The organism is Paenibacillus sp. MZ04-78.2, assembly GCF_024213375.1.
Lineage (GTDB): Bacteria > Bacillota > Bacilli > Paenibacillales > NBRC-103111 > Paenibacillus_G.
This window is the reverse complement of record NZ_JANAVJ010000040.1, coordinates 1-46,056: the sequence shown is the minus strand read 5'-3', so window position 1 is coordinate 46,056 and position 46,056 is coordinate 1. Positions and strand designations below refer to the sequence as shown.

The following is a 46,056-nucleotide window of genomic DNA, read 5'->3' as shown; positions in this document are numbered from 1 at the left end:
TTGAGCTTTGCTTTTTTGGCTTCTGCCATGATTTTGTTGAAGTAGTTCCACTATGATGAGTTTTCAGACACGCCCTAGTATATTTAAGAACATTATTGATTGTGCTATAACAAAATGAGACTAAAGTATATGGAAGTGAAGACTTGGATGACGCTTCTGTGGAGTTGGATCACTGGGCGGTGTTCGGTTCTTTTGAGCAAGACCGCCTAGTCAGCGCCGCCAGCATGTATCCCTGGGAGGATGATGTACAAATTGCGGATCTCGGCGTGTTGACTCTGACGCCCTTTAGAGGAAAAGGTCACGCCCGCAAACTGGTGCGTTCCATCTGCAAGTACGCCTATGATCAGGGATACGAACCCCAGTACCGATGCCAGCTCGATAACCAGGCGTCCGTGTCGCTGGCTAAAGCGGCGGGTTTGACGCTGTTTGGAAAGTGGGATGTGGTTTCTCCCGACTCTGCTGAATGAGAGTGCATAGATTTACTTCCTCGCCCTATAACTCACTTCCACGAGGAATAGAAAAAAGGCCTCTCAACAATTCAGCGAATTGATGAGAGACCTTCCTATTTAGGGTGATTTCCTTACATCATGCCACCCATGCCGCCCATTCCACCCATGCCGCCCATATCAGGCATGCCAGGTTTGTCTTTTTCCGGTTTGTCTGCGATAACGGCTTCGGTTGTCAGGAACATAGCGGCAACGGAAGCTGCGTTTTGCAGAGCGGAGCGAGTTACTTTCGCAGGGTCAACGATACCGGCTTCGATCATGTTCACCCATTCGCCGGTAGCGGCGTTGTAGCCGATGCCAACGGATTCTTTTTTCAGGCGCTCCACGATGACAGAACCTTCTTGACCTGCATTTGCTGCGATGGTGCGAATAGGCTCTTCCAGAGCGCGCAGAATGATGTTTACGCCCGTCTTCTCGTCACCTTCAGCCTGCACAGCTGCTACAGCTCCGTAGACGTTCACGAGGGCCGTACCGCCGCCTGCTACGATACCTTCTTCTACTGCTGCGCGAGTAGCATTCAGAGCGTCCTCGATGCGCAGTTTGCGCTCTTTCAGCTCGGTCTCGGTAGCTGCACCGACTTTTACGACAGCTACGCCGCCTGCTAATTTCGCAAGGCGCTCTTGCAGTTTTTCTTTATCGAAGTCGGAAGTGGTTTCTTCCAGTTGAGCACGGATTTGCGATACGCGCGTACCGATGTCTTTTTTGTCGCCTGCCCCGTCAATGATGATCGTGTTTTCTTTCGAAACACGCACTTGACGAGCGGAACCGAGTTGATCCGGAGTCGTGGATTTCAACTCAAGACCGAGCTCTTCGGTGATCACTTGGCCGCCAGTCAGGGCAGCGATGTCGCCGAGCATAGCTTTGCGGCGGTCGCCGAAGCCAGGAGCTTTAACCGCTACGCAAGTGAACGTGCCGCGCAGTCTGTTCACGACGAGCGTCGCCAAAGCTTCGCCTTCTACGTCTTCTGCGATGATCAGAAGCTGCTTGCCGGATTGAACGACTTTCTCCAGAACAGGCAGGATTTCTTGAATGTTGGTGATCTTCTTGTCCGTGATCAGGATGTACGGGTTATCCAAAACTGCTTCCATTTTGTCCGTGTCCGTGATCATGTACGGGGAGATGTAACCGCGGTCGAACTGCATGCCTTCAACCACTTCCAGCTCCGTCGCGAAGCCTTTGGACTCTTCTACGGTGATTACGCCGTCTTTGCCCACTTTTTCCATCGCTTCTGCGATCAGTTGGCCGACTTCGTCGTCAGCAGCGGAGATGGCCGCTACTTGAGCGATGGATTGTTTGCCCTCGACCGTTTTGGAAATTTTCGCAAGCTCTTCTACCGCTGCACGAACAGCTTTGTCAATGCCTTTGCGGATGACCATCGGGTTAGCGCCGGCCGTTACGTTTTTCAGACCTTCGCGGATGATCGCTTGAGCCAGAACCGTAGCCGTCGTCGTACCGTCACCGGCAACGTCGTTTGTTTTGGTCGCTACTTCTTTCACGAGCTGAGCGCCCATGTTCTCGAATGCATCTTCGAGTTCGATTTCTTTGGCGATCGTCACACCGTCATTGGTGATAAGCGGGCTGCCGAATTTTTTCTCCAGCACGACGTTGCGGCCTTTCGGTCCCAAGGTAACTTTTACGGCATTCGCAAGCGCGTCAACGCCGCGAAGCATTGCGCGGCGAGCGTCTTCACTGAACTTAATTTCTTTTGCCATGAATGAACCCTCCCGAGAATTAATCGTTTATTTTAAACGGTTCGAATATTTTCGTAAGTAAGTAACTAACACTTAAGTATCGAATTGAGGCGCTGGTTCTTAAGCCAGAACGGCCAGAACGTCGCTCTCACGCATAATCAGCAGCTCGCGGCCTTCGAATTTTACTTCAGTACCGGCGTACTTGGAGAAAATCACGCGGTCGCCTTCTTTCAGCTCAAGCGCAATGCGCTCGCCGTCTTTGAGTGTACCGCTGCCTACAGCTACGACTTTGCCTTCCTGCGGCTTCTCTTTCGCCGTGTCAGGCAGTACGATACCGCTTGCGGTCGTTTCCTCCTTAGCGATGGCTTCAATAACTACGCGATCACCCAACGGTTTGATCATGAGAAAATAGCCTCCTTTTAAAATTAGGGTAACGATGGTTTATCTTATTAGCACTCAAACGTCTTTAGTGCTAACAACAATTCTTATGATAACTATTTCCAAGCAATTTTGCAAGTGGTTTTACAACAATTTCACACCTCAATCATTGTCTCCAGACCTTTCCAAAATATACGACAAGCAGACAAACAAAAAAGCCTGTCATTCGACAGACTTTGCAGAAGCTTCCGCCTCCCACGCTTGATCCTGCAGCAACTGCTTTCGGTAGATGAACGCCGACAAGTAGACGCTGAACTCGTATAGAACAATCATCGGCACAGCGACGATAATGGCGGACACGGCATCCGGCGGCGTGATCATCGTGGAGATCACGACGAGCGCCAAATACGCGTAACGGCGCAGTTTGCGGAGAAGCAGCGGATTGAGCAAGCGGATTTTGGTCAAAAACATCACGACAATCGGCAGCTCGAAGACGAGCGCAATCGGGATCAAGATGTTGAACATGAATGAAAAGTATTGCGCGATCCCGAAGTTTTCGTTAAGTTGCATGCTCTGGCTAATCGCAGTAGTAAATAACAGCGCCATTTTAAACACGATAAAATAGCCGAACGCCAGACCGAGCAAAAACATAAGAAACGCAAAGGGGATGAACATTAAAGAAGCTTTTTGTTCTACTTCACGGAGTCCCGGTTTCAGAAAAGCCCATATCTGGTATAAAGCAAACGGTAGCGTGACCAAAAGACCGGCAACTAAAGCAAAGCTCATATACATTTTAATTGCATCCCATGGGGAAAACACATACCAGTTCATGTTCGCAATCGGAGAAACGCTTTTCAAATAATTAATTAACGGCTTGGCCACAAGAAGCCCGATTACCATGCCGACGATCAGGACCAGCAGAACCCAAATAATTCGTTTGCGCAGCTCCGCCAGATGCTCCACCAGCGTCATGCCTTCATCATGTTCCATATCGGTTCACCTTCCACACGATCAAAATGGGAGTACGAGGGCCTCCCTAATCCGGCAAACGACGCGAGTCTTGTTTCGTTTCCTGCTGTACGGCATGCGGCTGTGGCTGCTGCGCAGGCGTCGGGGGCGTAACGTCTTCCCGTGGCGACTGTGGCGCATCCGTCCCCATCAGATCGCGGGCGCCCTGCTTAAACTCGCGCAGCGTCTTGCCTAGTGCCCGGCCGAGCTCCGGCAGCTTGTTCGGGCCGAACAATAGTAAAGCAATGAGTCCGATAAGCAAAATTTCGCTGAATCCTATATTTCCGAGCATATCGAGTATCCTCCTTCAGTGGAAATATTGCCTGTTCATCAACTAACAGCCGTAAAGTCCGCCATAACCGAGCTCGGTAATGTCCGCCCGGGTAATCGTTTCTCCCGCGCAAATGCGCGGCAGCAGAACGTCAAACGACGTGTACGGGTCGTGCATGACGCAGCCGGGCAGCCCCATAATCGGAACGCCGTTCAGATAGCCCATCAATAGCATGGACCCGGGAAGCATCGGGGTGCCGTAGCTGACAACGGACGCTCCGGCACGCTTGATGGCGCCGGGCGTCCGATCGTCCGGGTCTACGGACATGCCGCCGGTAACGAGAATAAGATCCGCCCGGTCTTCCTCCAGGAAGCGGCGGATTTCCTGTGCGATCGTTTCGCTGTCGTCCGGCGCAAACCGTTGCTCGATCACTTCCGAGCCGAGCGCCGCGAGCTTGTTGCGTACGGCGGGACCGAATTTATCCTCAATCCGGCCCTTGAACACCTCGCTGCCGGTTGTGATCAGTCCTGCCCGCAGCGGACGGAACGGCTTAACCTCCACCATGGGCTGTCCCGCGGAAGCAGCGATGCGCTCAACGGCTGTAACGCGCTCTTCTTCTATAACAAGCGGAATGACGCGGGTTCCCATCAAGGAACGTCCGGGTTCCGCCACGGTATTCGTTTTCACGGTCGACATGATGACTTGGTCCAGCGAATTGACCTGATCGATCCGGTCCTTGTCGATCTTGACCAGACCGCGGATCGTGGACTTAAGCGTGACTTTGCCTTCGTGCGGCTCAGTCAACGTGACGCCCGCTCCGTGCGCAGCCTTCGCCATCCGCAAGGCCGCTTCGTCTTCGTGGAGATAGCCCTGCTTCAGACGAAGCGTGTAAATATGCTCCTTGCCGATGCTGAGCAGCGCCGGGATATCTTCCTCGCGAATCACGTGTCCTTTTTTAAACAAGCGGCCCTTGAACTTTCCGGGAATAATCTGGGTCAGGTCGTGCGCAAGCACCATGCCGACGGCTTGTTCTACAGGAACCTCTTCGAGCATCGAATCATGCTTCATCGCCGTGGTCTCCCTCGCGTCCGGTCAGAATGGCAAGCGCGTGAGGCAACTGATCGATAACGGCCGATAAATTTTCCGAAACCCCCTTGGGGCTGCCGGGCAAGTTCAAGATCAGCGTCTTGCCGCGAATCCCGGACACGGCCCGGGAGAGCATCGCGCGCGGCGTCTTTTGCAGCGAATACATGCGCATCGCTTCGGCAAAGCCCGGAGCGTGTCGATCGATGACGCTCAAGGTCGCTTCCGGCGTGACATCCCGCACGGCGAGACCTGTGCCTCCGGTTGTCAAAATGAGATTGGCCCGGAAATAATCCGTCATTTCGATCAACGCCGCCATAATTTCATCTTTTTCGTCAGGCACGACACGGTATTCGATAATTTCGCCGTTCATTTCTTCTTCAATCAATTCCCGAATGACCTGTGCACTCGTGTCTTCCCGCTCTCCGCGCGAACCGCGGTCGCTAGCGGTCAAGATAGCCACTTTCCAGCGCATACATCTGCTCCTCTCCCGGATCTCATTAAGTCTCTATGGGACTGCGTGAAAATCTCCGCTCTTGCCGCCGGTTTTGCTCAGCAGCAGCGTCGGTCCGATCTGCATCGTTTTCTCCGCAGCCTTGCACATATCGTAGACCGTCAGCGCCGCGGCAGATACGGCCGTGAGCGCCTCCATCTCCACACCGGTCTGTCCCTTCGTGCGGACAGTCGCTTCGATGGTTAATTGTCCCTCACTGTTATCGCTAAACCGGACATCGACGCCAGTTAACGCAATCGGATGGCACATCGGAATCCAATCCGACGTTTTTTTGGCCGCCATGACCGCGGCAACCTGCGCAACAGCCAGTACATCCCCTTTGCCGATGCCTCGCTGCCGGATCAGCTCCAGCGTAGCCGGAAGCATCGTAACGGTCGTGCGGGCCGTCGCCGTACGGACAGTTTCCTGCTTGTCCGAAATGTCCACCATGCGTGCGCGGCCTTGTTCGTTCAGATGGGTAAGTGGAGACGGCTTCCGCTCCTCAGTCATGGACATCCGCTCCCTTCTCCGTCAAAATGCGGGTTTCCGTCATCAGCTCGTCGATCCGGAAATCGAACAGTCCCATCGGGACTTCCGGGATCAACTGCTCCTCGTAAGCCGCTGCCAAAATATAAGGCTTCGGCAAGCCGGTACGGACATACTGCTGCATAAAACGGTCGTAGAAGCCGCCGCCGTAGCCAAGCCGGCCCATATTGGCATCGAACGCTAGTCCAGGAACCAGCGCGACATCTACCTGACGAATATCGAACAGCTGTTGCGTTTTAGCTATGGGTTCGCGGATTCCCCACGTTCCGCGCTCCAAGTCGGCATACGAACGCACCTCGAACAGCTTCATTTGCTTATAGGCGGGCACGACCTTCGGGACGACGACGCGCCAAGGACGGTTCCAGCAGGCTTCCATGACCGGGGTCACGTCCACTTCGGTTTTGACCGGCATATAGGTGAGCAGTGTTGGACGTCTTCTCATTGACGGCTCGGGACGAAGCAGCGCTTCTAACCGTTCGATCAGCTTGTCGCTGATAATCTCGGACTTACGCTTCCGCTCGTCCTCCGGGATGGCCGAACGAACCGCTTCGGCCTGGCGGCGAAGTTCGATTTTTTTCTCTTTAATATTCATGAAACGGCCTCATTTCATCGGGTCGATTCTGGATTAACAACATTCTAATGGGTACCATGCTCGATGGCAAACCCCTTTTGGGGCATTTTCTCCTAGTTTAACATAAATTGAAGCAAAATAACGAATTTCTACGATTTCACCCCAAAACTCGCTGCAAAATAAAAAAGCCTGCCCGAAGGCAGACGTGTATGTAAAGGGACGCTTCATCAATTTACGTGAAAACGAAAAATTCCCCGTCGTATCCTTCCTACTATTGGGGAATTCCTTGGCCTGTTAACCGTTCCGGCGGAAACACTTGACGCACGGAGGCGATAATCAGGGTGGCCGCGGCAACCTTGATCGCATCGCCGATCAAATACGGGTAGCACCCGGCAACCATGGCTTTGGAGAGCGACATGCCCGTTACATAAGCGAGCCATGGCACTCCGCTTACATACAGCAGCAGTGAGCCGAACAGCTCGAGAACAAGAAATGCAGCAGCGTATCCCCATAGGCCACGAATACGTATCCGCGGCAGCAGCCAGCCGATCAGGAGCGCGGAGATTGGCCACATCCACACATAGCCTCCAGTCGGTCCGAGCAGAACGCCCAATCCCCCTGTGCCCTGCAGCAACGGAAATCCGATGACCGTCAGCACCACAATAAGCGCCATGCTCAAAAAGCCGTACCGCGCGCCAAGCAATCCGCCTGCCAGCATAACGGCCAGCGTCTGCAGGGTGATAGGTACGGGCGTAAAACCGAGCGGAATGCTGATAAATCCAAAAAGTACGACGAGCGCAGCGAACAGCGCACTAAAAACAATGCCTCGAAGCGTGAGCTTCATATTGATGAATGCCTCCTTTTTTGGTATGGTTATGATGATAAAATTGTCAACCAATAACTATTTTTATAGGTTAACAATTGAGGATTATAGCACACGGTTTTTAAAAACGAAAGGATTTTTTACCTATGTCTTCTTCCTTCTTCATAGCATTGCACGAAGCATCCGTGAAGTACCCGACTGGCTCGGGCGTGCATCAAGCTTTATTCAACGTTACGCTGCTCATTGAGCCCGGGGAATGGGTAACCGTTGCAGGTCCGAACGGAAGCGGCAAAAGCACGCTGGCCAGCGTTCTGCTTGGTACGTGCCGGCTTACGTCGGGGCGGATGGTCCGGAAAGAGTGCCTGGACATCCGCGGCGTGCTGCAGCATCCGGAGGCTCAACATATTGGCGATACGCCGGCCGAAGAGTTCGCTTTTACGTTGAACGATCGGCATTTGAGCAGAGAGGAATTAAAGCAGATTCAAAAGCAAGCGCTGCTTCGGGTGGGGCTCGAATTGTCACCCGAAACGCCGCTGAACTCCTTGTCCGGAGGGCAAAAGCAGCTCGTTAACCTCGCCACGGCACTTACAACCGCTCCCGATGTGCTGGTGCTGGACGAGCCGACCGCCATGCTCGATCCGGCTGCGAGAGAAGTAGTGCTGCGGGTCGTCCGGCAAGCTCATCTTCAAGGAACGACCGTCGTATGGATTACGCATCGGCTGGAAGAAGCTGTCCAAGCAAGCCGCATTATCGCTTTTCAGAAAGGCGAGGTAGCGTTTGACGGAGCGCCGGAATCGTTCTTTTATGGCGACCTGGCTTCGGATTCGGATTCGAAGACGCCATGCGAGCGAATTGGACTTGACCCTCCCTTCGTCGTCCAGACGGCGCTGCATTTAAAGAAAAAGGGACATGGCCTGACGGCCCGCCCCTTAAGCTGCGATGATTTGGCGAAGGCGGTGAGCCGCTTATGCCTCTGACGCTGCACAACGTAAGCGCAGCGGCTCCGGACGACCCGAACCGACGCTTGTTAAGCGATGTCCAGCTTACATTCGAAGACGGAACGGTCACGCTGCTCGTCGGACATACCGGCTCCGGCAAGTCCACACTGCTTCACCTGCTGGCAGGCTTGCGGCCGCCCTCGTCAGGCGTCATTCGTCTGGATGACGAGCCGTTATGGCGCCGCAACCGGGTCACCCGGCCGCTTCTTCTTCAGCTCGGCTTGACGTTCCAGTTTCCGGAGCAGCAATTATTCGCGCAAAGCCTTCGGCAGGAGTTCGGCTATTCGCTCCTTCCGTATGGGCTTACAGCGATAGAAAAGGAACGCCGCATTCAATCCGCTTGCGAAGACCTCGGCCTCGGCGCCTCGTTCGACCCGGATCGTTCTCCGTTCGCGCTAAGCGGGGGCCAGCGGCGCAGGCTTGCTTTAGCCACGACAATCGCCGCTTCACCGGATTGGCTCCTGATGGATGAGCCTACCGCGGGTCTTGAATCGGCGGCTGCCAAAGAGCTGCTCCGGTACGTACAAGCCCGCCGGGCGGCCAAAGGCGGCATGATTATCGCGACGCATGATTTGGACTTGTTTCTTCCTCTGGCGGACCGCGTGATCGTGCTCGACCACGGTACGATCGCAGCCGATGGGACGCCCGCCGCTCTATGCGTCAATCCCGAACCATTCGTGCAGGCGGGAGTCGGACTCCCCAGCTGCGTCCTGCTTTCGCACGCGTTGGCAAGGAACGGCATTGCCGTGATGGACGAAGGCAAGCTTTCGCCCGAGGATTGGGCCGATCTGATAGCAGAGCGGCTGAAGGAACGACGCAGCGTTGCGGTAAAATCTGCGATGCACGCAGAACATCCGGACGGCAAACCGCAGATTGAATCCCAGTCCAATGAATCTGTGCTGCACGCGCCGCTTCCGCCGCAGAGTCAAGCGGCCGGCCTGTCCCAAGAAAGCGCACATCCGCCTGCCGCTGCCAAATCGCTCTGGTATCGGCTTGATCCGCGCACCAAATGGCTGCTGTATTTTCTCATTGTCATAGGCACGATGCTGCAAAGCAGCTGGCTCGGTCTTGCCTGCGCCGCATTGCCGATTGCCGCCGCCTATATCGGACTTTCCCGTTCCGCGCTGCTCGGTGCAGTCAAACTCCTAAAACCGTTAGCATGGTTCATGCTGATCTCCGTCGGCTTGGCCGGGTTGGAGTGGACGGCAAACAGCAGCTTTCCCTTCGTCGGGTTTTCCCTTGAGCGCTCCCTTGCTACCGGCTTGAACGTGTTCCGCCTGTTTCTGATCACGCTCGCAAGCTACTGGTTTGCGGCTGCAACGCCTTACGGACGTATGGTACAGGGCCTTGCCTGGGGGCTCGGATATGTGAAGCGGTTGGGGCTTCGAACGGATTCGTTTGCTTTGGCGGTATCGCTCATGTTCAAGTTTATCCCGATGATCGTGCGCGAATGGCAGCGGTTCTCGGATATCGTTCGGGCAAGAGGCAAAGCGGCCGTCCGGCCAGGAGCCGTACGGGGACGCGATATGCCGGCGCTGGTCGTCCCGCTCCTGCTGGCGCTATTCCACCGGGCGGAGGAAATAACCTCCGCTCTGGAGATGAAAAAAATCGGCCACCGAACCGCGCTCTTGAGCCATACCGATTCTCTCCGCCTGACCCGCGCCGACGGAATCGCCATCGTCTCGGGCCTCCTTCTTCTTGGCGGGCTTGCCGTCTTGCGCGGCTGACTTAACAAAAATCCCCCTTCGTCGCACGTGAAGCCGGAAGCTTAGCGTGCGCGGAGGGGGATTTCAGTTTCGTTCAAGCGGGCAAATATGCTAAACTGAGGGAGATTGTCGCCTTTTCAGGACTTTGATTTCAGGAGGCTTTATTCATTATGCTGCTTCAAGTTTCATCCATCACGAAAAGCTACGGCGTCAGCACCGTACTTTCCAATATAACGCTACAAATCGAGGAGCGGGAGCGCATCGGACTCGTCGGCGTCAACGGCGCAGGCAAATCGACACTGCTTCAAATCATCGCGGGCGAGCTGTCTTACGATTCGGGGAACATTTTTAAGGCCAAAGAGACGAAAATCGGCTATTTAAAACAAAACAGCGGATTAACGTCGGACCGATCCATCTGGAACGAACTAATGAGCGTATTCGACCGTTTGCTGGAAATGGAAGAAGAACTCCGGCGGCTGGAAACGCGCATGTCCGATCCGGACGTGCTGGCCGACGAGAAAAAAACCGAGGAAACGATGCGCCGCTATGCCGAGCTGTCGGATGCGTTCCGCGAGCGTGGCGGCTACGAGATCGAGGCTAGAATTCGCGGAATTTTGAGCGGGATGGGCTTCGGACATATGGACCCGGCTACCCCGGTGCAAACGTTGAGCGGAGGACAGAAGACGCGGCTTGCATTGGCCAAAATGCTGCTCGAAGCGCCGGACTTGCTGCTGTTGGACGAGCCGACGAACCATTTGGACATTCCGACGCTGACGTGGCTGGAGCAGTATTTGCGCTCCTATCCCGGAGCCATCCTGGTCGTCTCCCACGACCGCTATTTTCTCGATTCGCTTGTCGGCGCCATCTATGAGATCGAACGAACGGCGTCGCGACGGTACACCGGAAATTATTCGCGGTACATCGAGCTGAAAGCGGCGGATTACGAGGCGCAGCTCAAGCAATACGAAAAACAGCAGGAAGAAATTTCAAAATTGGAAGACTTCGTCCAGCGCAATATAGTCCGGGCTTCCACCACCAAACGGGCGCAAAGCCGCCGCAAAGCGCTGGAAAAAATGGAGCGGCTCGACAAGCCGCTTGGCGAGCTGAAGCGGGCCAGCTTCTCGTTCGAGGTCGAGGCGACTTCCGGCCGGGAAGTGCTCGACATCCGAGGACTGTCCATATCCTACGATCGGCAGCAACCGCTGGCGCAAGGCATTGCGTTCCAGTTGCGCCGAGGCGACACGGCCGCCTTGATTGGTCCGAACGGAATCGGCAAGTCGACCTTGCTGAAGACGCTGATCGGGCAGCATACGCAGGACCGCGGTGCCTTTGATTGGGGAACGAATGTCAAAATCGGCTACTACGATCAGGAGCAAACGGGTCTGAACCCGAACCAAACCGTGCTGGAAGAAGTATGGAACGCCTTTCCTCATCTGGAGGAAGCGCGAATCCGCACGTTGCTCGGCAACTTTTTGTTCAGCGGCGAGGATGTGTTCAAGAAGGTCGGCTCGCTTAGCGGCGGCGAGAAAGCCCGGGTCGCGCTTGCGAAGCTGATGCTGCAAAAAGCGAACGTGCTTATTCTTGACGAGCCTACGAACCATTTGGATTTGTACAGCAAGGAAGTGCTCGAATCGGCCCTGATGGAGTACGAAGGCACCCTGCTGTTCATTTCCCACGACCGTTATTTCTTGAACAAAATGGCCGAGAACATGCTGGAACTGGACAAGGACGGAGTCACCGTCTACCTTGGCAATTACGACGATTATGTGGAAAAGAAGCAGGAGCTGGCCGAGATGCAGCAGCAGCGGCTGGCGGAAGCGGCAAGCCGCGGACAAGCGGAAGGCAGCGCGGCAAAAACGGCTGAACCTGGAGCCGGCAGCGATTACGAAGCCGGAAAGCAGGCGAAGCGCGAAGAGCGCACCCGCTTGCGCAAGCTGGAGCAATTGGAGCAGCAGATTGCGCAGCTGGAGGAGGCCATCGGCGGCTTGGAGGCCGAGCTGACCGACCCGGACGTGTATAACAACTACGTGCTCGTGCAGGAGAAGAACGCAGCTTTGGAAGCGAAGCGCGAGCAGCTTGCGGAATGCTACGAGCAGTGGGAGCAGCTTGCGGAATAGTACAGTTTTCTTGGAGGGCGCCTGTCGTTGCGATCAGGCGCCCTCCAGTTTTAACAGCAGCAGCGGCACGCTGCTGTAGACGATCATTGCGGCGGCGGCGACTATGCCGGAATCGTTCAAGGCGAGCGCGGCCAGCGCGCCGATGACGTTGGCATAGCACCCGTGCATCAGATACGGGTAGCGCTGCTCCCACAGGCGCAGCCGCCCTAAGGGCCGCAGCACCAGAACGGCCATCACGGCCAAGGCCGTGAGCAGCACTTTGCTCCAAGCGGAGACGCGAATCAGGTGAACGTTCATCGCCAGCTTGCGGGCGATGATCGCGCCGATCACGTCATAGCGCCCGTGGCGCAGGTCATCGAAGGCGCGGCCGATATGGCTGCCAGGCCCGCTTCCGCCGGAGGCCAGGGCGTTGCTGGCCGTGGGCAATGCAGTAGCGGCCGCTGCGCTCGGGGCTGCGGTGGCGCTTGGCTCCCCGGCCGGGCCGGGGAGCCAAGCGGCGTTCAGCAGCCAGAGGCCCGCCAGCGCCGCGCCGAGCGGCAGCGCGACCGCCAGCGCGAGGCGGCGCAAGCGCAGGGCGCCGCCAGCGGCGAGCCGGGCCGCCAGCGCGCCGAAGGCGGCGGCGGCGGCGAGCGCGCCGCCAGCCTCGCTGCCGAGCGCAGGCGCTGCGAGGCAGCCCGCGACGGCAGCGCCGACGACGGCGGCGGGCGCTGCCTCGCGCCAGGCGCTGCCGCGGCCGTCAGCGTGGGCGCGCCCTTGGCCGCCGGCGCTGACCTCACGCGCAGCCGCGTCGGCGGGCTGGAGCGCTTCTTCCCCCGCCTCAGCGCCACTGCCCATAAGCGGCCGAGTCCGCATCCGCCTGACCTGCAGCCACGCGCTTAATCCAAGCAACGAAGCACCGAGCAATACGCCCATAAACTCGTTGCCGATTCCGTAATAACGCGCGCCGACGATCGGATCGTACCCAAGCACCGAACGCTTCATCGCTTCGGCGCCGGTGCAGCCGTCAAACAAGATCAGCGCGCCGATTGCGGCTCCGATCCATCCAAGCGTGCGAATAAGCTGTGGAATTTCCCGGGAGCCTGCCGCGGCAAGCGTTCCGAGCGCGAGAGGAGCGGCAAGCGCCACGCCCGCCAATAGCGGCTTGTCCATATGCGCCGCCCAGCCCAGCGCCAGCAGGACGCCAGGCGCAAGCAGCACCGAAAACAGCAAACCGCGCATCCATTTCCGCAAGCGTCCGGTCAGCTTCGCCCACCGTAGCGCGATAAGCCCCAGCAGCATCACGGCCACTTCGTACCCGGCAAGCCCGTATAATAACGTAGGTCGCAGCGCGTAGACGTTGGCCATCTGCCGCATATCGCTCAGCAGTGCAGCAAGCGGTGACATGCTATCGTGTCGTCCCGATTCGGCGCTCGCGATAGGCAAACCGATCATTCCCTCCGGCCGCAGCAGTCCGAATTCGCCCAGCAGCGACGGAGCCACATCGACTGCCGCAACCAGTCCGGGACGCCGCGTCGTAGCCGAAGACATCAGCATGCCTTCCGTTGCTGCCGAAGACCAGCGGATGACCGGGGTAAGCTGCCATTTTTCTTTCCATGCCTCCGAATGCACCTTCGGGCTGACCAGCCACAGCACATGACGTCTGCCGGACGATTCCATCTCGTCCGTAAGCTTCGACAACAGCCGATCCGTCCGCTCTAGCACCGCTCTTTTCCGTTCGACAAACCGGGCAGGCTCGTACCAAGCCTTCTCGGTGTACAGCCGGTACCAATCGCCAAGCTCCATCACCGCGAGCGCCCCACGATCCGTCCCATCCGCAAGCGGCCGCTTACGTCCGGTAACAAACGCTCTCCATTCCTCGATCAACCGTTCCGTGTCCGTCCTGACAGCCGAAGGCATGGCGCCGTCGGCGATGAGAGTGCCCCGGCCCACATCCCCTGCCGCTACCGTTCCCTGACCGTCCATGATCATAAGCGGAGCAGGCCGCTTGAAGCGATCCGTTCCTCCTCCCGGCTCATCGAGATTGCCCCACACCCCCAAGCGGACGCCATGACGTTTCAACGTTTCTCCGAGCAAGCCCGGCCGGGCCAAGAAACTCCCTTCCGCGTTGTTCCGTTTGAGCGAAGGGTAAGCCGGAACAAGCACCGAGACGCTTGAAGCGGCAGCCTCCTCTCCATCGGCAGCAAATCTCCGTATGAGCGCTAAGGCGGACTGCCCATCCCGCCGCTCTGTACGGTTCCACCCTTCGCCTCCTTTGCCGTCCGCCGGCGTTCCCGCCCCCCAAGTCGCGTATACCGACTCGAGTCCTTTATAGGGGACGCGAACATTCATTGCTGCTATTCGTCCCGTTGTCGCCAGTTTCCGCAAGCCCGGAAGACGGTCCAACCACTCCGCCTGCAGCTCCATAAACGATAACCCAGGTATGGAAACAACCGTAACGATCGGATAATTTTCGGAATTGGGGATAACTTCCGATTTTTCCTTTGGAATGGGGGTAACCTGATGATGGGAAATCGAATTTATCCCCAATCCATAAACCGGGGAGGGTTTAAAGAATCCGTTCATCCACAGAAACGACACGGCCACGATACAAACGATCCCTTTGGCATACAACCTGGAGGCTTTTCGAAGAATCGTTCCACTGTGCATGATGTACCGCCTTTCCTTGCCAATCGTTTCTGGGAATTCATCGTATGCAGCGTATCGCACGTACAGCAGCTTCGAATTTTGCATGCTCCGCCGAATCCCTCACAAAGAGCTCTTTTCCGTACTTTGCCCAATTCGTTCCGCTTTATCCAGCTTATCCCCTGTACCGGAGCTATTCACTCTATCCACAACATTATCCCCATAAAAAGGTGTCAGTTTCTCTAGAAAAAACGGGGTTTTTCAAGGAATCCACAAACTTATTCACATTATCCACAGATTCACTTTGAAAAACTTATCCACTCCCCCTCGGGAAAACCGTGCTCTCTAAATGTTCTTCTGACGCGGATTTCCGGGATTACCCACACTATGCACAAAGGCTGTGGATAACTATATCCACAGCCTCTACTCCAGCTTTTCGTCGCTTCATCAACTAAAAAAGCCCGCCGTCTCATGTAAGAGACGACAGGCAAATCCACAATCGCAAGCTTTATTCTCCGCCGACAAATATATAGCGGGCGATCACGAGCACGGCCAGCAGCCACATCAGCCAATGCACTTTATATTGGCCCTTGCCGCCCAAGTTGGCGACCGTCGCCAGCAGCACGTAGCTGACGATCCCGAACGAAATCCCGTTCGCGATATTATACGTGAACGGCATAAGCGCCACGATCAGAAAAGCCGGAATACCGTAAACCAAATCTTGAAAATCGATCTCGCGCACCGCCTGCATCATCAGCACGCCTACGATGATCAGAGCAGCCGCCGTAGCCGGACCCGGAATGAGCGCCGCAATCGGCGCCAGAAAGAGCGCCAGCAGGAAGCATACGCCCGTCGTAACCGCCGTAAGACCTGTACGTCCGCCTTCGGCTACCCCCGCAGAGCTTTCGACAAACGCGGTCACCGTACTCGTTCCGACCAACGCGCCGGCGCTGACGCCAACAGCGTCGACCATCATCGCTTTGCCGACTTTTTTGTTGCCTTCTTCCTTGTTCTTCATGAAGCCCGCCCGGTTGGCCGTGCCTACGAGCGTGCCGAACGTATCGAACATCTCGACAAACGTGAACGTCGCAATGACCGAGATGATTCCCGCATTCATAATACCGGCGAAATCGAAATGACCGAATGCCAGCTTGCTCATGTCGGGCACCCAAGTTGTTTTGTCGCTTGTCAGGTTGGCGAAATTCACCATAGGCGAGCCGTCCGGATTGTGCATGAACACGCCGACGAGCGTCGTGAGTATAATCCCGAACAAAATCGCTCCACGGACGCGCAGCACCATCAGAATGGAGATGAGCGCCAAGCCGATAATGCAGAGCAGCACGCTAGGGTCCTTCATGCTCCCGATATGGAATACCGTTTCAAACGAAAGAACGTTCGTATATTTGTGCGCCGGAATGTCTTTGCCCGCTTCCACCGCAACTGTCAGCAGACCACTGTTCTTCACTCCGATAATCGCAATGAAGAGCCCGATCCCTACGGTAATCGCGTGCTTAAGGCTGTCCGGCACGGCGACCAGCAGCAGCTGCCGCACTTTGGTTACCGTCAATACGATGAAAATCAAACCCGAAATGAAAACCGCCGTCAATCCCATTTGATACGTGAATTGACCTTGCGATGCTAAAATGACCGTTGCAAAATACGCGTTGAGCCCCATCCCCGGCGCAAGGGCAACCGGAAAGTTAATGAACAGGCCCATCGCAATCGTCATTACGCCTGCGGCAATCGCCGTGGCCAGAAACACCGCCGTCCAATCCATGCCTGTCGCCCCGGAGCCGAACGCGCTAAGAATGTTCGGATTCACAGCCAAAATGTAGGCCATCGTCATAAACGTCGTCAGCCCGGCCATGATCTCGGTACGTACGGTGGTGCCGTTTTCCTTCAGTTTAAAAAACCGGTCCATTCTAGAAAGCCTCCCACACATTTAATCGGAACAACGACGAAAAACCCGGGTAATGACCCCGGGCTATCAAGCATAAAGAAGGCTCCACGGATATATCCGTGGACCGTCCTATCCTTGTTCGTAGCCAGATCATTTACGGTGATCTCGTAGATACTTCCAGGCCAATTCCCGGAATTATACGAAACGGTTATTCCTTTGTTGTCAACATTCCTTATTCTAAAATCGGGAGCGGCGATTGTCAAATATTTTTCCGAACAATCTGCGCAACAGTGATAATTTCGTTCGGAATCGTGGCCGAAAGAAAAGCCTGTGTTATAATTCATAACTAGATGGAGTAAATAGATGGAAGCGCATAGATTCCTTCTGGATCTCAACAATCTCTTTGAGGGTGGTTCAAAATGAGCTTTGATGGTTTGGAGCAAATCATAGCGGAGTGGGAGCGAGAACGTGACCGGCTTCGAGTCAATCAAATCACCGTACGGGTCGACTATAAGAAAAAGAGCAAACGCAACGTTTATCAAAAGGAAACAGTCATTGAATATGCCTTTGTAGAACGTGATTTGGATGATGAGAATTTAATTGGGAGGTTTGAACTCTATTTCGCCGATCGCGACACTCTTCTCCAGCGAGATCGGTCTAGAAATAGAAATGAAATTGCTTTTGGTGAGCTTACAGATGAACATGCAGTTGCAACGGCAATCTTCTCCTATTTAGCGGAGTACTATTCTCATTTTTTGGAGGAAACTCCCTTCGCTATCAGCTATAACCCTATTGCAGAAGCTTGGATTGTCAAAGGAACTCTTCCTCCGGGATGTCAAGGCGGGGTCATTTATTATGCTCTTGCAAAAGAAAGTGGAAAGCTTCTCATGATGTATGGAACGAGATAATTTAATGCCGACCCCATTGACTCCAAGATAAAATTTGGATATTTTGACTTTGAAGTCATTTTTGACTTACGAGTCATTTATGGAGTAGATAATATGTCTAAAGAAAAAAATATCAGATTAGAAACCAAACTATCATTGAAACAGCCGAAAAACTTATTAAACAAAATAAACAAAAAGGTTATCATCATTTCAAAATGAGTGATATATCTGATGAATTAGAGATTGCCAAAGGCACAATTTATAATCATTATCCGTCAAAAGAAGATTTGCTTTTTGCACTTATATTCCCGAAGTTTCAAAAGCTGCGAGATAGCCTAAGAGGAATAGCTAAGGAGGATACCTCATTTGATGAAAAATTCCGAAAAGTTATTCAGGAAGCATTAGAAAGTGACAATCATCAATTTTTACTGTTGAGCTTTTCCGATATGGCTGTTCTCTTTCAAGAAAAGAATCAAAAAGATATGGAGCTAATTCAAAATGAAGTCATACAAGAATTTAATAATGTTCTAATCCTAGGAATAAATGAGGGAATTATAAAACAAAACCTTTCGGTAGACTTTTTAAGTCACCAAATTCTTTCTGCCTTAAACCCTCTACTACACAGCCTTCTTGTTAATGACTCTGCAAAAATGACGCATAAAGAATATGTGCAACAGACTACCGAACTTTTATTGTATGGTATCAGGAAAGGATAAATAAATGAACAAACAAGAACTATATCAAATTGCTTGTAGTATGATTCACCACAAAAAATTAAGACGTTTTGGAACCGCAGGTCATGTTGCGTGTGCACTGGAAACCCATAACGGTAACGTTTTTACGGGGATATGTATTGACTTGCCCTGCTCTATTGGTTTATGCGCCGAACAGTCAGCTATTGTTGAAATGGTAAAGAACAATGAAACGGCAATTAAGACGATCATCGCTGTATTTGAAGATGGGAGTATACTCCCACCATGTGGAAAGTGTAGAGAATTTATTACACAGATAGATGACCGAAATGTACAAACTCAAATTGTATTGCCTGAATTGAAAGAAGTGTTGCTTCAAGATTTGTTACCGGAAAGGTGGGACAACCAATGGAACTGAAAAAAATAAGCGATAAGGTATTTTATTATCCACATCAGCCCGAAACAGATCGTCCTATGTTAGCCTACTTAAAAGGCGAAAAAATTGTACTTGCCGTTGACGCAGGAAATTCAGCAGACCATGTTGATGAATTTTATAAATCCTTAGAAGTTGAGGGACTAAAAAAGCCAGATTTTACAGTCATCACTCATTGGCATTGGGATCATACGTTTGGAATGCACCATATTCACGGATTGTCCATTGCTCACCATAAAACTAACGAGTTTTTGAATAACGAAAGAGCAAAAATATTAGACCGTGAATACGTACAATTTCTAAAAAAGGACAATGAATGCCTCGCCAAAGAATATGTAGATAATAAAAGCATGATTGTCGTTCTATCGGATATTCAATTTGAAGAAGAACTTATTCTTAATCTCGGTGGAATGACGGCAAGGATTTTTCATGTAGAATCTCCCCACTCGGAAGACACCGTGCTTATCCATATTCCTGAAGAAAAAATTTTGTTTTTAGGAGATTCTACAAGTGAGGATTTCTTTAATGATGGATATATGGATAAAAACAAACTAAAAACATTGATAAATGTAATTGAAAGTATCGATTGTCAATACTGCATTTTGGGCCATACAGATCCTTTGACAAAATCGGATTTGTTGCATTATTTAAAAACCTTATAGAATGCAGAGCCGATAACCGTGAGTGAAATCACAGTTGTTGGCTCTTTCTTTTTTGTACCCGATTGGCAAATATAACAAATACAAAGAGCCGAAAAGCCCATGAACACTGGCTTTTCAGCTCTCCGCTCGCTACTCCCACTCAATGGTTGCCGGTGGTTTCGAGGTTACGTCGTACACGATGCGGTTGACGTTATCGACCTCGTTGACGATCCGTACCGAAATTTTCTCCAGCACGTCCCACGGAATACGCGCCCAATCGGCGGTCATGCCGTCGATCGACGTTACCGCGCGGATGCCGACGGTGTACGAATACGTACGCTCGTCCCCCATAACGCCGACGCTTTTCATATTCGGGAGCGCAGTGAAATATTGCCAAATTTCGCGGTCAAGACCGGCTTTGGCGATTTCGTCGCGAAGAATCGCGTCGGATTCGCGCACGATGTGCAGCTTCTCCTCCGTAACTTCGCCAAGCACGCGGATGGCCAGTCCCGGACCCGGGAACGGCTGGCGCCATACGATAGCCGCCGGAAGGCCGCATTCCTCGCCAACCTTGCGGACCTCGTCCTTGAACAGCGCTTTGAGCGGCTCCACGAGCTCGAACTTCATGTCTTCCGGCAAGCCGCCGACGTTATGGTGCGATTTGATCGTTTGCGCCGTTGCCGTGCCGCTTTCCACAATGTCCGTGTACAGCGTGCCTTGGGCAAGGAACGCGAAATCGCCGAGCTCGGCCGATTCTTCTTCAAAGACGCGGATGAATTCCGTGCCGATAATTTTGCGTTTTTGCTCCGGATCGTCCACGCCGGTGAGCTTGCCGAGGAACCGTTCGCGCGCGTCGATTTTGACGACGTGCATATCGAATTTGCCGACGAACGTATCCATGACGCTTTCCGCTTCGCCTTTGCGCAGCAGACCGTGATCGATGAACATACAAGTCAATTGGTCGCCGACCGCTTTATGGATGAGCGCCGCCACGACGGACGAATCGACGCCGCCGCTGAGCGCGCACAGCACTTTTTTGTCGCCAACCTGATTGCGGATGTCTCGGATCGTATCCTCGATGAACGATTCCATGCTCCACGTGCCCTCGCAGCCGCAAATATGATACAGGAAGTTGCGGATGATATCGTTGCCGTAAACGGAGTGACGCACTTCCGGATGGAATTGGACGGCGAACATTTTTTTCTCCGGATGGCTCATGGCCGCTACGGGAGCGTGCTCGGTGCTTGCGTCAATGATGAAGCCTTCCGGCGCTTGGACAACAAGATCGCTGTGGCTCATCCAAACCGTTTGTTTTTTATCGAGGCCATGCACCAAACCGCACGCGTCGGTGAAATCAACCTCGGCTTTGCCGTACTCCCGCTTCGATGCCCGCTCCACCTTGCCCTGCAATTGATGCGCCATCAGCTGCATGCCGTAGCAAATTCCGAAAATCGGCACGCCAAGCTCGTACACGGCCGGATCGACCAGCGGCGATGCTTCTCCGTACACGCTGGCGGGGCCTCCCGAGAAAATGATGCCTTTCGGCTGCAGCGCTCTGATTTTTTCAATCGGGGTGTTATAAGGCAGCAATTCGCTGTAAACGCCCAAGTCGCGAATCCGACGGGCGATGAGTTGGTTGTACTGTCCGCCAAAGTCGAGCACCACAATGATTTCGTTCGGCTTGTCCATGTTAAGTAAGTTCCTCCTGGCTTCTTCGTTCGTTTTCAATGAAACTTATTATAAACTTCTGCCCGGCAAAGGGCAATGCCTGAACGGAAAGTCGCGCCGCAGCACCGATGTAAGCGTTATATCTATTCCATAAAGCTCCAGAAAAGGGTTTTCAGGAAAGAAAGGCCGGCTCGGGGCAGTATTCGGTCTGCCACCTGCACGGACCGACCTGCGGAAGAGAAAAGCCCGGAACGGGAGGCGGCTCTTCACGGAAGAGCGCCTACGGTTCCAGGCTCCGGCTTTGACGCAGGCGCCGCCATGCGTCCGTGAGCATACGGCAAGTAACCTGCCCCTGCGGGCCATGCGGATCGGCATAGCGCACCGTTTCAAGCAGCTGCGCCAGTTGGAGCAGCGTGATGCGCTGCGCCTCGCTGCGGCAGCGGCGGGTATCCGCGTATTCGCGCAGCGTTTGCTGCGGCGCCGCACGGCCGTAAGACCGCTGCAGCCGCCGCCACAGCCGGTCGGCGAAGCGGTACAGCGAGGCCCGGCGCAAGCTGCCGCGGGAGTGGGCAACCTGCACGGGCTCGCAGCAGATGGCCCGACGTCTGCCGAGAAACGCCAGAAGGAAGCCGCCAGCAAGGAGTACCATCAGCCAGAGGAAAAGCGGCGCAACTGCGGTGCTCCGTAAAAAGGATGCGGCGGCGCGTATCCGTCCTTCGACCAAGGCGACAGCCACGGATAACGCGGTTTTTGCACGATCCAGTGCGGTATTTGCGAAATCGGTCAGCGATGCGGCCCATTGGGGTACAAGCGACCGTTTTGTCGCTTCGTTAGTTGCCGCTAGAGCTGCGGTTGAGGCAGCCGCAGGGACCTCGTCAGCAGAAGCTCTTCCTGATAGAGCAAAACCGGGAGTCGGCTCGAACGGAACCCAACCGACCGAGGGAAAATACGCTTCTACCCAAGAATGCGCATGCTTTTGGCGCACTTGGACGACGTAGCGCTCCTCTCCGTCGACGGCCGCCTGGGACACCGCCTCGCCGGGCGCGAATCCTTTAACCCAGCGGGCCGGCACCCCGGCGGAACGGAGCAGCACAACCATCGCGGTAGAAAAATGATCGCAATATCCGGTCTTTTGCTCGAACAGGAACCGGTCGACGAAGTCCTCGTTCTTCCCCGTGGCTCGCGTTCCTTCCAAGCTATAGACATAATGCTCCCTTAAATAACGCTCGACCGCCTCCGCTTTCGCATAGGGCGTTTGCAAGCCCCTAGTTAGCTGCTCTGCAAGGCGACGGACTCGATCCGGCAGCGAGGCGGGAAGCTGCAAAAACCGATGCCTCACGTCTTCGGCATAACCGTTCCCCGCATCGGCCGCCGGTATTGTGCGATCGGTCAGCACCAAAGCGTCGACTTCGTAGGAAACGAGCGGGTCCGTTAAGGCCGGGACCGTATACCGGTCTGTCGTGTCCTGTTTCCAGACCCACTCGGCCGGAATCGGCTTCCCTTCGGCCGACTGCATCGACGCTACCCGTTTAAGTTCGCCGCCCGCGAAGAGCTGGCGGTTCAAGCTCGGAGAAGCGATGCGGATTTCCTGCCGAACGAGGGTGGAAGCCGCCGAACGCAGTCGGATGTCCGCTTGCATTTCCGTCTGATTGGGCACGAACGCAGCCGGCGGGTCATTCACTGCCGCCCAGCCTTGGCCGGTATAAAAGCTTTTGGCCTCGCCCCGCCAGTAAGTAAGCCTGGGAGTAACCGCCGTAAAAGCCAGGCTATCGTCCTGCTGCAAAGGTCGCCCGAGCTTGCCGTCGTCGGAGCCGTACCCTGTGCGGGCCCTCGTCTCCGACGTCCATCCGTGCCGCTGTAACCATGCTTTGCTTAAAAAGCGGTCTTCAAGCGACCGGACATACCCGGACCAGTCGGGGGGCCGCATATCCTGCGGATGCAGCGACGCTCCGAGCAGACCGGCGCCAAGACAGGCAGCCGTTAGCAGCAGCGCGGGAAAGATACGCGTCCGTTTTTCGAATGCAGGATCGGAAAAGAACGCTTCTCCCCGCCAGCGATTTGCCCGTCCGGGCTGAAGCATGACTTGAAGCAGCAGCCCGAAGCCCGTGCAGCGCAGCACGGCGTAAAACATATCCAAGACTAACACCGTCTGAAAGAACGCCAAATAGCCCAGTGTCAATCCGAGAAACCAAATCAGCTGCCGACGCTCCAGCACGAACGATTGCACGACGGACACAAAGAATGACCAGCCCGTCATAAAACAAAGCGTCCGTGTCGCAGGCTCCCAGTTCGCCACATTCCCCTGCAAGCCTTCGGCGGCATCGAGCGCCAGCTCGCGACCCCATTCCAGCCACCAGGAGGGGGAAGGCATCGATTGTCCGTTATGAATCCAAGCCGTTACGGCAACGATCCATAACGCTTTGGCCGACCAAGCCGCCGGTCCCGGCAGGCGGAACGTATCCAACAGCATGAATGCCGCAAAAGTAACGGCGAACGGTGCGATACTATATATTTCAGTAAGCTCCGACAATCTGCGCAGCGGGTACAGCCACTCGAGCAGCAGCAAAAGCAGCAGCACGCTGAGGGCGGCGTCTCCCGCCCAATTGGCGGGAGTTCGCGCCCCCGCACGGCTCACGGCCGCGGCGCGGGTGCTTGCCGAGGCGGCTGCGGCGGAGGCGGAAGCCGCCGCCTCGCGGAAGGCGCTGGCGCAGACTGCGATCGCGGCGCTGGCGCCGGAAGCCGCAGCCGAGGCCTTGGCCTTGGCGCAGGCCGCGCGAGAGGCAAGATCCTCCGCTGGCTGAGCGGCGCGAGGATCGGTGTCAGGTGCCGATAGCGGCATCGGCGGCACCTCCTCTCAGCGCCGCAGCGGGCCTATGCGGCGCCAGGATCGTGACCGGGCAGCCGAGCGCTTCGAGCTGCCGCACCCATGCGTGCGCGGGCCCGGGCCATGCCGCCCCGGGCTCGTGCACGTAAACGACGCGCGCGACGCCCCGCGGCAGCCCGCGCAGAGCCGCGGCCAGCTGCGCGTCGGCGCGGGCCGTGACGAGCGTGAGCGCCGCGCCACCCGCAAGCCGCGCTTCGCGCAGCGCGAGCTCGGCGAACGCGTCGGCGCGCGTCGCGCCGCGCGGCACCGCCGCGAGCAGCCGCAGCAGTTCGCCGTCGCGCCCGCGCCCCTGCGCCTCGGCGGTGCCGGACTGGCCGTCGCTGACGGCCAGTCGCACCCGCGCGCCCTGCTCAAGCGCGCGCCGCGCAAGCCCCGCCGCGGCCTCCACCGCCGCCGCGAGCGCAGGGTCCGCCCACAGGGCGGCTCCAGCGCTCCCTCCGGCTCCGGCCGCGTCAAGCACAATGAGCTGCCGCCCGGCGGCAGGCAGCTCCGTCTCTTTCGCGCGCAACTCGCCCGTGCGCGCGCTGCTGCGCCAATGGATCAGGCGAAGCGGATCGCCTGGCGCGTAAGGCCGCGTGCCGCTCACCTGCGGCACGGGGTCCGAACCCGGCGGCCGCCGGGAAGCCAGGCGCGCCCCTTCCGGGGCCGTACCCGGCAGCGGCATCGCCGTCCCCAAACCTCCGGGCAGCGCCCACAGCTGCCCGCCGCCTGCGCTTTCGCGCTTCGCCTGCATAAGCCCGAAAGCGTCCACGGCGCTCACAATCAGCGCCTCCTGCCGGTACACGCCGCGGGCAAGCCCCTGCACCGTACAGCGCGCGACGGCGTCGCGCCGGAAGCCGGCTTCTACCGTTCCTCGCCGGACGATCCGCTCACCGGTGCCCTCGTGCACCCAGCGCTCCTCCACCCGCAGCCGCCCGCCAAACAAGGGCAGCCAAGCCGCGGAAAGGCGGTAGGCCATCGTAACCGGTTCCCCGCTATAGACAAACCGGGCAGCGCTCGACCCGAACTGAATGCGCTCCGGAGCAACCTCCATCCCGTCAGACAATCTTTCTATCCGCGGCCCGCGCCCGCGTCCGACCGCAGCGCGAAACAACCCGAGATAAACAACAAAAAAAGCCCAGACATAAACCAAAAACCAAGCCGTCCGGCCGCCCCAGCCAAACGCCCACCAGCCGAGAATAGCCCCGCATCCCCCGATCCATCCGACCGCTAATAAGCTCCGCATGCCTGCCGCCTTCTTCAGCCCGCGGCATGCCGGCGGACCGGCAGCGACGCACTGGCGACGACCGAAGCGACAAGAGCTTCCGCCTGACGGCCGGACAGCAGCGCAGACGGCGTCAGCGTCAAGCGATGCGCCAGTACGGGGCCGGCCAGCTCCTTCACGTCATCCGGGATGACATAGCTGCGGCCCTTCAGGAACGCCTGCGCCTGGGAGGCCCGCATCAATGCGACCGAAGCCCGGGGACTGGCGCCGAGCGAGACGTCCGGATGCGCGCGGGTCGCAGTCGCAAGCTGGACGATATACTGCTTGATCGTGTCGTCGACATGAACAGCGCGGGCTTCTTTTTGAAGGGAGACAAATTCCTCCTGGAGGACGACCGTACGAATTTGAGCGAGCGGAAACGGCTCTTCCATGCGGCCCAGCATCTCCACCTCGCCAAGCGGGTCGGGATAACCGAGACGCAGCTTCACCATAAACCGGTCGAGCTGGGCTTCAGGCAGCGAGAACGTGCCCTCGAAGTCGACGGGATTTTGCGTCGCCAGAATAAAAAACGGTTCTGGCAGCGGGTAAGTCGTTCCGTCGACCGTCACCCGCTTCTCTTCCATCGCCTCCAACATGGCGGCTTGCGTCCGCGGCGATGTGCGGTTCAGCTCGTCAGCCAATACGATGTGGGCAAGCAAAGGTCCCGGACGGAATTCGAATTCGCCGCTGCGTTGGTTGTATACCGAAACCCCGGTCAGATCGGACGGCAGCAAGTCCGGGGTGCATTGAATCCGCTTGAAGCTGCTGTCGATCGTTCTCGCCAGCGCGCGCACAAGCATCGTTTTGCCTACGCCGGGAACGTCTTCCAGCAGCACATGCCCGCCGCAAAGCAGCGCTACGAGCAGCTTTTCGATGACCTCCCGCTTGCCTATGATGACCTTTTCCACCTGATACACGATCCGCTCAAGCACCGCCTGCGGCGAATCCGTTACATTTATAGATTTCGTCATCCTGAAAACCTCCTGCCTGAATCTTGGTATGCAAGCTTTTCCAAATCTTGCATTCTAGCATTCAGTATGTCCGGTTTTCATAGCTTTTAGACTTGCGCGAGAGGTTTCCTCCTGTTCGTCAAATAGGCATCCATCCGGTCCAGCAGCCGCCGTAGACTGCCGCCTGCATCTCCACTGCCCCCCGTTCATGCGGAACGTCGCTGGATAGCACCCGATCACCCAGCAGCTCCAACGTTTGACGAAGCGGCACATACAGCGTCCCATTCGCGAGCTCCATTTCAGGAAACGGGAGAATGCGCGCCTTTGCTTCGGTATTCCATCCGGCTGCAGGACGCCGTACCCTCAGCTCCTGCCGGGCCAAATCGTATTCGGCCGTAATCGCTCCATAGCGGACGATTGCCGTCCGGCACTCGGCGTTCCACTCTACAGTTCCGCCCATCGCTGCGATCAATGGTCTCAGGGCTACCCTATAGCTCCCATCTCGAAAACGGAACTGCTCCTTCGTTAGAGCAAGCGTGCGGTCACCCAAAAGTACATTCAAACGATCCGGCCCTTCCCTTTGACCTTCTTCCGTATAAGTGCTGGCCGCTGGCGGGCCGAGCAGCGCTTTCGGAGCGTTATCCTTGCCCGGAATACCCTCTACTGCCCAAAGCTCCCGATGTTCGTACGCAGCGGCTAGCAGGTTATCGAACGATTCGCGATTATCGGTTCTGGACCACTTCAGTTTCCCGCTGGAAAACTGTACCGGCATCACCTCCGGAGTGAGCGAAGCAAAAGCGTATCCCTTTTCTTTAAATAACCGGATGATCCGGGGAAGCGCTTTAACCGTCTCGTCATGTCCCGAACCGTCGTGCATCAGCACAATGACCTCGTTTCCGAACGGCCCTTTTTCTACCGCACGGACAATCTGGTTCGCCGTCATCCCGGGTCGCCTTGCATCTTCGCTGTCGATGGTCCAATCGTAAATCTCGTAGCCGGCCTGCCCCAAATAATAGAAATAAAAAGCGTCAAAGTTACCGTGCGTTCCGCCCGGAGCACGAACCAAACGCGGCCTGACGCCCGTCGTCTCCAGCAATATATTTTCCGTCTTCTGAACCTGCTCCCAAAATGCGCGAAAATCGGAATACAGCTCCCGGTAGACGTGATTATAGGTATGATTACCGAGGGCGTGACCGTCCTCCACGATACGCTTCGCTATATTCGGGCGCTCCTGCACCTGCTCGCCCAGTACGAAGAAGGTGGCCCGGACGTCCTCCTCCCGCAAAATGTCCAGCACCTTCGGGGTCAGCTTGCTCGGCCCGTCGTCGAAGGTCAGGTACACCGTCGGCTTCTTGGCCGGGGTATAGTTTTTTTCGATTACCATACGTTTGCCCGATTTCAGCTGCGTAAATAAAGCTTCCTCCCCTTCATTGCCGGGTGCCGCCCCCGCCGGGTGCGTCAAGACCGTAAGCCACAGGATCATGAGGCCAAGCATCGATGTCCACCGAACGGTGCTTATCATGCGGTACGAATAAGCTTGCGGTCTGCGCTTCATGAGAGATCCCTCCATATATTCCTATGAAATGAGTATTGGTAGAATATATATGGATGGTTTTTCTCTTTTATGACCGGGACGCGGCCCTGAAAAGATTCACCGGACGACCATGGAAGAGTTAAATCCTGGTCCGGCAACCCGTGGTACGACCAATTGATAACGATAAAAAAGAAGCGAGCGCCGTCGAGAAAGACTGGACCGGCGACCCGCTTTGGAAAAACTTAACGACATTTGAAACTCCTCCGGCGGGATCATTGCCGCCAATAAGCTGCTCGGTGAGCAATACCTGCTGAATTAAAGCTGTCCGTTATTCGAAAAATTGGATGCACACCGGTTTCGGTATGCGGAGCTCATGAGCTGTGGGCTCCAGCCGGCCGGTGTTTTCATTTACTGCGAGCGTAACAATGGAATCCGAATTTTGATTGGCGGCCAACACGAATTTCCCGTCCGGCGTGACGGCAAAATTTCTCGGCCATGCTCCGCCCGTCGGCTCGTGCTGGATCAGCGTCAGCTTACCACTGGTCCGGTCGATGCGGTAGACGGCTATGCTGTCATGCCCGCGGTTGGAGCCGTACAAGTAGTCCCCGGACACCCCGATATGGATATCGGCGCAGTAGCTCTCACCTGCAAACCCTTCCGGCAGTGTGGACAACGTCTCGATCTCCCGAAGCGTTCCATCTTCTTGTCCGTAAGCGAACACCGTAATCGTAGAATCCAGTTCATTAATCACATACGCATACGGAAGGTCAGGATGAAACGCCAGATGACGCGGGCCTGCCCCGGCATGCACCTGCGCTTCGTCATGTAGAACAAGCATCGGCTGTTCTGCGTTCTCTTGAATGTTGTAGATCATGATTTTGTCCGTTCCGAGATCAGCGACATAAATACGGGAATCTTTCAGGACAGTACAGTGCGCATGAGCCGCTTCCTGCCGGTCGCTGCGGACGCTCTGTCCCTCATGCCGCTTCCGATCCGCCAATGGACCGATGTTCCCATCTTCCGCGATAGAGTACAAGCTTACGCTGCCGCTTGTATAATTGGCTACGACGAGCCGCTTTCCCTCACGGTCCGTTACCAAATGGCACGGCGAAGCGCCGAAAGAAGGCTGTTTGCCGATATAGCGCAAAGCCCCAGTCTCCGCTTCCACAGCGTAAGAAGCCACTTCCCCGCCTTCTTTGCCTGCCTCATCCTGCAGCTCGCTTACCGCAAACAGCCTGCCGCGCTCCGTATCTACCGTCAAGAAGGAAGGCATCTCGACCTCCGCATAAGCGCCGATGGCAGACAGCTCCCCGGTTGACTTATTCATGTTTAACGCATATAAAGAATCGTTTCCGCCGCCATTATAAGTTCCTACATAGACGATCCGACTGGATTGTTTTTCATACTGCGACATTCACGAACGCCCCCTTGCTGGAAATATATTGCTAAGGTTTGTTTTCGTCATCCCCCATATGCATTCCTGCTCCAACCATCTTGATGCTATTTTAAAAAGCCGGGGCTGCTTTGCTCCCGGCCTTTAGATGAACGACTGCTAAGGGGTCCCTACTCCTGCTTGAGCCTCCTTGACGGCTTCCAGCACCTGCTCGACGTGGCCCTTGATCCGCACGCTGCGCCATTCATGGACAAGCTTGCCTTGCGGATCGATGACAAACGTCGAACGAACCACGCCCATATATTCACGACCGTACATCTTTTTCAGCTGCCAAACGCCGAACAACTCGCATACCTCGTGATCGGGATCGGAGAGCAGCGGGAACGACAGCTCGTATTTGGCGGCGAACTTCCCATGGGACTTCAGGTCGTCCGGGCTAATCCCGATCACTTCGGAGTTCAACGCCTTGAATTGTCCGTTATAATCGCGGAACTGGCAGGACTCCTCCGTACATGTCGGCGTCATATCCTTGGGGTAGAAATAAAGAACGACATACTTGCCCCGAAACTGCGAAAGCTTTACGGATTCCCCGCTTCCGGCAGTCAGAGTAAAATCCGGAACGGGTTGTCCGGGTTGAAGCTGCGGCATAATATTTCATCTCCTCGCATCCGTATTTGTTTTGTACCAGCATTATACGAAACTCCTCCGCCCTAAAACAACCTGACCCTTGCCAGACTCCCCAATCCAGGGAATGAAAAAACCGTCCCCATAAAAGGACGGCTTTGCTATGTGTTGAAGCTCTTACTTCTTATTGATGAATGCTTTCAAGGAAGCATTCAAATTGTCCTTAATGCCGGTAATAACTTGATCTTCCGTGAGGCCTTTTTCTTTGGCGATTTCAGCAATCGTTTTGCCCTTGCTGAAGGCCGCATCCAATTCATTTTCAGTAATGCCGAGAGCTTTAGCTACAGCATCTTCATCCACATTGGTTTTCAGCTCAAGTTTTTTGGAATATTTACCACCCAATTTATCTTGATAGCCTGATTTATCGATGGCCGTCGAATACTTGTCTTTGACTTCTTGCCTCAATTGCTTCGCTTCTTCTTCCGTAATTTTCTTTTGGTTTAGTGCATTTTCTACTTTTTCAAGTGCCGGGTTAGTCAATTTATTGTACAAATCCCAGCGACTAATTCCACTTGTACGGGCCAAATCGGAAATCGATTTTCCTTTTTTAAGCTCCGCATTCAGATTGTCCAAACTCAAATTAATAATACCTGAAGACTGAATAACAATGGAATTCAAACCAACATCTACACGGCTGTGCAGAGGAATCGAGGCATCCGGAGAGACCTTCTTAGCATCCCCACTTGCAAATGCCTTAGGCGCTGTTGTCAATCCGCCGATCCCACCAACCAATACAGCTGCTGCTACCGTACAGGCCATCACTTTTCCAGTCCACTTTTTCATGATTCTCTCCACCTTTTCTTTTTTTTATATATCGAACATATATCTTGAACATTTGTTTTGAACAAATGTTTTGAACATATGTTCAATTCCCTATGATTAATATCATACCACTGGATAAACCTCCCTGTCAACTCGCTCAAATTATTATCAAGCATGGCTATTTTTTGAACGACCCGTTTATGGTGAGGAATTTATTTCTAGTATAGGAGCTATTTATAAACTCAACATTACGTCAAGCTTAAATGAAGATGAAAGAAAGCTTAAAAAAACCTTAAAACAAATTTACTCCTATTCCGAGCGAGACGAATGGGTCAAAGGTGTCGGCGGTTTCAAAGGTTTCAAAGAGTAACCTTCTCCGGCAGGTCCGATACGCAAAAGAGGAGCTGCGCTTCATGTCGGCAGCTCCTCGCGATCCCAATATGCTACTTGTTACATAACGCTTCCGCTCTCTACGAGCCCGCTCCACGGTACCGTTTCACCCCGTAATTCCACACCGTCAGCCCGAAGGTCAGGAAGACGAGCCCGACCAGCGGGGTAAGCAAAGCGAACGTTCCCCAATTCGCCCGGTCCAAAAAATAGGCCGCCGGATAAAAGCCGACGAAGCCGAACGGCAGCACCCAGGTGAGCATGATGTTCAGAAGACGGTTATAGATCGTCATCGGGTACCGCCCGTAGTTTTGCAGGTTCCACAGCAGGGGCATAATGCCGGTGGGCGAATCCGAAAAAAACGACCAAGATGTAAAGAAAATGTACACGCCCCCGTAAATCATAATCGAACCGAGCACCAGCACAATCAGAATGAGCGGATCGTACCACATTAGCCCGAGATCAAGTTGTGTCCAGGAATAGATCATGATAATCAGACCGACCAGCGCGCTGAACAGCGAGGACGGGTCCATATTTTCCAGCATCAGCTGCACCAGATTATGCGCTGGACGAGTCAAGATCCGGTCCATTTCGCCTTTGACAATGTAACGCTCGGTGAATCCCCATAAGTTAAAAAACGTAATAAACAAGCCGTAAGGCACCATAAAATAGCCATAGACAAACAAAATCTGCTGCTCGTTCCATTCGCCGATTGCCGCGGTATGCTGGAACACGACGAGGATGAAAAATAAATTCACCCCGTTAAACAACAGATCGGACAGCACCTCGATCCAGAAATCGGAACGGTAGGTGAGCCGCGTTTTCATGTAATTTTTCAAGTAATTGACAAACAAGCCTGCATAGAACATGCGCCATCACCCTCCCTGCACGAACAGCCGCGTCCGCGCGCCCCGCCACAGGACATAGAGCGGTACAATCAACAGCACGAACCAGATGATTTGCACGGCAAATACGTTGTAAACGGCGCTGCCGGCCACTTTGCCGGTAAAGACGGAGCCAGGCAAGTACGTGATCGCCGGAAACGGCAGCAGATTCATCAGCTCTTGCGCCCAGCCCGGGAAGAACGACATCGGCACGACCAGTCCGGAGAACAAATCGACGGTTACCCGTTTCATCCGCATCATGCCTTCGTTATTTTCAAGGAAAAAGGCGAACAGGCCGGTAATAATATTGATCTGCGTATTGATCAGGAAGCTGAAAAACAGCATGGCAAGAAAAATAAGCCAAGTCAGCGGCTCTGACGGCAACTGCACCGGAAAGAGGAACGAGACGATCACCATACCCGGCACGGAAAACAGCAGGAACCGGAACAAGCCTTCGCCGAGCCCCTGCATCATTTTGACGACGATGTAATTGTACGGGCGGATGAACTGGATTGCGACGCTGCCGTCTTTGATCTCATTTGCAATTTCCCGGTCCAGATTGTTAAAATAAAACGCCCGCGCCATCCACGACACAGCCACGTAGGTCGTCATCTGTGTCACGGTCATTCCGCCAAGCAGCTCTTTTGTACCATAAATCGCCTTCCATAGAAAATAATACGCCCCAATGTTAAGGGCATAAACAATAATCCCGCTGTAATAATTGACCCGGTAAGCGAGCATCATCAGGAAGCGGATGCGGATAATGTCAAGATAAGCGCTAACCATGCAGCGTCACTTCCTGTTCTTTGCGCAGCTCCTTTTTCGCTTCCGCCGATCCGGATTTGTATATTTCCCGCACGATGTCGTCCGTGTTCGTTTCGAGGATTTTAATGTCCTCGATTGTCGTTATACCGACAACCCGGCTGAGCACCTCGGAGACGTTTGCCGCCTGCTGCGGAATCCATACTTTGGCCGTCAATTCGTTGTCCAGCGACCAGTCTACTTGCAGTCCTGCGGTCATCTCCTGCAAACGGGGCAGTGATACCGGCTCCGAGAACCGGAGAATGACTTCTTTGCCTTTACCCCAGCGCTCTTTCAGCTCCTCAAGTCCTCCGTCGTAGATGATCCGGCCATCGTCGAGCATAATGACCCGGGAACACAGCGCTTCAATGTCCTGCAGATCGTGGGTTGTCAGCAGAATGGTCGTGCCGTACCGCTTGTTCATGGATTTTAAGAAATCGCGGATTTCCGTCTTGACCATAATATCCAGACCGATCGTAGGCTCGTCCAGAAACAAAATTGCCGGATTGTGAATGAGCGACGCGACAAGCTCGCAGCGCATTCGCTGGCCCAGACTCAGCTTTCGCACAGGCCGGTTCAACAGCTCGCCAAGCTGCAGCCGCTCCACCAGCTCGTCCATGCGGCTGCGGTATTCCGCATCCGGGACGCGGTACACTTTCTTGAGCAGCTGGAACGATTCGATCACGCCGATGTCCCACCAAAGCTGGCTTCGCTGGCCGAATACGACACCGATGTTCCGGACGAATTTTTCCCTCTCCTTATAAGGAACGAAGCCGCCTACGCGGATATCTCCGGAGGTGGGAACGAGAATGCCGGTCAGCATTTTGATCGTGGTCGATTTGCCCGCTCCGTTCTCGCCGATGTAGCCGCAAATTTCGCCCTGCGGAATTTGGAAGCTGATATCCTTCACCGCGGCGATCTGGTTATACTCTCTCCTGAACAGGTCGCGTACGGCGCCTTTCAAGCCTTCCCGGTTTTTCTGCACTTTGAATTCTTTTCTCAGCCGATGCACGTCAATGGCGAGATTCATAGATGTAGGTCCTCCTGTCAAAATATGCCGAAGCTTGCAGGCGTGGATTGAAACCTTTTATAATAATGAAATAGTTTCCTGTCCAAACGTATGCATGTTCCTGTGGCATTGTCAAAACCTATATCCGTTATGATACACCAACCTTACGATCAGGAAAAGCGAACGCAACCAGAGGAGGGACCGAATTCCCATGGCCCGTACGATAAAATGGTTTTTCATTTCGCTGCTGTTGCTGTTGCTTGCAGGAATCGGCTATTTTACCTATTCATTCGTTCAATTTGCCAATAACATTCAGAGCCGTCCCGAAACGACCAAATTCGGCGGGCTTACCCCACAGCAGCTCAGCATGTCGGACAGCTACATCCCGCCCAAGTGGGAGGGCAACTCACGGGTGAACATCCTTATTCTCGGCGGCGATTCCCGGGGACTCAAAAAGAACGAAGTTCCGCGTTCCGATTCAATTATGGTCGCCTCAATTGATCCGGTGACGAAGAAAGCGTACTTATTTTCCATTCTGCGCGACACCTACGTGAAAATTCCGGGGCATGGCGAGGACCGCATCAATACGGCGCTTGCCATCGGCGGGCCGAATCTGGCCATGCGCACGGTTAGCGACCTGCTCGGCATTCCGATTCAATATTTTTTCTATACCGATTTCAAAGGCTTTATCGCACTGACAGACGCCATCGGCGGCATTGATCTCGAAGTGGAGAAGGACATGAAATACCGCGACTCGGAAGACGGCCACGAGTATGATATTGATCTAAAAAAGGGCATGCAGCATCTCGACGGAAAAATGGCGCTGCAATACGTCCGGTTCCGGCACGACGCCATGAGCGACTTTTCCCGCACCGAGCGGCAGCGCAAATTTTTGCAAGCCGTCGCGCAAAAAATGCAGACGACCGGTTCCCTGGTCCGACTGCCGAATATATTAAAAAGTATCGATCCTTATCTCGAAACGAATTTGACGACGACCGACATGCTGAAGCTCGGCACGCTCGCCTTCGAGGCCAAAACCGAGGGCATGGTAAGCCAGCAGATTCCGCCTTCCGAGCTGCTGATCGAAAAACGGGTCGGCGGCGCCGAAGTCCTCAGCGTAAACCGTACCAAGCTGCAGAATTACGTTAAGGCATTGCTTGAAGGCCGGGACCCTCTGGCCCCTGCCGGCAAGCCCGCCGAGGGCGGCCATAAAAGCACGACCGCCACGGCTCCGGTCAAAAAATAATAGCTGCTATGAAACATACGCGAGCGGGAGGCAAGGGGCTTCCCGCTTTTGACCTGAAAGGAGAACAGTTCTTATGATCGAAATACATGTTATTGACGCCTTCGCGGACAAGCCGTTTCGCGGCAATCCCGCGGCGGTTTGTTTGTTGGAGCGCTATCCTTCCGACCCATGGCTTCAACAGGTTGCGATGGAGATGAACTTGTCGGAAACGGCGTTTCTCTCCCCCCAACAGGACGGGAGCTACCGGCTTCGCTGGTTTACACCGACGGTCGAGGTCGATTTGTGCGGCCATGCTACACTAGCTAGCGCACATTACTTGTGGGAAACCGGACGGGTAGACCGCAACCAGGCTTTGACCTTTCACACGCTTAGCGGCCAACTGACGGCCTCCGCAAATGAGGACGGTTGGATTCGGCTCGATTTTCCCGTTGAACGGATTACCGAAACAGAGGCGCCGGACCGTCTAGCCGATGCCCTGGGCGGGATTGTGCCCCGTTTTGTCGGAACCAACCGACTGGACTTGCTGGTCGAGTTGGACTCGGAGGAAGCCGTACGCGGGTTGAAGCCCAATTTCGCCATCATGGCGAAACTCGGCGTCCGCGGCGTGCTTGTTACGGCCCGCTCGCAGGATGAACGGTACGACTTCGCCTCCCGCTGCTTCTTCCCGGTACTGGGAATCGACGAAGATCCGGTTACCGGATCGGCCCATTGCGCGCTTGCGCCATATTGGCGGGACAAGCTGGGAAAAGACCGGTTGACCGCCATTCAATCCTCTGCGCGAACAGGTATTCTTAAACTTGCGTTGGTCGATGACCGTCTTCACATCCATGGTCAAGCGGTAACGGTGCTTAAAGGCACGCTCCTCCACCTTCCCGCGGAATGAGGCACCGATCCAATCCTGAGAATCATTCACGGCCGGAGCGCAATCATTTATAATGGAGATATACATCGTTTGGAAAGGACTTGAATCCTAATGAGCAATCCATTTACGTCTAACGCATCCGAAGCCACACCCCGCACACGCTCCGCAGCGCTTTATGCGGAGGCGCTCGAGCATATCGTCGGCGGGGTCAACAGCCCTTCCCGCTCCTTCAAAGCCGTGGGCGGCGGAGCGCCCGTTTTCATGAAACGGGGACAAGGAGCGTATTTCTGGGACGAGGACGGCAACCGCTACATCGACTATTTGGCTGCCTACGGTCCGATCATTCTCGGCCACGCGCATCCTCATGTGACATCCGCCATTGTCCGAGCGGCGGAGAACGGAGCCTTGTACGGTGCGCCGACCGAACTCGAAATCCGGTTTGCCCGCATGCTGAAAGAAGCGATTCCGTCGCTCGATAAGGTCCGCTTCGTCAACTCCGGCACCGAAGCCGTCATGACGACGATACGGGTTGCCCGCGCCTATACCGGCCGGAACAAAATCATCAAGTTCGCCGGCTGCTACCACGGCCATTCGGATCTTGTGCTCGTCGCCGCCGGCTCCGGCCCGTCCACCCTCGGAATACCGGACAGCGCCGGTATTCCGGTCAGCATCGCGCACGAGGTCATCACCGTGCCGTTTAACGACCTCGCCGCACTGGACGCCGCGCTGGAGCGCTGGGGCAGCGATGTGGCCGCGGTTATGGTTGAGCCCATTGTCGGCAACTTCGGCATGGTCATGCCGAAGCCCGGCTTCCTGGAAGGACTGTGCTCCGCTACCCGCCGGAACGGCTCCCTTGTCATCTACGACGAGGTGATCACTGCATTCCGTTTCCACTACGGCGCTGCCTCCACCTTCGCCGGTTTACCCGAAGGCACCGACTACGCAGCCATCGAGCCCGATCTTACAGCCCTTGGGAAAATCATCGGCGGCGGACTGCCGATCGGCGCTTACGGCGGCCGCGCAGAAATCATGGCGCAGGTGGCGCCGCTCGGACCGGCATACCAAGCCGGTACCATGGCCGGCAACCCAGCGTCGATCTCCGCCGGGATCGCCTGCTTGGAGGCGCTGCAAGAGCCCGGCATCTACGAGCGGATGAACCGGCTCGGCGCCATGCTGGAAGCCGGACTTGCCGAAGGGGCTCGCAAGTACGGCATCGCCCTGACCGTAAACCGCATCCGCGGCGCGTTGTCGACACACTTTTGTGACCATCCGGTTACAAACTACGACGAGGCGCAAAATACGGACGGCGAGCAGTTTGCAGCCTTTTTCCGCTCCATGCTGGAGGACGGCATCTGCCTGGCTCCTTCTAAATATGAAGCCTGGTTCATGACCACGGCCCATACGGACGAAGACGTCACTTATACGATTGAAGCGGCAAACCGTGCATTCGCCCGCATGAACACTTAACTGAGCAGATCGGCAATAAATTCCATTTATCACCCGAATCACGAACTATTATCGGACAACGGTAATAGTTCGTTCGTTTTTTGTCAACTCGCACCATTCCGCTCTGAAATTGCCTTTATTCACCAGTTATGCAAAATAGACAACGCTTACAATTGACTTTTCCCTTCAATGTTCTATTGTCTCACATGAAATTTCGTGATATTCTATAAATACTTTTAAGCTAAAGAAACTCGGCTAAATGAAAGGTTTTTGGCATGTTAGCTATGAAGCTGCGCGGTTGGACGGTTGGGACAGGGAACCTTTAATCACCCTCTTCCGAACAGCTTCTGCTGAATCGAGAAGCCGAAAACTAAGTCAATTATGCAGAATAAATGTATTTTTATTCATCGCAATAATTCACTGACTCTTTCCGCTTTCTTGCTTCACATGGACAAAGCCTTCTTTTCAAGACGAACCCGCAACTAATTTTTATGGGAGGTGACGGTCAGCCTGCTGACCACGAGAATGAATCAAGTTATGCGCAATGAAGGCCGCTTCCAGAAATTATTGGCCACCGAACATGATAGCTGCGGTATCATCTGTATTATTGAAAAGGACGGATTTCCGTCCCGCGACAACATTCAAAAGACGATCGACGCTCTTGTGAAAATGGAACATCGTTCGGGTTTCATTAACGGGGAAGGCGACGGCTGCGGCATCCTGACCGACATTCCGCGCGCCCTATGGGAGAAAAAGCTGACCGACGCCGGTCTCGACGACAAGCTTGCATATGACGAGCGTTTCTCTGTCGCGCACATTTTCGTGCCGCGCAAGCTGGACATCTCCGCTCCCGATATGCAAAAAGGCATCCGCGAGCTGTTCTCCCAGTTTCAAGTCAGCATCCTCCTGGAGCAAGAAAATCAAGTGGATAGCAGCGTGCTCGGTCCGAACGGACGCAACGACGAACCGACCTTCTGGCAAATCGCAGGTCTTTGCGACAAGCAGGAAGTGAAAGTCTCCGATCATCTGTTTGAGCTTCATGTGGCGATCGAAGCCAAATATAACGTACACGTCGCCACCCTCAGCAACGTCACGGCCGCTTACAAAGTGATGGGCGCCGCCAGCATTTTGCCGAAATACTTCAATGACACCCGCGACCCGCTGTTCGCAGCGCAGGTTACTATCGGACACAACCGATACTCCACGAACACTCAATCCAGCTTTTTCCGCGTGCAGCCGTTCTCGCTGCTTGGCCATAACGGCGAGATCAATACGGTAAAAAAGATGCGGATCGAAGCCGACATGGTCGGCGTGCCCCTCGTTGACGGCGGCAGCGACTCCCAAGATATGAACCGTACCATCGAAACGTTCATTCACCGTTTCGGCCTCAGCTTGTTCGAAGCGATGGAAGTCGTTTTCCCTCCGATTCTTAACGAAATGAAGCTTTTCCGTCCGGAACTGCAGGACATGTACGTCTACTTCCGCCAAGCTTGGGGGCATTACGCGCAAGGACCGGCAGGGATCGTTTCCCGTTACGGCAACGAGTGCATTTTCAGCGTCGACGCGCTTGGTCTGCGTCCGGTATGGATGGTGGAGAGCGAAACGTCTCTGTACTTCTCCTCGGAACAAGGCGTCATTACGGTCGGCGAGATGGTCGCAGATCCGAAACCGATCGCACCGGGCGAAAAAGTTGGCGTCGTCCTGACACCGGGCGAGCATGTTCAGGTGATTCCTTATCATCTGGTGCAATCCACTGTGCTGGAGCGCGTGCAAAGCCGTCTTGGCCTCGAAGGACAGCGCAAGCATTTGAACAATGAAATTCCGGCCGTCGAAGCGGCGCCTTCTGCCGACGTCACGCCGACAGATGCGCTCTACAGCGCCTTCGGATGGGACCGCGACGGCATCCAAATGATCGAAACGACCGCCGAGACCGGCGCAGAGCCGATTCGCTCGCTCGGTCATGACAGCCCGCATGCCGCGTTGAACTGGGAGCGCCAGAACATCCCGGACTTCATTAAAGAAAGCGTTGCGGTTGTTACCAACCCGGCGATCGACCGTGACCGCGAGATGGAGCACTTCTCCACGCGTGTTGTCGTAGGACCCCGCCCGGCCGTATACAGCCAGCCGGATGATCGGCTGCGGGTAGAGCTGCTTTATCCCGTCGTGTTGGAGGGCAGCAACGGTATCGATTCTTTGGCTGAATTGAAACAGCCGAGCTACGAGCAGCTTGTCGCCATGTTCGGTGCGCAAAACGGCGATGCCGTCGCCACGTTGTCGACGACGTTCGCCCGCGGCACTTCCCTGAAGGACGCCCTGGAGCAGCTTGCGGCGGACGCCGTGCAAGCCGTGCGCAAAGGCGCTATGCTGCTTGTGCTGGACGACAGCGAGACGCACCAGAACGATCGGCTGTGGATGGACCCGCATTTGGCCGTATCCAAAGTCGATATCGCGCTTCGCGAAGTGAAGCTCGGTTACGGCAACAACCTGCGCCGTCAAACGACGATCGTGCTGCGCAGCGCGGCGATCCGCAACCTGCACGATATGGCCGTTGCTTGCGGCTTGGGCGCAGATGTGCTGTCCCCTTACATCCTGTTTACTACGGCGGCGGCGAAGGACGGCGCACCGGCGGCACGCAAAGTGTTTACCGCTTTGATGAAAGGCTTGGAGAAAGTCATCTCCACAATCGGTACGCATGAGCTTCGCGGTTACACCCGCTTCTTCTCATCAATCGGCCTGAAGCCGGAGCTCGCCGACGTGCTGGATATTGTAAACTACTTGGGCAGCGATAAGGCCGGAACAGGGTTTGCCGAGCTTGAAGCCGATGCCGAAGGCCGTTATAACGACTATGCCAATCCGAAAGCAAAAGCAGCCCGCAACTTCCGCTTCTTCCAACGGATGTGGAAAGCGCTCGGCGATGCGGCTTCCGGGGCGGCTCCGTACGAAGACTATCGCGACAAGCTGCGCGAAGAGGAAAAGAAAAACGGTATTTCCATCCGTCATGTTGCGGATTTCAATTATGAGAAAGCGTACGCCGAAGGCCGCAAGCCGCTCGACCCTTCCCAAGTCGAGATTGGCATCGGCGGCCACGATCTGCCAATGCTCATCTCTTCCATGTCCTTCGGATCGCAGAACGAGACGGCATTCCGCGCTTATGCGGAAGCCGGCGAGCGCCTGAACATGGTGACGATGAACGGCGAAGGCGGCGAGATTAAAGACATGCTCGGCCGCTATAAGCGGACCCGCGGCGCCCAAGTCGCATCCGGTCGTTTCGGCGTTAACGTCGAGCTGGCGAACGCTGTAGCGTTCTTGGAAATCAAGATCGGTCAAGGCGCAAAACCGGGCGAAGGCGGTCACCTGCCGGGCTCGAAAGTAACGGCGAAGATCGCATTGGCACGGAACGCAACCATCGGCTCCGACCTGATTTCGCCGTCCAACAACCATGATATTTATTCGATCGAGGACTTGGCGCAGATCATTTCTGAGCTGAAAGAAGCTAGTGGACGCAAGGCCAAAATCATCGTCAAAGTTCCGGTCGTTCCTGGGATCGGTACGATTGCAGTCGGCGTTGCCAAAGCGGGCGCGGATGTGATCACGTTGTCCGGTTTTGACGGCGGCACGGGTGCGGCTCGGATTCACTCGATCACGCACGTCGGTCTGCCGACCGAAATCGGTACGAAGCTGGCGCACATCGCGCTGATCGAAGCAGGATTGCGCCACAAAGTGGAGCTCTGGTCCGACGGCGGCATGAAATCCGGTGCCGACGTTGTGAAAATGGTCATGCTTGGCGCGAACCGCATCGGTTTCGGCTCTATCGCAATGCAGTCCATCGGCTGTACGACGTGCCGCGGCTGTCATTTGGATACATGTCACGTCGGAATCGCGACGCAAATCGACTCGATGGAAGAAGCCGAAGAAAAAGGCCTTCGCCGCTTCGTGCCTCGCGTCTACGATACCGCTGTTGAATCGCTTGTTCGTTTATTCGGCGGGATCGGCCGCGAAGTACGGGACATCGTCGCTCAGCTCGGCTTTGCAAACCTGCAGGACCTTGTCGGCCGTTCCGACTTGCTGCAGCAAGTAAGCCATCTTGAGAAAATCGATCTGTCCGACCTGCTCCGTCCGGCTCCGCTGTCCTTGGCGGCGGCACAAGAAGCTTTGGAGGAAGTCGCAGCGGCGGTATCCTCGGATATTCGCATTGCGGCAGGCGCAGAAGGCCAGCAATTTTTCCCGGATACCGTTTCGTTCGAATCGCCGGTGGAGCGTACTTGGTCGAAAGTCGATGCGGAATCCCGTATCCTTGGCAGCCGCTATGCAAGCCACCGCGTAAGAGACCGTTTCGACGGCAGCTACGATGCGTTGCCTCCGGTAAGCATCACCATGACCGAAGGTTCCGTACCGGGTAACGGATTGGCTGCTTTCAATGCCCGCGGTGTAAACATCACGGTTCACGGCGGTGCGGAAGACGGCGTCGGCAAAATGTCGCTCGGCGGTAAAGTCGCGATCCTGAAAGCACCAAGCAAGCATAAGCAATTCATCAATGGCTCCGTAGGCAAATCATTCGGCTACGGCGCGCAACAAGGCTTGTTCCTAATTCAAGGCAATGCCGATACCCGCGCCTGCATCCGGTTCTCCGGTGCAGACGTCGTATTCGGCGGCGAAATTACGGCACCAATTCAAGACGAGCTCGGCGGCATTGCAGCCCGCGCGAACTTGAAAGGCTTTGCCTTTGAATACATGACTAACGGCCGCGCTGTTGTGCTCGGCGATCCGGGTCCTTGGATTTGCGCAGGGATGACGGGCGGCGTCATTTACCAACGCCTCGTGCCGGAGATGGGGCTGGATCAAGCCGCCATCGAACGCCGGGTAGCTAAAGGCGCCAAGGTCAAAATCGAATCGGTGGGCGTACAAAGCATGAAAGACTTGAACGAACTGCTCGGTGCTTATCATGAAGAGCTCGTGAAGTCCGGACAACCGGAGGCCGCAGCAAAAGTGGAGCATTTGCAGAACAACCTGGAAACGAGCTTCGTTCGGATCGCACCGGTCGGTCTGCAAGCCGATCAATCGGTAGCTACCGAATAAACTCAATAAGAAAACAACTATTTGATCCCTCTGGAACTTCCGCGTTCTGGAGGGATTTTTTTTAGCCGCCCCGTCATAAGGAGATTCGTAAGATCCTCATCAAAGAAAAAAGCAGCGTATCCCGAACAAACGTTTGGAACACGCTGCTTTTTTGATGAAATTATAGATAATAATGGATAACTTAGCCTTTCGCCGCCCGGTAAGCTTCGATATATTGCGCGGCTTTTTGGGCTACCAGACTGTAATTGCCAGTTTTAACGGCTTCCGTTGTCAGATCGGAACCGATACCGACGGCCACTGCGCCCGCCTTAATCCACTCGGCGAGATTGTCCAAGGAGACACCGCCAGTGGGCATAACGTTGGCCTGCGGAAGCGGCCCTTTGATCGCTTTGATCGTTGATGGCGAGTACAGATTGCCCGGGAACAGCTTCACGATATCCACGCCAAGCTCCAGCGCCTGCTGAATCTCTTGAATCGTCATCACGCCCGGCATCACAGGCACGCGGTAACGGTTGCACAAAGTAACCGTGTCCGGATTTAACGCCGGACCGACCACGAATTCCGCTCCGCTTAGAATGCCCGCCCGCGCCGTTTCCGGGTCCAATACCGTGCCTACGCCGATAATCGCATACTTGGATGGATCTTGCGTGGAGCTTGTATATTTCTTGGCAAGCTTCTCGATAGCTTGTAACGCAAACGGCACCGTCATTGTCACTTCGATAACTTTAATCCCGCCGGCAATCGCCTGTTCCGCCATTTCGATGACTTCTTCCGGCGTCTCTCCGCGCAGAACGGCTACCACGCCTTCACTAGTCAACTGCTGCAAAAGCTTGATTTTTTTCATATTCTCTCATCCGTTCCTAATATGAAGTTAGTATGGCATGTATTCGTTTCATCGGATATTACCTCTCGACATGCTTTACGTTGTTTAAAAACGCCTCCACTTGCTCCCAAGTCGGAATGCCCTCCCAGTCACCCTCCATCTGTACCACCATACAGCCGATCAGGTTACCAAGGCGGACCGCTTCTTCCAAACTATAGCCCTTGAGCAAACCTACGAAAAAGCCCGCGCAAAACCCGTCTCCTGCCCCGACCGTATCCACCACTTGCTCCGCTTTAAAATACGGCACTGAGCTTATACGTCCTTGCTCGACGATATACGTGACGTTTTCGCCGCCTTTGATGATCGATACCGCTTTAAGCTCGCTAAGCCGTGCTACAATTTCTTCGAAGCGATCCGTTTGATACAGCAGCTTCAACTCGTCCAGCCCCGGAAGGAAATAGTCCGCTTCCTGAGCCAGCTCCAGCAGCACCTCTCGGGCTTCTTCCAGAGACCACAGCTTCAGCCTCAAGTTCGGATCAAAACAGACCTTCACGCCATGCTTGCGTGCCAGCTTCATCGCTTCCCTGACCGTCTCCCGGCAGGTCGGACTGAGCGCCGTCGTAATGCCCGTTACATGCAAATATTTAGCCTGCTTAATATATTGCTCGTCCAAATGCTCCGGCTTCAGCGTGCTGGCTGCCGAGCCTTTGCGGTAATAATAAACCGATGTTTTCCCGGACACTACCTCACGAAGCATCAAGCCGGTCGGCGCTTCCGTTGTCAGTTCCACACGGGAGACGTCTACGCCCTCGCCGCGGATTTTTTTCATGATCATGCGGCCCAACGGATCTTTCCCAAGGCGGCTGAACCAGCCTGCTTTGTGACCCAGACGGGATACACCGATCGCCACATTGCTTTCCGCACCGCCGAACAGCCTTTGAAAGCTAGACGAATATTCGATGCCTTTGCTTCCTTCCGGCATCATCAGTGCCATCGATTCCCCGAATGTAATGATTTCCGGCTGAAACATCTGCTGTTGCTCCGCTCGTCCGTTCTCTATCATTATCTCGTCATCCATCCCCCGTCCACGCAAAGTACGTGGCCGCTCATGTAGTCCGAAGCCTGTGACGCGAGGAATACGACCGGTCCCTGCATATCTTCCGAAGTTCCCCAGCGTCCGGCTGGAATACGCACCAAGATTTGTGCGTTGCGCTCTTCATCCGCACGAAGTGCCGTCGTATTGTCGGTAGCCATGTACCCCGGAGCGATAGCGTTAACTTGGATGCCCTTACTAGCCCACTCATTCGCAAGCGCTTTAGTTACCCCGGCAATCGCATGCTTGGAAGCGGTATAGCCCGGCACATTGATCCCGCCTTGAAAGCTTAGCATCGATGCAATATTTATAATTTTACCCGACCCTTGTTTAATCATTTCACGCCCAACAAGCTGCGACAGGAAAAAAACAGAGTTTAAGTTCAAATTCAGCACATCATGCCAGTCTTGCGCCGCGTGATCAGCAGCCGGCGTACGCCGAATAATGCCGGCATTGTTAACCAAAATATCAATTTTTCCAAAAATGGACAATGCTTCGTCTACCACGCTCTTCAATACGCTTTCATCCATCAGATCCGCTATGATAGTGTGTGCCTTGCGGCCCATCGCTTGGATTTGCTGCTCAACCTCACGCGAACGATCGTTGCTTGTTACGATAACGATGTCCGCGCCTGCCTTGGCCAAGCCCAAGGAGATACCCGCACCCAGACCTACGGCCCCCCCGGTTACTAAAGCCACTTTTCCGGTCAAATCAAACAAATTCATCCTCTACACCTCATTTAAACGTTTTAAGCGTATCCGAGCTTACATTCTAATCGGATTGCTCATTCCTTTTATTATAAGTCATACTACTGTAAACTGCTATAGCCGAGCCCAAAATGTAACCGGATCGATAAATGTCGAAATGCACTTCTATCGTTTACCTAGTACCCCAGCGATCTAGGCACCAAACAAAAGAACAGCTCATGCGAGACCGCAGGGAGCTGTTCTTTACAGAGCATTAAGCTATTAAGGCCACTTGCTTTAGCCCGTCTGCGTAAATTCTCCGGAGTAAGCGTATTTCACTTCTTCGATCGATACGGCAAAGCTGCCAGCAGGAATTTCAATCGTTTGTACCGCTCCGGCTGAAGCTAACAGCAATTGTCTTCCCATCGGGGACAAGAATGAGACATAGTTTTTGTCGGGTGCGGTCAGGGTCGGGAAAACGATCGTAAACGTCTCTTCCATGCCGTCATCCTCGTACTTCACTTTCACGCTGCTGCCTATTAGGACTTGGGAATACAAAGATTGCAAGAGCTGAGGTTCATCCTGTGCCAATATACGCTCCAAAGCCGCTGTATATTGATCGATCAGCTTTTCCAGGTTTACCCGTTCCTTTCCTTGCTGCGGGCAAAAACCGTCAAAAAACGCAGTGCTCTGCTCGTCAAAATAAAGCAATTGATTAATTAATTGGGAACGGGCCCCACTTCCGAAACTAGGGTTCATAGTAGATATCTCCCCCAATATACGTTCTTATCCTTCGTGAGTTCAGTCTTTGTATTGCCATAGGACTCATATGCCTTCCTCCTTAAAAAAATAAGCCCCTCGAAAGGAGCTTTAACCCATTGTATCAGAACTCTTCCATAAATGCCACGATCCCAGTGGTTGAATGACGTTGCTTATTCTAAAACACCCCTCGCCCGCTGCATAAACATAACAAAAGAAGGCCTGTTGCCAGACCTCCATAAATTTCAAATATGACGTCCCAGGAGGGATTCGAACCCCCGACCGACGGCTTAGAAGGCCGTTGCTCTATCCAGCTGAGCTACTGGAACTTACACATGGAGCGGGTGATGGGAATCGAACCCACGCTACCAGCTTGGAAGGCTGGAGTTCTACCATTGAACTACACCCGCATTTAAATATTGAATGGTCGGGACGACACGATTTGAACATGCGACCCCCTGGTCCCAAACCAGGTGCTCTACCAAGCTGAGCTACGTCCC

At 54.7% G+C, this 46,056-nt stretch carries 38 protein-coding genes, 2 tRNA genes and 1 riboswitch; of the genes, 12 read left to right on the top strand and 28 right to left on the bottom strand.

Going from position 1 to position 46,056, the window contains the following annotated elements; genetic code table 11:
* The first annotated feature begins 143 nt into the window (after nucleotides 1–143).
* Entirely contained in the window at nucleotides 144–467 is a 324-nt protein-coding gene (locus NLX71_RS21655) for a GNAT family N-acetyltransferase (protein ID WP_254365838.1), read from the top strand.
* 113 nt (nucleotides 468–580) lie between these two features.
* On the opposite strand, the gene groL is transcribed toward NLX71_RS21655, so the two are convergent.
* The 9 genes from groL to NLX71_RS21610 all read right to left on the bottom strand — a co-directional run bounded on the left by groL (nucleotide 581) and on the right by NLX71_RS21610 (nucleotide 7,391).
* Entirely contained in the window at nucleotides 581–2,218 is a 1,638-nt protein-coding gene (gene groL, locus NLX71_RS21650) for a chaperonin GroEL (RefSeq protein ID WP_090675294.1), read from the bottom strand.
* 99 nt (nucleotides 2,219–2,317) lie between these two features.
* Nucleotides 2,318–2,599, bottom strand: coding sequence for a co-chaperone GroES (gene groES / locus NLX71_RS21645; RefSeq protein ID WP_254365837.1), 282 nt, complete (start codon nucleotides 2,597–2,599; stop codon nucleotides 2,318–2,320).
* A 198-nt stretch (nucleotides 2,600–2,797) separates the two neighbouring features.
* Nucleotides 2,798–3,565 carry a twin-arginine translocase subunit TatC gene (tatC, locus tag NLX71_RS21640; protein WP_254365836.1) on the bottom strand — a complete coding sequence of 256 codons (768 nt, stop codon included), beginning with the start codon at nucleotides 3,563–3,565 and terminating at the stop codon, nucleotides 2,798–2,800.
* Between the two features lie 46 nt (nucleotides 3,566–3,611).
* Nucleotides 3,612–3,875 carry a twin-arginine translocase TatA/TatE family subunit gene (gene tatA, locus NLX71_RS21635; RefSeq protein ID WP_254365835.1) on the bottom strand — a complete coding sequence of 88 codons (264 nt, stop codon included), beginning with the start codon at nucleotides 3,873–3,875 and terminating at the stop codon, nucleotides 3,612–3,614.
* Between the two features lie 42 nt (nucleotides 3,876–3,917).
* The gene (locus NLX71_RS21630) at nucleotides 3,918–4,922 is read right to left on the bottom strand and encodes a molybdopterin-binding protein (RefSeq protein ID WP_254365834.1); all 1,005 of its coding nucleotides are present in this window, start codon (nucleotides 4,920–4,922) and stop codon (nucleotides 3,918–3,920) included.
* The gene (mog, locus tag NLX71_RS21625; RefSeq protein ID WP_254365833.1) at nucleotides 4,912–5,412 is read right to left on the bottom strand and encodes a molybdopterin adenylyltransferase; all 501 of its coding nucleotides are present in this window, start codon (nucleotides 5,410–5,412) and stop codon (nucleotides 4,912–4,914) included. The genes NLX71_RS21630 and mog overlap by 11 nt, the downstream gene beginning before the upstream one ends.
* Nucleotides 5,413–5,445: 33 nt before the next feature.
* Nucleotides 5,446–5,940 carry a cyclic pyranopterin monophosphate synthase MoaC gene (gene moaC, locus NLX71_RS21620; protein WP_254365832.1) on the bottom strand — a complete coding sequence of 165 codons (495 nt, stop codon included), beginning with the start codon at nucleotides 5,938–5,940 and terminating at the stop codon, nucleotides 5,446–5,448.
* On the bottom strand, nucleotides 5,933–6,568 hold the full coding sequence (locus NLX71_RS21615; RefSeq protein WP_254365831.1) for a 5-formyltetrahydrofolate cyclo-ligase: 636 nt from the start codon (nucleotides 6,566–6,568) through the stop codon (nucleotides 5,933–5,935). Before NLX71_RS21615 ends, moaC begins: the two co-directional genes overlap by 8 nt.
* A 250-nt stretch (nucleotides 6,569–6,818) precedes the next feature.
* Complete coding sequence (locus NLX71_RS21610) at nucleotides 6,819–7,391, bottom strand: biotin transporter BioY (RefSeq protein WP_254365830.1); 573 nt, start codon at nucleotides 7,389–7,391, stop codon at nucleotides 6,819–6,821.
* A 164-nt stretch (nucleotides 7,392–7,555) separates the two neighbouring features.
* Here NLX71_RS21610 and NLX71_RS21605 point away from each other — a divergent pair, with 164 nt between their 5' ends.
* The 3 genes from NLX71_RS21605 (at nucleotide 7,556) to NLX71_RS21595 (ending at nucleotide 12,191) form a co-directional block, all read left to right on the top strand.
* The gene (locus NLX71_RS21605; RefSeq protein ID WP_254365829.1) at nucleotides 7,556–8,347 is read left to right on the top strand and encodes an ATP-binding cassette domain-containing protein; all 792 of its coding nucleotides are present in this window, start codon (nucleotides 7,556–7,558) and stop codon (nucleotides 8,345–8,347) included.
* Nucleotides 8,338–10,095 carry an ATP-binding cassette domain-containing protein gene (locus tag NLX71_RS21600; protein ID WP_254365828.1) on the top strand — a complete coding sequence of 586 codons (1,758 nt, stop codon included), beginning with the start codon at nucleotides 8,338–8,340 and terminating at the stop codon, nucleotides 10,093–10,095. The genes NLX71_RS21605 and NLX71_RS21600 overlap by 10 nt, the downstream gene beginning before the upstream one ends.
* Nucleotides 10,096–10,244: 149 nt before the next feature.
* The gene (locus NLX71_RS21595; RefSeq protein WP_254365827.1) at nucleotides 10,245–12,191 is read left to right on the top strand and encodes an ABC transporter ATP-binding protein; all 1,947 of its coding nucleotides are present in this window, start codon (nucleotides 10,245–10,247) and stop codon (nucleotides 12,189–12,191) included.
* A gap of 33 nt (nucleotides 12,192–12,224) precedes the next feature.
* Here NLX71_RS21595 and NLX71_RS21590 read toward each other — a convergent pair whose 3' ends face one another.
* Both NLX71_RS21590 and NLX71_RS21585 read right to left on the bottom strand, forming a co-directional pair.
* On the bottom strand, nucleotides 12,225–14,921 hold the full coding sequence (locus NLX71_RS21590; RefSeq protein ID WP_254365826.1) for a hypothetical protein: 2,697 nt from the start codon (nucleotides 14,919–14,921) through the stop codon (nucleotides 12,225–12,227).
* A gap of 400 nt (nucleotides 14,922–15,321) precedes the next feature.
* Nucleotides 15,322–16,734: an NCS2 family permease gene (locus NLX71_RS21585; RefSeq protein WP_254365825.1), complete on the bottom strand. Its 1,413-nt coding sequence runs from the start codon at nucleotides 16,732–16,734 to the stop codon at nucleotides 15,322–15,324.
* A 101-nt stretch (nucleotides 16,735–16,835) separates the two neighbouring features.
* A riboswitch (purine riboswitch) is annotated at nucleotides 16,836–16,936 on the bottom strand.
* 196 nt (nucleotides 16,937–17,132) lie between these two features.
* Between NLX71_RS21585 and NLX71_RS21580 the strand changes: the two genes are divergently transcribed.
* The 4 genes from NLX71_RS21580 (at nucleotide 17,133) to NLX71_RS21565 (ending at nucleotide 19,387) form a co-directional block, all read left to right on the top strand.
* The gene (locus tag NLX71_RS21580; RefSeq protein WP_254365824.1) at nucleotides 17,133–17,621 is read left to right on the top strand and encodes an NTF2 fold immunity protein; all 489 of its coding nucleotides are present in this window, start codon (nucleotides 17,133–17,135) and stop codon (nucleotides 17,619–17,621) included.
* A gap of 116 nt (nucleotides 17,622–17,737) precedes the next feature.
* Nucleotides 17,738–18,316 carry a TetR/AcrR family transcriptional regulator gene (locus NLX71_RS21575; protein ID WP_309248976.1) on the top strand — a complete coding sequence of 193 codons (579 nt, stop codon included), beginning with the start codon at nucleotides 17,738–17,740 and terminating at the stop codon, nucleotides 18,314–18,316.
* A gap of 4 nt (nucleotides 18,317–18,320) precedes the next feature.
* Nucleotides 18,321–18,710 carry a cytidine deaminase family protein gene (locus NLX71_RS21570; RefSeq protein WP_254365823.1) on the top strand — a complete coding sequence of 130 codons (390 nt, stop codon included), beginning with the start codon at nucleotides 18,321–18,323 and terminating at the stop codon, nucleotides 18,708–18,710.
* Nucleotides 18,701–19,387 (top strand): MBL fold metallo-hydrolase, encoded by a 687-nt coding sequence (locus NLX71_RS21565; protein WP_254365822.1) that lies wholly within the window; start codon nucleotides 18,701–18,703, stop codon nucleotides 19,385–19,387. Before NLX71_RS21570 ends, NLX71_RS21565 begins: the two co-directional genes overlap by 10 nt.
* Before the next feature lie 129 nt (nucleotides 19,388–19,516).
* Here the strand turns inward: NLX71_RS21565 and guaA are convergent, their stop codons facing one another.
* The 11 genes from guaA to NLX71_RS21510 form a co-directional block, all read right to left on the bottom strand.
* Entirely contained in the window at nucleotides 19,517–21,055 is a 1,539-nt protein-coding gene (guaA, locus tag NLX71_RS21560; protein WP_254365821.1) for a glutamine-hydrolyzing GMP synthase, read from the bottom strand.
* 259 nt (nucleotides 21,056–21,314) lie between these two features.
* Nucleotides 21,315–23,873: a transglutaminase TgpA family protein gene (locus NLX71_RS21555; RefSeq protein WP_254365820.1), complete on the bottom strand. Its 2,559-nt coding sequence runs from the start codon at nucleotides 23,871–23,873 to the stop codon at nucleotides 21,315–21,317.
* Nucleotides 23,854–25,143, bottom strand: a complete 1,290-nt coding sequence (locus NLX71_RS21550; protein ID WP_254365819.1) for a DUF58 domain-containing protein — start codon at nucleotides 25,141–25,143, stop codon at nucleotides 23,854–23,856. The genes NLX71_RS21555 and NLX71_RS21550 overlap by 20 nt, the downstream gene beginning before the upstream one ends.
* A gap of 14 nt (nucleotides 25,144–25,157) precedes the next feature.
* Nucleotides 25,158–26,132 (bottom strand): AAA family ATPase, encoded by a 975-nt coding sequence (locus NLX71_RS21545; protein ID WP_254365818.1) that lies wholly within the window; start codon nucleotides 26,130–26,132, stop codon nucleotides 25,158–25,160.
* A gap of 118 nt (nucleotides 26,133–26,250) precedes the next feature.
* A complete protein-coding gene (locus tag NLX71_RS21540) occupies nucleotides 26,251–27,666 on the bottom strand; it encodes a polysaccharide deacetylase family protein (RefSeq protein WP_254365817.1) in 1,416 nt (471 codons plus the stop codon).
* 307 nt (nucleotides 27,667–27,973) lie between these two features.
* Nucleotides 27,974–29,059, bottom strand: coding sequence for a lactonase family protein (locus tag NLX71_RS21535; RefSeq protein WP_254365816.1), 1,086 nt, complete (start codon nucleotides 29,057–29,059; stop codon nucleotides 27,974–27,976).
* A 138-nt stretch (nucleotides 29,060–29,197) separates the two neighbouring features.
* A complete protein-coding gene (gene bcp, locus NLX71_RS21530) occupies nucleotides 29,198–29,686 on the bottom strand; it encodes a thioredoxin-dependent thiol peroxidase (protein ID WP_254365815.1) in 489 nt (162 codons plus the stop codon).
* 153 nt (nucleotides 29,687–29,839) lie between these two features.
* Nucleotides 29,840–30,505 (bottom strand): hypothetical protein, encoded by a 666-nt coding sequence (locus NLX71_RS21525; RefSeq protein ID WP_254365814.1) that lies wholly within the window; start codon nucleotides 30,503–30,505, stop codon nucleotides 29,840–29,842.
* A gap of 449 nt (nucleotides 30,506–30,954) precedes the next feature.
* The gene (locus NLX71_RS21520; RefSeq protein ID WP_254365813.1) at nucleotides 30,955–31,740 is read right to left on the bottom strand and encodes an ABC transporter permease; all 786 of its coding nucleotides are present in this window, start codon (nucleotides 31,738–31,740) and stop codon (nucleotides 30,955–30,957) included.
* A gap of 6 nt (nucleotides 31,741–31,746) precedes the next feature.
* Nucleotides 31,747–32,541 carry an ABC transporter permease gene (locus tag NLX71_RS21515; protein WP_254365812.1) on the bottom strand — a complete coding sequence of 265 codons (795 nt, stop codon included), beginning with the start codon at nucleotides 32,539–32,541 and terminating at the stop codon, nucleotides 31,747–31,749.
* On the bottom strand, nucleotides 32,534–33,586 hold the full coding sequence (locus NLX71_RS21510) for an ABC transporter ATP-binding protein (protein ID WP_254365811.1): 1,053 nt from the start codon (nucleotides 33,584–33,586) through the stop codon (nucleotides 32,534–32,536). Before NLX71_RS21510 ends, NLX71_RS21515 begins: the two co-directional genes overlap by 8 nt.
* 190 nt (nucleotides 33,587–33,776) lie before the next feature.
* On the opposite strand from NLX71_RS21510, the gene NLX71_RS21505 reads away from it, so the two are divergent.
* The 4 genes from NLX71_RS21505 to NLX71_RS21490 all read left to right on the top strand — a co-directional run bounded on the left by NLX71_RS21505 (nucleotide 33,777) and on the right by NLX71_RS21490 (nucleotide 42,195).
* Entirely contained in the window at nucleotides 33,777–34,811 is a 1,035-nt protein-coding gene (locus NLX71_RS21505) for an LCP family protein (RefSeq protein ID WP_254365810.1), read from the top strand.
* A gap of 73 nt (nucleotides 34,812–34,884) precedes the next feature.
* Nucleotides 34,885–35,694, top strand: coding sequence for a PhzF family phenazine biosynthesis protein (locus tag NLX71_RS21500; RefSeq protein ID WP_254365809.1), 810 nt, complete (start codon nucleotides 34,885–34,887; stop codon nucleotides 35,692–35,694).
* 90 nt (nucleotides 35,695–35,784) lie between these two features.
* The gene (locus NLX71_RS21495) at nucleotides 35,785–37,140 is read left to right on the top strand and encodes a glutamate-1-semialdehyde 2,1-aminomutase (RefSeq protein WP_254365808.1); all 1,356 of its coding nucleotides are present in this window, start codon (nucleotides 35,785–35,787) and stop codon (nucleotides 37,138–37,140) included.
* Nucleotides 37,141–37,644: 504 nt separating this feature from the next.
* Nucleotides 37,645–42,195 carry a glutamate synthase-related protein gene (locus NLX71_RS21490; RefSeq protein WP_254365807.1) on the top strand — a complete coding sequence of 1,517 codons (4,551 nt, stop codon included), beginning with the start codon at nucleotides 37,645–37,647 and terminating at the stop codon, nucleotides 42,193–42,195.
* A 181-nt stretch (nucleotides 42,196–42,376) separates the two neighbouring features.
* Here NLX71_RS21490 and NLX71_RS21485 read toward each other — a convergent pair whose 3' ends face one another.
* The 6 genes from NLX71_RS21485 to NLX71_RS21460 all read right to left on the bottom strand — a co-directional run bounded on the left by NLX71_RS21485 (nucleotide 42,377) and on the right by NLX71_RS21460 (nucleotide 45,966).
* Nucleotides 42,377–43,039, bottom strand: coding sequence for a bifunctional 2-keto-4-hydroxyglutarate aldolase/2-keto-3-deoxy-6-phosphogluconate aldolase (locus NLX71_RS21485; RefSeq protein WP_254365806.1), 663 nt, complete (start codon nucleotides 43,037–43,039; stop codon nucleotides 42,377–42,379).
* A 58-nt stretch (nucleotides 43,040–43,097) separates the two neighbouring features.
* A complete protein-coding gene (locus tag NLX71_RS21480) occupies nucleotides 43,098–44,096 on the bottom strand; it encodes a sugar kinase (RefSeq protein ID WP_375377947.1) in 999 nt (332 codons plus the stop codon).
* Entirely contained in the window at nucleotides 44,081–44,836 is a 756-nt protein-coding gene (gene kduD, locus NLX71_RS21475) for a 2-dehydro-3-deoxy-D-gluconate 5-dehydrogenase KduD (protein WP_254365805.1), read from the bottom strand. The genes NLX71_RS21480 and kduD overlap by 16 nt, the downstream gene beginning before the upstream one ends.
* 258 nt (nucleotides 44,837–45,094) lie before the next feature.
* Complete coding sequence (locus NLX71_RS21470; protein ID WP_254365804.1) at nucleotides 45,095–45,556, bottom strand: GreA/GreB family elongation factor; 462 nt, start codon at nucleotides 45,554–45,556, stop codon at nucleotides 45,095–45,097.
* A 255-nt stretch (nucleotides 45,557–45,811) separates the two neighbouring features.
* Nucleotides 45,812–45,885, bottom strand: a tRNA-Arg gene (locus NLX71_RS21465).
* A 7-nt stretch (nucleotides 45,886–45,892) separates the two neighbouring features.
* A tRNA-Gly gene (locus NLX71_RS21460) sits at nucleotides 45,893–45,966 on the bottom strand.
* Nucleotides 45,967–46,056: the final 90 nt, after the last annotated feature.

What these genes read in the sequence shown, in the direction of transcription:
- groL (WP_090675294.1), bottom strand. Translation starts at nt 2,218, where the DNA reads ATGGCAAAAGAAATTAAGTTCAGTGAAGACGCTCGCCGCGCAATGCTT.
- groES (WP_254365837.1), bottom strand. Translation starts at nt 2,599, where the DNA reads ATGATCAAACCGTTGGGTGATCGCGTAGTTATTGAAGCCATCGCTAAG.
- tatC (WP_254365836.1), bottom strand. Translation starts at nt 3,565, where the DNA reads ATGGAACATGATGAAGGCATGACGCTGGTGGAGCATCTGGCGGAGCTG.
- tatA (WP_254365835.1), bottom strand. Translation starts at nt 3,875, where the DNA reads ATGCTCGGAAATATAGGATTCAGCGAAATTTTGCTTATCGGACTCATT.
- NLX71_RS21630 (WP_254365834.1), bottom strand. Translation starts at nt 4,922, where the DNA reads ATGAAGCATGATTCGATGCTCGAAGAGGTTCCTGTAGAACAAGCCGTC.
- mog (WP_254365833.1), bottom strand. Translation starts at nt 5,412, where the DNA reads ATGCGCTGGAAAGTGGCTATCTTGACCGCTAGCGACCGCGGTTCGCGC.
- moaC (WP_254365832.1), bottom strand. Translation starts at nt 5,940, where the DNA reads ATGACTGAGGAGCGGAAGCCGTCTCCACTTACCCATCTGAACGAACAA.
- NLX71_RS21615 (WP_254365831.1), bottom strand. Translation starts at nt 6,568, where the DNA reads ATGAATATTAAAGAGAAAAAAATCGAACTTCGCCGCCAGGCCGAAGCG.
- NLX71_RS21610 (WP_254365830.1), bottom strand. Translation starts at nt 7,391, where the DNA reads ATGAAGCTCACGCTTCGAGGCATTGTTTTTAGTGCGCTGTTCGCTGCG.
- NLX71_RS21600 (WP_254365828.1), top strand. Translation starts at nt 8,338, where the DNA reads ATGCCTCTGACGCTGCACAACGTAAGCGCAGCGGCTCCGGACGACCCG.
- NLX71_RS21595 (WP_254365827.1), top strand. Translation starts at nt 10,245, where the DNA reads ATGCTGCTTCAAGTTTCATCCATCACGAAAAGCTACGGCGTCAGCACC.
- NLX71_RS21590 (WP_254365826.1), bottom strand. Translation starts at nt 14,921, where the DNA reads ATGCAAAATTCGAAGCTGCTGTACGTGCGATACGCTGCATACGATGAA.
- NLX71_RS21585 (WP_254365825.1), bottom strand. Translation starts at nt 16,734, where the DNA reads ATGGACCGGTTTTTTAAACTGAAGGAAAACGGCACCACCGTACGTACC.
- NLX71_RS21580 (WP_254365824.1), top strand. Translation starts at nt 17,133, where the DNA reads ATGAGCTTTGATGGTTTGGAGCAAATCATAGCGGAGTGGGAGCGAGAA.
- NLX71_RS21570 (WP_254365823.1), top strand. Translation starts at nt 18,321, where the DNA reads ATGAACAAACAAGAACTATATCAAATTGCTTGTAGTATGATTCACCAC.
- NLX71_RS21565 (WP_254365822.1), top strand. Translation starts at nt 18,701, where the DNA reads ATGGAACTGAAAAAAATAAGCGATAAGGTATTTTATTATCCACATCAG.
- guaA (WP_254365821.1), bottom strand. Translation starts at nt 21,055, where the DNA reads ATGGACAAGCCGAACGAAATCATTGTGGTGCTCGACTTTGGCGGACAG.
- NLX71_RS21555 (WP_254365820.1), bottom strand. Translation starts at nt 23,873, where the DNA reads ATGCCGCTATCGGCACCTGACACCGATCCTCGCGCCGCTCAGCCAGCG.
- NLX71_RS21550 (WP_254365819.1), bottom strand. Translation starts at nt 25,143, where the DNA reads ATGCGGAGCTTATTAGCGGTCGGATGGATCGGGGGATGCGGGGCTATT.
- NLX71_RS21545 (WP_254365818.1), bottom strand. Translation starts at nt 26,132, where the DNA reads ATGACGAAATCTATAAATGTAACGGATTCGCCGCAGGCGGTGCTTGAG.
- NLX71_RS21540 (WP_254365817.1), bottom strand. Translation starts at nt 27,666, where the DNA reads ATGAAGCGCAGACCGCAAGCTTATTCGTACCGCATGATAAGCACCGTT.
- NLX71_RS21535 (WP_254365816.1), bottom strand. Translation starts at nt 29,059, where the DNA reads ATGTCGCAGTATGAAAAACAATCCAGTCGGATCGTCTATGTAGGAACT.
- bcp (WP_254365815.1), bottom strand. Translation starts at nt 29,686, where the DNA reads ATGCCGCAGCTTCAACCCGGACAACCCGTTCCGGATTTTACTCTGACT.
- NLX71_RS21525 (WP_254365814.1), bottom strand. Translation starts at nt 30,505, where the DNA reads ATGAAAAAGTGGACTGGAAAAGTGATGGCCTGTACGGTAGCAGCAGCT.
- NLX71_RS21520 (WP_254365813.1), bottom strand. Translation starts at nt 31,740, where the DNA reads ATGTTCTATGCAGGCTTGTTTGTCAATTACTTGAAAAATTACATGAAA.
- NLX71_RS21515 (WP_254365812.1), bottom strand. Translation starts at nt 32,541, where the DNA reads ATGGTTAGCGCTTATCTTGACATTATCCGCATCCGCTTCCTGATGATG.
- NLX71_RS21510 (WP_254365811.1), bottom strand. Translation starts at nt 33,586, where the DNA reads ATGAATCTCGCCATTGACGTGCATCGGCTGAGAAAAGAATTCAAAGTG.
- NLX71_RS21505 (WP_254365810.1), top strand. Translation starts at nt 33,777, where the DNA reads ATGGCCCGTACGATAAAATGGTTTTTCATTTCGCTGCTGTTGCTGTTG.
- NLX71_RS21500 (WP_254365809.1), top strand. Translation starts at nt 34,885, where the DNA reads ATGATCGAAATACATGTTATTGACGCCTTCGCGGACAAGCCGTTTCGC.
- NLX71_RS21495 (WP_254365808.1), top strand. Translation starts at nt 35,785, where the DNA reads ATGAGCAATCCATTTACGTCTAACGCATCCGAAGCCACACCCCGCACA.
- NLX71_RS21490 (WP_254365807.1), top strand. Translation starts at nt 37,645, where the DNA reads ATGAATCAAGTTATGCGCAATGAAGGCCGCTTCCAGAAATTATTGGCC.
- NLX71_RS21485 (WP_254365806.1), bottom strand. Translation starts at nt 43,039, where the DNA reads ATGAAAAAAATCAAGCTTTTGCAGCAGTTGACTAGTGAAGGCGTGGTA.
- NLX71_RS21480 (WP_375377947.1), bottom strand. Translation starts at nt 44,096, where the DNA reads ATGGATGACGAGATAATGATAGAGAACGGACGAGCGGAGCAACAGCAG.
- kduD (WP_254365805.1), bottom strand. Translation starts at nt 44,836, where the DNA reads ATGAATTTGTTTGATTTGACCGGAAAAGTGGCTTTAGTAACCGGGGGG.
- NLX71_RS21470 (WP_254365804.1), bottom strand. Translation starts at nt 45,556, where the DNA reads ATGAACCCTAGTTTCGGAAGTGGGGCCCGTTCCCAATTAATTAATCAA.